The following is a 48625-nucleotide window of genomic DNA, read 5'->3' on the forward strand; positions in this document are numbered from 1 at the left end:
TTGCTCTAATCTTGATTTAATACGATCGTTCGTTTTTTTTATTTGATGTCTCAATTCAGCTAATTTCGGACTTGCCGTATCAAACAAATCGTGTTCGTCACACTGTTCATTTATTTGATTAAGCAAGTCACTTAAAACTGGCAATTGCGCTACATAACCATCGATATTTGGATAAAGGATTGCTTCATCTTCATCAACAATACTTGCGTAAAATGTTTTGAATCTATTTTGAACTTGAATATTACGTTTAATTTGGTTTAATTCTTCAACGTTTAACAAACTGCCAATTTCTGCACGTCTTACATAAGACTTAATATCTTTCAGGCCTGAATAACCAGGTACTCTATGTTTATTATAAATTTGAGTCATTTCGTCTGTTTCATTTATGCTTTGCTGAACTGTTTCAAGTTCATCACTTGGTTTAAGTTCGTTAATAATACGTTCAGCAATATCACTTGTCGCATGAGTAGACAATTGTTGAATAATTAAGGGATATTCAAGAACTTTTAATGTTTTCTCATTCATATTATCTTCCCTCTTCTTTTAATACTTTATTTTGTTGATTGGATCCATTTTTTAAATGCTTCACGTGATTTAGCATTTATCACTTGTGATTTTTTAACCCAACCTTTTTGAGCCGTCCCAACACCATATTTCATGAAATCAAAATGATCAATATGATGGGCATCTGTATTGATTGTAATCATTAGGTCAGGATTATTTTTTAATACGTCAGCGTTTAAATCTAATCGTTGTGGATTAGCATTCAGTTCTAATACTGTATTAGTTTCTCTTGCCAATTTAATAAGTTCATCAATATTCGGACGGTATCCATATCTTCTACCAATAATTCTTCCTGTTGGATGTGCAATATGTCTGACGTATTGATTTTCACATGCAGTTCTAAGTCTATTCATAATCTCTTCTTCAGATTGATTGAAACTTTGATGAATTGCTGCAATAACATAATCTAATTCTTTCAATACGTCATCTGGATAATCTAAACTACCATCTGGTTTAATATCCATTTCTGTACCACTATAAATATCAATTTCTTTATACGATTCATTCAGTTTTTTAATTTTTTCGTTTTGTTCCAATAAACGTTCAATAGATAATCCATTTGCTACTGCTAAACTTCTAGAATGGTCAGTAATACAAATAAATTCATATTGTCGTTCAATTGCCGCTTCAATCATTTCTTCAAGTTTAAATGCACCATCACTATAAGTTGTATGCATATGAATATCACCATTAATATCTTCTAACTGTATAATATCTTGAATATCTTTATCAAATTCTGTACCATCCTCACGCATTGTTGGTGGTATATATGACACGTTAAAATGATCATAAATTTCCTTTTCACTTTGATAAGTAATGATGTTACCATTTGCTTCTTCTATGCCGTATTCACTTACTTTTTCATTTTTTTGTTTAGCAAGTTGTCTAATTTTAATATTATGATCTTTTGAACCTGTAAAATGTTGCAATGTATGATAGAAAGCTTCTGGTTGAATCAGTCTAAAATCAACACCAATAACATCATCTTCAATTTGTAAATCTAGTGAAACTTTCGTTTGTCCAACAGCAATTTGTTCTTTAATATTTGGAAACTCAAGCAGAGCCTGTTGTACTTTTGTAGGTTCTTCAGTCGAAATAATATAATCTAAGTCTTTGCTCATTTCTTTCATTCTTCTGAAACTACCTGCAACTTGATATTGATTAATGTCTTCAATATTATCTAAAAATTGATTAATAACTTCATGTGCTTTAATCATAGTATTGATTGGATATTTTTCAGGTCGTTGACCTAACACTTTCGCTTCTTCAAGAAGTTTTTGTTCAGTCTTTTTCGCAAAGCCTGGTAATTCAGACACTTGATTATTTTCACACGCTTTGATTAAATCTTCTTTATTTTTTATATCTAATTCTTTATATAATTTCGCAATTTTTTTACTACCTAATCCAGGTATTTTTAGTAATGGAATGAGTCCTTCTGGAATTTCTTGTTTTAATTCATCTAAATAACTTTGTGTCCCATTATCTATATATTCATTTATGACATCACCTACACCTTTACCAATTCCTTTTAAAGATGTCACATCTTCAATTTCATTTAACGTTCTTTCATCTGTTTCTAATGATTGACTCGCTTTTCTGTATGCTGATACTTTAAATGGATTCTCACCTTTAATTTCCATGTATATTGCAATTGTTTCTAACATTTTTACGATATCTTTTTTTGTTAACATGTCTATTCCTCCGTAAAAAAAGTCATAGGTTCTCCCATGACTTTTTTCAATATGAATTCATTTAATTTGAAAGCCATTTTACTAATTGTTCAGATAAAAATGGTGTCTTTGTTAATACTGCATTTCCAATAGAAGACTGTTGCAATGCATCTATAAAAGGTGCTACAGGAATAACTGCAAATGCTGCTAATATGATAATCACAACTAAATAAGCTTCTATAAATCCAAGTACGATACCAAAGTACCTTGCATATTTACCGCCAAATTCCATTTGATGATAAAAATCAAATACTGTTGCTACAATTTGTAAAATTATTTTAGTGAAAACAAATAAAATGAGAATCGCCATAATATTATAAAATGCATTCTCATTATTAATATTATTAAATATTGCATTCTTACCTTCTGTAGACGCACTCGGATAAGGTAATATTAAATGCAATTGCTTGCTAAATGGTGCGTAACAAATGCTGGCAATCACCAATGAACTAATCGTGCCGATAGAATGTAATGATTGTAATACTAAACTACGTCTATATCCAATGATGACACCTATAATTAAACATAAAAATATAAGTAATGTTATCATTCTAAATGTCCTTTATTTTTTAATTGTTTGATTTCTTCTCTTAACTTTTCATTTTCTTCTTCTAATTTAACATATTCATGCATAACATTAACAGCTGTAAGAACAGATTTACGCGTTGTATCCAAGCCTGCATTTAATTGCCCGAGCGCTTGCAACTTTTCATCCACTCTACCAGCTACATATCGAATATGTGATGGATCGTCTTCACCAATAATTGTATAATGTTGATCATTTATAACCACTGTCACTCTATTTTTATTTTCACTCATTATACTACCCCTGTTCAAATTATAAATGGATTTCTATATATGTAATCATACTATATTATACATGACATAAGTTCATTTGTGTATGAATATCCACCAACTTGATTTGAGAAAATTCGTTTATATCATAAATTTATGCTACTCTATTTATAGAAAAAATTAAAAAGGCAGGACTTAAAAGTGGCAAACATCGTAAAAACAATTGACTCCAATACAATCAATCAACTTATAAAACAATATAATATGGAAACAAAGAACTTACCAACTGGCACTTTAGCCCGCAAGAAAATAAAAAGTACACAAGTCCAAATATACCGTTCAAAAAAAATAATGTTTCAAGGTAAAGATGCAGAACAAGTAGCAAGTGAAGTACTTAAACAAAACATTACATCATCACCATCTAAAGCAACAACTGTTACAAAAAAATATGAATTTGATATACATAATACAATTGGTAGTGACGAAGCAGGAAGTGGCGATTATTTTGGCCCACTCACAGTATGTGCAGCATACGTATCTAAACAAAACGCTAAAATATTAAAAGAAATTGGTGTGATGGACTCCAAATCTTTAACAGATCCTAAAATTGTAGAACTAGCTGAACAAATTATACAAATATGCCCTCATTCTCTAATTGTACTTGATAATCCCAACTACAATACAAAGCAATCAGAAGGTTGGAGTCAAGTTAAGATGAAAGCCGTCCTTCACAATCAAGCTATTAAAAATGTCATCTCAAGAATCGACGAACAAGAATTAGAACAAATTGTAATTGACCAGTTCGTACAAGCAAGCACATATGAACGATATATTATCGGCCAAATGCCACGTAAAGACATTACACACTTTGAAACAAAAGGTGAATCAAAATCAATCGCAATTGCTGCAGCAAGTATTATCGCAAGATATGCATTTGTTAAACACATGGATCAATTAGCAAAATCTTTAAATGTCATTATTCCTAAAGGCGCAAGTAATAAAGTAGATCTAGAAGCAGCAAAAATAGTCCAAAAGTATGATATGCAACAGTTAGATAAAATTACGAAAACACATTTTAAAAATAGAGATAAAGTATTAGACCTTATTAATCGAAAAAGGAGAAATTAATATGTTACTTATCACATTTAGTTGGCAAGTCATACTTGCCCTAATCATTATTTGCTATTTAATTTGGTTTATCGGTAAACAACTTACAAATTCAACAAACAAACGAAAAAAATAATATAAAAACACAGTAATCTGATATGAATCTTCAGATTACTGTGTTTTTTATTTATATATATTATGCTCTTAATGTCGCACCATTTTGTTCTAATGCTGTTAAGATTTGCTCGTGTACTGCTGAAACTTTATCTTCTGTCAATGTTTCATTAACGTCTAAATAATCTAAGCGAATTGCGACCGATTTCTTGCCTGGTTCCATATGTTCGCCTTCATAAACGTCAAATACTTCTGCGTGATTTAATATATCTGCACCATTTTCATTGATTGTATGAATAAGTGTAGCTACCGTAACTTCTGTGTTAACAACTAGTGCAATATCTCTTGAAACCCCTGGGAATTTTGGAATTGCTTCGTATTCAATTTTGCCAACAGGTTGTCCTAAGATTTTTGTAAAGTTTAATTCAAACACATAAGTACGGTCTAAGTCATTTTCTTTTTCAACTTTAGGATGTAGCTCTGCTGTTAAACCAACAACTTCATCATTTAATTTAACATACGCTGTTCTTCCTGGATGTAATAAGTCTACTGTAGTAGCTTCATATGTGAATGTTAAGTTTAATTGTTCTGCAAGACGTTCTACAATACCTTTTACTAAGAAGAAATCAACAGGTTCATCTTTTTGTTGCCATTTATTACCTGTATATTGTCCTGTTAAAATACCACTTAAAAATTCAACTTCTGTTGGTAATTGATCTTTGCCGTTACTATAGAACACTTTACCAAGTTCATATAAAGCAACGTTTTTATTCTTACGTGCAACATTATAACGTGTAGCGTCAACAAGTCTAGGTAATAAACTTTGACGTAATACAGCTTGGTCTTCACTCATAGGCATCATAAGCTCTACAACTTCTTGTTGTTCTAATGTATAGTTTTGAGCGATATCTTTACGAACTAATGAATAAGTAATCGCTTGATCTAATCCAGCACCTTCAAGAATTTCTTTAACTTTTCGTGTCTTCAATTGATTATCTGTTAAATAGCCAGCAGTTGCATTATCAAAGTTTGGTAATGTCGAAGGCAATTGGTCGTATCCATAAATACGCGCAACCTCTTCGATTAAGTCTGCTTTAATAGAAATATCATTTCTTCTTGATGGCACTTCTACTTTAAAGGCATCTCCAAATACAATCGTTTCAAATCCTAAACGATTAAATATTGTTTTAATTTCATCTGTAGAAAGATCAAAACCGATTAATTGGTTAACATCTTGTGTCGTAATGTCTATCGTACGAGACAATTCTGGTAAAGTACCGTCTGATACAACTTCACTTAACACAGTTCCACCAGCAATATCTTGTAATAATTTTGCTGCTCTATCTAAAGCATCGAGTACTCTTTCACTCGCAATACCTTTTTCGAATCTGCTTGAAGCTTCACTTCTTAAGCCTAATCGTCTTGACGTTTGTCTTACATTTGTAGCATTAAACAATGCACTTTCGATTACGACATTTTGAGTGTTTTCTGTAACTTCTGAGAAATCGCCACCCATGACACCAGCGATTGCAATTGGTTCTTGACCATTTGTAATAACGAGGTCTGAAGTCAGTAGTTCTCTCTCAACATTATCTAATGTCGTGATTTTTTCATTTTCATGTGCATAACGTGCAACAATTTGATCTGACCCAATTTGATCTTGATCAAACATGTGTAACGGTTGACCATACTCTAAAAGCACGTAATTCGAAACATCTACCACGTTGTTAATTGGACGAATGCCAGCTTTCATTAATCTAGACTGCATCCATGATGGTGATGGTGCAATTGTTACATTCTTAACAACTCTCGCTGCATAAAATGGAACACCTTCTTGATCTTGAACAGTAACTGATAATGATTGACTAGCTTGTTCTTCAGATTCATCTAAAGAAGTATTTGGGTATTGTATGTCATTGCCATATAATGCACTTACTTCATGCGCAGCACCAAGCATACTTAAACAGTCTGCTCTATTTGGTGTCAAATCAAAGTCTAATACATCGTCATTTAATAATAATGCTTCTAGTGCATCACTACCAGGCGTTGGTTCGTTTGAGAAGACGTAAATGCCATCTGCATATTTTTTAGGCATCACATTTGCATCGATACCTATTTCTTGCAATGAACAGATCATACCTTCAGATACTTCACCGCGTAATTTAGCTCTTTTTATTTTAACGCCACCAGGTAAACGACCACCTACTCTTACAACGATGACATATTGATCTTTATCTACATTTGGTGCACCGCAAACGATTTGTACGGGGTCTTCTTCACCTACATCCACTTTACAAATATTCAGTTTATCTGCTTCTGGATGTTTTTCTTTAGAAAGCACATATCCAACGACTAATTTTTTAATATCGTCTCCATAATGTGTAACACTATCAACTTCAATACCACTTCTTGTAATTTTCTCAGCTAAATCTTCAGTATTAACATCTATATTTATATATTCACTTAACCACTCTTTACTTACTAACATTATGCTTCACCACCATCTTCTACAGGCTTAAATTGTTCTAAAAATCTCACGTCATTTGTATAGAAATGTCTAATATCTTCAATTCCATATTTCAACATTGCCATTCTGTCTGGTCCTAAACCAAAAGCAAATCCAGAATATTTATTTGAATCAAATCCTGCCATTTCTAATACATTTGGATGTACCATTCCTGAACCAAGAACTTCTATCCAACCTGTTTGTTTACAAACGTTACATCCTTTACCTTTACATTTGAAACATGACACATCTACTTCAACTGACGGTTCAGTGAATGGGAAGAAACTTGGTCTTAATCTAATTTCACGATCTTTACCAAATAATTTACGTGCTAATAATTCTAATGTTCCTTTTAAGTCACTCATTTTGATATTTTCAGCTACGACTAAACCTTCAATTTGTGTGAATTGATGACTGTGTGTCGCATCATCAGAGTCTCTACGGTAAACTTTACCTGGACAGATAATTTTAACTGGTCCAACACCATTACGTTTTTCTAAAGTTCTCGCTTGTACAGGTGATGTATGTGTACGCATTAAGATTTCTTCTGAAATATAAAAAGTATCTTGCATATCACGCGCTGGATGAGACTTTGGTAAATTAAGTGCTTCAAAGTTATAATAGTCAGATTCTACTTCATAACCTTCAACGATTTCATAACCTAAGCCAATAAATAAATCTTCTAAATCTTCATTGATTTTAGTTAGTGGATGTTTCGCACCTAAACTTACTTTTCTACCAGGTAACGTTACATCGATTGTTTCATTCTCTAATTGTTGGTTTAATGCTTCCTCTTCTAAAAGTACTTGTTTAGATTCGATTTCTTTCTCAACAGCTTTACGTACTTCGTTCACAAGTTGACCGAATTCTGGTCTTTCTTCTTTAGGTAATTCTTTCATTTCTTTCATAAGGCCTGTAATAACGCCTTTTTTACCTAAATAATTTACTTTCACGTCTTGTAATGATCTTTCTGCTTTTGCTTCATTAATTCTTACAAGCGCATCTTGTCTTAATTCAGATAACTTTTCTCGTAATGACATATATATCCTCCTATTTTGGTCGAAAAAAAGACCTCGCCTCCTCAAATATAGAGGGACGAAGTCTTCCGTGGTACCACCCAAATTTATACATAGTTATGCATACACTTATATGTTGATAACGGATCTACATTCCGACTTAAATTTCTTTAAGTAGCTAAAAAGATGAAAAAAATTAAGTTACAACATAGGATTTTTCAGTCTCGAATCCATTCCCTTGTCATGTGTAAACATTAATTTACGTCCTTTTGTAAGCTCATATTGATTATGAAATCATTATATTAAATATTATATAATTGGTCAACCTTTCAAATGATAAAGCAAGATACCACAAGAAACAGCGACATTTAAACTTTCAGCTTTGCCATATAGCGGTATATGAAGATTCTTGGTCGTTTGTTCAAGTATTGCTGAATCAACGCCTGCCCCCTCATTACCCATAATTAATGCAAAGTTTGAATGACTTTTTACTTCTCGATATTCAACTGCATTTTGAAGACTTGTTCCATAAGTTTCGCCATCAAATTGTTCCATAAATTCAAATATATCTTCCTCAACAACTGGTAAATGAAAGACACTACCTTGTGAAGCACGTAATACTTTATCTTGATACGGATCTGCACTACCTTTTGAATAAACAACAGCGTCCATACCTGCAGCATCAGCGTTACGAATCAATGCGCCCATATTACCTGGATCTTGAACTCTATCTAATACAAGGACTTGCTTAAAATTACTCGTTTCATATTTAGGCATCTCAACAACCGCAAATATACCTTGAGGTGACGTTGTGTCTGATAATGATTCCGCTACTTTAAAATTAATGACATATGCTTCCTTTGCATATTCAACAATTTTCTCATCAACTCTTGCATAATCTACTGCTAATAACGTAACAATAGTCAGTTGACTATGATAAGCTTCTTCGATTAAATGAAAGCCTTCAATAAGAAATTGTCCTTGTTTAACACGTTCTTTTTTCTTTTTTAATTTATTCATTTGTTTAATTTTATTATTTTGAACTGAAGTAATTTCTTCCATAGTAACGCCTCATCTTCTCATTATGATATAAAATTATTATAAACGAAAAAAGACTGCCAACAAAGTCAAAGACATTGATGACAGTCTTAAGCACCTTAGTTTAGGTGTTTAAATATTAATTATTATTTAGAAACGACTTCTTTACCTTTGTATGATCCACATGCTTTACATACACGGTGAGATAATTTCATTTCTCCACAGTTTGAACATTCTACCATACCTGGTACTGAGATTTTGAAATGCGTACGACGTTTTCTTTTAGCTGTTTTTGAAGTTCTTCTAGCTGGAACTGCCATGTCTTATTCCTCCTTAAATTTTATAAACACTTTTCCGATTATTTTTCGTCATCGAAGAATTGTTGTAATTTTTGAAGTCTTGGATCAACTTTCTTTTCAGTTTCTTGTTCTGAATCTTCGGTTGACTCAATTTGATCTTCGCCAATAACTTCCCAACCATCGCCTGCCATTGAAATATCTTCGCTACCTTCAGAGAATACTTGTAACGGTTTCTCTAAAATAACAAGTTCTTCAATGATTGGTAATAAATTAATCATGCCGCCTTCGAGTTTATGTCTCAATTCGTCATCATCATTATTACTTTCACTAAATTCATCTAGCTCAAATATTTCTACTGATGTAGTATCAAATGGTAGCTCTACTGGCTTTAAAGTACGGGCACATGGTAACGTCAATACACCATTAATGTCAAGATTGACAATTATCTCATGCATTCGCACTTGAACGTCTCCTGTTACTTTTATTGGAGATATATCGATAAGTTCATCTACCCTATCAATAAGGTATTTCATATCGATTTCTTTATCAAAAGTAAATGGTTCGTTTTGGTATTTTTTAAGTTGTGTTATTGACCACTTCATCTGGGTTCACCTCTTACAAACACAAAAATTATTGTAACCTTAACGACAATGTTTGTCAAGATTTTTTCTTAACATTCATTATCTGATACAATACTTATGATGAAGTGAAATGGGAGGAAATGCAAATGAAAAGTGTTGCTTTAATAACAGAATATAATCCATTTCATAATGGGCATGTATATCACGCAGAATCTTCTAGAAAATTAACAGAAAGTGATATTGCTATTTCTATTATGAGTGGTTCTTTTACAATGCGTGGAGAACCAGCAATTTTAAGTAAGTTTAAACGTGCCGAAATGGCCATTCAATATGTAGATTTAGTCATTGAATTGCCTCTTGTATATGCCATATCATCTGGTGATTTATTTGCTAAAGGCAGTGTTCAAATAGCAGAACAACTTGGATGTGACACATTATCTTTCGGAAGCGAATCCGGAAATATTGACGATATTAAACATGCCATTAAAGAAATAGAACAAGTATCTAAAAGTGAAAAATACAAACAAATGCTGAAAGAAGGAAAATCACACCCGAGAATCATTTCAGAATTAATACCTCATAATCAAATGCTTAAAGGTTCAAATAATTTACTTGCAATTGAATATGTGAAACATATTATGCAACATAACTTAGCAATAGAACCAACAACGATTAAAAGAAAAGATAATATGTATTTAGATGCTCATTTAAACGAAACAACACACATTTCAAGTGCAACTTCTATACGTAACGCCTATTTCAGACAGGACGATACATATCAATTAAGTTTACCGACAACAAGTTCAAATATATTAAAGCACGCTCATGCAGTTAACTGGGATCACTTTTTCCCATTATTAAAATGGACAATATTAAGAGCTACCCACGAGGAATTGCGAGACATATATATGATGACTGAAGGATTAGAATTCAAAGTAAAAAAAGAAATTAAAGATAGTACGAACTTTGAAATGTTTGTACAAAAACTCAAATCTAAAAGATATACATGGACACGAATACAACGCTTGTTAACCGCAATTTTATTAAACGTTACGAACGAACAAGTTTCTGAATATAATCCAACTGCCATACGTGTACTTGCAATGTCTAAAAAAGGACAAGCTTATTTAAAATCTATTAAAGATGAATGTCCATTACCTATCGTCACAAATGTTAATAAACAAACTGCTATTCACTTCACAAATGAAATCAAAGCAACAGATTTATATCAATATATTTCAGGTGATTCTGATACTGATTTTAATAAACCAGTCATAATAAAAAACGCATGACATATGCATGCGTTTTTTATTATGACTCTTTATTTTTAATTTTTTCTTTCAATGCTTTATTCACATTTTCAGGAACAAATTCCGAAATATCGCCGTCAAATTGAGCAACTTCTTTCACAACACTTGAACTTATAAATGAATAATGATTATTTGTCATCATATATAATGTTTCAATGTCGTCATCTAATTTTTTATTCATAGATGTCAATTGCATTTCATACTCAAAGTCACTAACAGCTCTTAATCCTCTTACAATCGTGTTAGCATTTATTTCTTTACAAAAGTCTACAAGTAAACCATGAAATGAATGAACCACTATGTTAGGTACATCTTGTACCGCTTCTTTAATCAATTCAACACGCTCTTCTGTACTAAATAAGCCTTTTTTAGAACCATTTTTCAATACAGAAACATGAATCTCATCAAAAATTTTAGCACTACGCTTAATAATATCAATATGTCCTAATGTTATTGGATCAAAGCTACCTGGAACAACTGCTATTCTCTTAGTCATTGTCTTCTCCTTTTGTTAGCAACATAACATGCGTCAGTCCATATTCATACTTTTTAAGAACTTTAAACGCACCTGTATCTATGTCTTCACTTTTATCAAATTCGCAAATTATTGTACCATTTACATTTAATAAGTCAAACGTCTGAATTTTTTCTAATGATTGATCTATAAGCGATTTCCTATAAGGTGGATCTAGAAATATATAATCAAACTTAATGTCGCGCTTATTTAAAGCTTTTAACGCTCTAATTGCATCATTTTTATAAACTTCGTATTGAGTTTCAGGTATATATAATGTGTTTAAATTTTCTTTTATCATTTTAGTTGCTTTGAAATTACCGTCCACAAAAATCACTTTATCTAAACCTCTAGACAATCCTTCGATACCAAGTCCACCACTGCCAGCAAACAAATCTAACCCAATACCTTCTAAATCTTGAAGGCCATTAAAGATATTCTCTTTCACTTTATCTGTTGTCGGTCTCGTTGATTGACCATCTATTGTTTTTATATGAAGTCTCTTGTATTTTCCACCTATTACTCTCAATGTTAATCATCACTTTCTTTATTATTAATTATTATTTATACTTATCCATATAGTATTTAAACGAAAACGAGGTTTATAAAAATGAAACAATCATTTATCGTCATCGGTCATGGTCTAACTGATTTATTTGAATTTCAAACATTAATCGAATATAACCATGAACGCATTTCAGACATTATTATGTTACATACACCATTATCTAAGGAGAAACTATCTTCAGCTTGTATCATTATGAAGCCTACTAAAGGTCAACATTTCCAAGCGATTTACACGATAATGGAAGGTATTAAATATCCTTATCCTGATTCAAATAAGAAGTTTGATTTAATCAATGAATGGGCAAATGCATATCACATACAAGTTAAAGGTCTAGATGTTAAATCTCGTGCTGATTTCGCTGAAGATGAACTTTACTTCACCTATTTAAAAGGTGTATTAAGACTTGAAAGATACTTGCCACCGCTTCAATAGTTAAAAGTTTAAATACTCTTTTTTGTCCGTATTCGAATTAGAGTAATCTCTTTTAACATATTTAAATGGTGAGACTTTTACATCTTTAACATATTTTAGTTTCATTAAATGTTGAACAGTGTCATCTATTTTATCTTCATTTGTATATAACATGACGTATTGTTCTTTTCTATGTGCAAAGTATATATTACCAAACTTGCGTAATTGTCGTTCGTGTTTCATATTTTTTAAATATACGACAATACTTATTCGTTCTACTAATTCCATCAAAATAACCTCCTAACGCTTTTTATTTTTATATTAGCACTTTCTATAAAATGATGAAAGAAGATAACTTCAAGCATATGTGACTTGCTTTCTTATCTTAAATCAATTTGATAGAATATATATAAGTCTTTATTTGCATTTCGAAAGGATAGGATAACATGTCAAAAATTAATTTATTAAAAACAACAGGTCTTATCGGAGGCATTGTTGCGGGTTCTTGGATTGTGACAAAAGCAACATCAAACGTTAAACCACGTACGATTAAACCATTCTTTACACAACCAGCTCCTTATGTATTCGCTCATCGTGGAGGCATGGCGTTAAGACCAGAACATACACGCTTAGCTTTTGATCATGCATTAAAATACGAAGTAACTGGATTTGAAGTAGATGTTCGACTTACTAAAGATGAAGTACTTGTCGTAACACATGATGACACTGTTGATCGTACAAGTAACGGTTCAGGGTATGTAGGTGATCATACATTAGAAGAACTTCGCCAATTAGATTTCGGATACCACTTCAAAGATATTAATAACGAGCATCCTTATAGAGGAGATGCAAAAGCTAAAATCGTCACTTTAAAAGAGTTATTAACTGAATATCCAGATGTCTTAGTAAATATAGATATTAAAGACCATCCTGAATCATATAGTGGTAGTTTAGCACCTTCACACTTATATCGTTTAATTACAGACCTTAAAGCTGAAGACCGTGTTAATATTACAAGTTTCTATGATGAACAAATTGATCGCTTTAATTTATATGCTCAAGATTCCATTGCATTAGGTACAGGTCAAAGCGAAGTGGCTAAAGCATTCTTAGCTTATCAATCAGGATATGGTCATACGTATCAACCTAAATCTGATACATTCCAAATTCCAACACAAGCTAAAGGCCTTCCTTTAGACTCTGAAGGTTTCATTCAATTTTTAACATCGCTCAATATATCTGTTGCTTATTGGGTTGTAAACCAAATCGATACAATGGATGATTTAATCCAAAAAGGTGCACATACGATTGTAACTGATCGCCCAGATACTGCACACTTCTTAATTAAAAAACAATACTAATTTAAAAAGCTTTCCATCTGTCAAATGACAAATGGAAAGCTTTTTTTATGTTACGTTGAACATCCACAAGAACCACCAGTAGAACAACCGCCACCATGTGATTCGCTACTAAAGAATGGATTACCCGTATCCACTTTAACATTGCTTGAAACTGAATAAGAAACAATGCTAATCACTTCATCTAATAAATCTTGTAACGCAGTTTCTTTAGTCTTAAATTCAGAAACAACTGGATGCATTTCATATGCTCTCTTTTGTTGTCTTGTTTCTTTCATTACTCTATTGTAATCAGGATGATATCTACCAAATCTTAAACAATCATCATAATGTGATTTAATTTGATCAAATTTTTGCCTTAATATTTTAACTTCAAAATTTGTTTCAAGTTGATGTTTTGCTTCGAGATATTCTTGATAAATATATGAATCCTTAATACATGCGCTTAATTCATCTGATTGATCAAGTATATCAACTGTTTCTGCAGTAAACATAATATGATTCCCCCTTTATTCTTTATTTTCTTTGAAAACAAGTGAATAGTATTCGCGAGAATTACCAGCACCAAATTCATCATATTGACTACCTAATAACTTTTCTCTATAGGTGTTGTTGTTTAACCAGCTATTGATAAGTGTTGGTACATCATAGAAATTGTAAGCTAAATTTTGGTTAATGGATTCATATTCAATCTTTTGATTATTGATATGTTTTGTAATGCCATCTTCTAATGATTTAACTGCTTCTTCCTCATTGATATCATCTTCAATTAAATCTGCTTCCATTTGTGTTATATACGTAAGTTGATCATTAATCTGTAATGGTTTGACATCTTTCATCTCTCTAATTTCATTAACGATTTCAAGAAGTGATAAATCTTTATTTATATGAGCTTGAAAGTCTTGTTTGTCTGTTCTCTTTAGTTTGTTATCTTTATCACCATTTATTTTAGACATTGAAAAAGGTGCATTTTCAACAACAACATCTGAATCCATAAACTGTACACCCATAACTTCATTTGTTTCACTATCAATTAAGACCTGTGTATAAACATTACCATATTTAATCAGTAATTGTGTCTTAATATCACGTTCAGATAACTCTAATTGATATTTTCCATATGTACTTTCAATAACTGGTTCCATATCTATATTTGTACCATTGAAAATCTTTGTTGCATCTTGTTTCATTTTAATCGGTGAAACATTCACTTTATTTCCTGTAGCAAATACTGAAGAGACTTTATCATTTTTAGTAGATATTAAATAATAATGCTCTTTATTTTTGAAGACATAATTCTTTCGACCGTGCTCTGCCTTATATACCCTATCTGGTTGTCCTAAATCATTTATGACTTCTTTAATATTTTTATAGACATATGTACCTACGCCTTCTTTCAACTTTGCATTACCAGTTGATTTTTCAGCTTGCTGCTCATAATAATTCTCATTTGCTTTATCATGAGAGTAGTTAGGATTCTTTAATACATCAAATTCTAATTTAGGTGAATAGAATAAATAAAAGAGTACAATGATTAAAATAGTTATTGCTACAACTTTTATGATAATATTTTTCAACTATTTACCTCCTCATTTATTCCTATATTCAATTATATCATTTTACAGGAAAACATTTACCTAAATCAATCGAAATGTTGTCATATTTGTTAAATATAAATGTACATTGCAACATTGGCGCTTTTATCATAAAATAAACTTAAAGGTACTTAGAGGGAGGAAAAATACATGGTATTTGATAATACAGGTCTTGAAAAGGTTATCATAGAACAAGAGCTATTAAAAGATGTTATGAATAAACATGGTTTTATTGCTGGAGGACATTGGGATTATGAACGTATCACTTATGATTTTAAATATGAAATAAGTGAAGGCGTCTATTACCTAAGAATTCCTGGTTATGCACTTAAAGGGGACATCGGTGCCAATAACGCAACAATTCAATTAATGAATCCATATCTCGGTAAACACTACTATCCAACAGGTGTAGAATATGGAGATGATGAAGTTTACCCAGATAATTTAGTTGCACATTGTAACTTACTAATTGAACGTATCACATCAGATATTAATGCATTAAATACATTAGGTACGCATTAATTAAAATAATACTAACAGAGTAGAGACGTGATATTTCACGTCTCTTTATTTTTATATAAATGAGCAAAGAGGTTATCATTATGAAAAAATGGATAAACAAACGAAACATAAGCATATTCATCATTATAGTTTTATCTATTCTATTTATTTATTTTATTTTACCGATATCAATTCCTTTAATAACTGCACTTGTTATCGCATTAGCGCTCAATCCACTTGTTAATAAATTAGCATATAAAATTAAAAGCCGAAAATGGAGCGTTACGATTATTTATACGTTACTCCTCACACTAACAGGATTTATTATATTTTTATTTTTAACAAAATTAATAGACCAGATTGTACTATTTATTAAAGATTTACCTAATAAAATTAATATTCTCATCACTGTAATTGAACAATATAACGACAAAATGAAAGCTATATTACCCGATGAAATGGCAGTAACAATCAACAAAGAACTACAGAATTTTGTTGCTTCATTGAGAGATTCAATCGCAAATTATTTAAGTGTTGAAAATATAACAGAAGTTGTATCTTCTTTACCAGGTTTCATTATAAGCCTTGTTGTATTTCTTGTAGCATTATTCTTATTTATGCTAGAAATACCTAATATTCATAAATTTATAAAGCAACATCTTTATCCGTCGACTTATCATGAAGTTTATAAAATATACAATAAAATAGGTCATTCTATTATCGGGATGATATCTGCTACTGTTGTATTAAGCTTTATAACTTGGTTATTTACTTATGTTGGTCTACTGATTATCGGCGTTGACTCAGCGTTTGTCATCAGTTTATTTATATGGTTTATAGACATCTTACCGATTATTGGTGCGACAGGTTTTACAATTCCGTGGGCAATCTACGCATATATAGTTGGAGATTCGACACTCGGTATCCAACTGATTATTCTATCTGTTATTTTACTCGTTCAAAGAAAAATATTAGAACCTAAAATATTCGGTACGGGTGTCGGTTTATCTCCATTACCCACTTTAATATCCATGTTTATCGGTTTAAAATTACTCGGCTTTATTGGATTCTTTATCGGACCATTATTCTTAATCGTCATCAAAACGATACTAGAATCTGGTCTTATCAAAACAGACTTTAAAATATAATATGAACAAAAAACCTCTCAATCCGTTATAAGCAGATTGAGAGGTTTTAATTTAATGTCCTAAAATTGCTTTTATCATAGATGTTGTATCTCCACCGTGATAGAACACATATAATAATAAATAAACGGCAACACCTGTAATTGCTGTACAGAACCAAATAATAGATGTTACTGGCCCAAATTTACGGTGTCTATCAAGTTTATTCGTCCAACCTAAATAAATCGTATAGATCCCCATCACTGCCCCGACAGTCGCTAGCGTTATATGGAAAATCAAGAAAATTGTATAATAAATTTTGATATTATCCGGTCCACCAAATGAAGTATTTCCAATAAATACTGTTCTACTAGCATAAATGGTAAAGAATACGACTGCAGCAACTGCAGCAGATATCATAAATTTTTTATGTGTTTCAATTTTTCGTTGTGCAATAAAGTACCATCCAATAGCAACTAAAATTGCGCTTAATACGATGAAAGTTGTACTTATTGTCGGTAAAATTGGTAAATTCATTTTCATACATCCTATCTAAATTGATTATATAATGCTTTTTGCTCTTGTAATTTTCTCAAGCTATCTTCAGTGATTTGCTTTTCATTTTTCCTCTCATATCTAAACCATCTCATGAAAATGATATATAAATAAATACCAAACACGATTTCTTGCATAACTTTCATGATGACGCCACCTGTTTGCTGATCTTCTAAAGGTGTGAAATTCGTAAAGTATTCTGGACCAGATAACCCTGTTCCTTGTACGACTGTATTTAACGTATCAGCAGGTACACATAAAGTCATCGCACCAAGCCATGCTTTACCTGATGTGTATGTTTCATACATTGCAGTTCCACTAAATATGATAAGTCCACATGAAGGTGTTAACAGTACACCGATAAAGAAGATATATAAGATTTTCTTAATATTACTCATGTGCAATTCTTCTGGAATATGTTTATTAAATATTGGATGCCACATAAACCATGCACTAATGAATAAAATAATCGTATATAACTCATGCAAAACAAGATCTTGTTTTAAAGTATCTAACACAAGTGGTATATGATATACAGAGAATAAACCGTTAAAAAGAAAAATTGCTAATATCGGCTTTGTAAATAATTGAACAATCTTATTAATTACGGGTAGCTCTTCCAAATATTTGATGATGTACTCTGGGATAGCAAAATACAGTAACGGAACTACAATTAAAAATAACAAAGCCATTTGCAACATATGGAAACTAAAAATGATATGTGAAAGCAGATCAATAGGTCCACCTTCTAAAAAGTATATCGTTAACATTAAGATAACGAAAAGTGTTGCTTCACCTTTTCTTAAAGGTCTTCCACCTGGTATATCTTTATACCATTTTCCACAAATTAAAAAGTATAAGATTATTACACATAATACGCCTACAAAGAAGAATGGCGTCCAGTTTGCCCAAAAACCGAATATAGATATTGAGGTTAAGTTACCCATCTCTTTACACTTCCCCACTTAGTCATTACTTTCATTATAAAATTTAATCCACCGTTAAACAACCCAACAATGTAAATAGTTATGACAATGATATGACCAATTATGAAAGATAAAAAGACTCGAGAACTTATATAACAAAGTTCTCGAGTCTTTTATAAATTATTTCGTTTTTACGAATAACGGATCGCCTAACCATACGATGTAAATAAACGTTACGACAAACGATAATCCGAAGAATACACCCGTAATCATGAATAATTTTGATATGCCATGTTTTTCAGCTTTCATATGCATGAAATAATAGAATTGTAATACAACTTGTAGTACTGCTAATCCTAAAATAACTGGAATAACGAACTCTTTAGGAAGTTCAGCAGCAACTAACGCGAAAGCAACAAAAGTAACAAAAATCATAATAGCAAAGTTTGTAACTTGCATACGCATTTCTTTTGTACTTTTACGCTTTCTATACTCTCTAAGTGCTTGTGCGTCATGATTTATTTGTTGACTCATATTATCCTAACGCTCCCATCAAGTATACTACTGTAAAGATAAACACCCATACAACGTCAATGAAGTGCCAATATAAAGCAGCAGTATTAAATTTATGTGCATTATAAATACTTAATCCTCTACCTCTATTACGGAAGATGAGTAATGTTAACCATACTAGTCCTATAAGTACGTGGAATCCGTGTGTTCCTACCAAGAAGTAGAAGGCACTACCAAACGCACTTGAACGGAATGTATGACCTTGATGTACATACTCTACGAATTCATAAATTTCTAATCCTAAGAATCCTAATCCTAACAGTATTGTAATACCAATCCAAAGAAATAATCCTTTAGCATTGAAATTACGCATATGGTATAAAGCATATACACTTGTTAGAGATGATGTTAATAATAACATTGTCATTACGAACGCTAATGGTAAATGGAATAAATCTTTAGCTAATAAGTGATCTTCACTTGGCACAGCATCTTTTAATGCTAAGTAAGTAGCGAATAGTGATGCAAATAATGCAACCTCTCCACCTAAGAACACCCAAAATCCTACGAGTTTATTCTTACCTTCCATAGATGCTGTTTCAGGATGGTTTGGCCAATTGTCAGCTGTAAATTTTGCTTCTTCATGTGACATTAACGCTCACCCCTTTCATACTCTAATAACTCTTCTTTAGAAATATGGTGACCATGATCATCTTTAAGTGATCTCACAATCATACTTCCTGCAGTAATACCTAAACCAAGAATCAATACGTAAACTGCCCATGGTTTTTCATGTAAATCTTTAACTGCATCTAGAGCCCATTCTTTACCATCTGCAAAATACATAGCACCAAATGCTGCTACGAATAAACCGAACGCTTGCATGAATGGAATAAACGAATTGTTTGGCATATGAATCTCATCTAAAGATTCAGCTGGAAGAATTTTTCCGTCGCCTTGTGTTTTTTCAATCCATAATGCATCTAGTCCACGAACTAATGGTGTTTGTGCAAAGTTATAATGAGGTGTTGGTACAGGTAATGCCCATTCTAAAGTACGACCGTCTCCCCAAGCATCTTTTCCAACTTTTTCACCTTTAGCTAATGTCATGATTACATTGATAACTTCAGTAATAACAGCTACTGCCATGAAGAGTGCACCAATTGTTGATACTAAGTTTGGTATGTCATATCCTTGACCAGGTAAGTATGTAAATACTCGACGTGGCATACCCCATAGTCCTAAGAAATGTTGAATTAAGAATGTTAAATGGAAACCAATAAAGAATAACCAGAATGTTACTTTACCTAATTTTTCACTTAACATTTTACCAGCTATTAGTGGGAACCAATAATGTAAACCAGCTAATAAAGCAAATACTACACCACCAACAATTACGTAGTGGAAGTGAGCAACGATAAAGTATGAGTCATGTAATTGATAGTCAGCTGGTGCTGATGCTTGCATGACACCTGTTACACCACCCATTACGAATGATGGGATAAAGAATAATGCATATAACATTGGTGTTGTGAATTCTACGCTACCGCCCCAAACAGTTAGTAACCAGTTGAATATTTTCACACCCGTCGGAACAGCAATTGCCATTGTTGCAACAGCGAAAATCGCGTTAGCTACTGGACCTAAACCTACAGTGAACATGTGGTGAGCCCAAACCATGAATCCTAAGAAACCGATTAATACTGTAGCGAATACCATCGCTGAATAACCGAATAAACGTTTTCTAGCGAATACAGGTATAATTTCAGAGAATATACCAAACGCTGGTAATACTAAAATGTAAACTTCTGGGTGTCCAAAGATCCAGAATAAATGTTCCCAAATAATTGTGTTACCACCTTGAGAAGCAACAAAGAATGATGTACCAAACATTCTATCGAATATTAATAAGAAAATACCGATAGTTAATGGCGGGAATGCAAATACGATTAATGTAGAAGCAACAAATGTTGTCCAAGTCATTAGTGGCATACGCATATACGTCATACCAGGTGCTCTCATGTTAACGATTGTAGCTACAAAGTTAATACCAGCAATTAATGTACCAGCACCAGAAATTTGTAACCCTAGAGCATAGAAGTTAATACCATGCCCTGCCGATTCTAAAGATAAACTTGCATAAGATGTCCAACCTGCGTTAGGCGCTCCACCTAAAATCCAAGATAAGTTTAAGAATATTCCACCAAAGAAGAATAACCAGAAACCTAATGCATTTAAGAATGGAAATGCAACATCTCGTGCACCAATTTGTAATGGAACAACTGCGTTCATATAACCGAATAATAAAGGCATTGCGGCTAAGAATATCATCGTTGTACCATGCATTGTGATAATTTCATTAAACAGTCCAGCTGTAACAAAGTCGTTTTCTGGAACTGCTAACTGGATACGAATTAACATTGCTTCGATACCACCGATAGCAAAGAATAATCCCCCAGCAATTAAATACAAAATAGCAATTTTTTTGTGGTCGACTGTTGTTAAATAGTCCCAAATAGTCGATCCAAACCCCTTTTTACTTTGAGTAGACACTAGAGTAACCTCCCTTTCAATTCTTACTTATCAACTTTTCTTTCCATTAAGTAGGCAGATAAAGCGTCAATGTCTTCATCAGAAACTTTATATTGACCAGTCATCTTATTACCAGGTTTAACGCTTTCTGGGTCTTTAATCCATTTTTTAAGATTTTCTTCATCATGTTTTAAGTAACCTGCAATTAAATCACGATCACCAAAGTTTGTTAAGTTAGGACCTTTAGCTCCATCTCCAGTTGGTGTAACAGCGTGACATCCTGCACATGATTTGTTAAATACCTTTTCGCCCTCTTTAGCTTGACTAGAAGTAGCGGCTACAGGTTTTTTAACATCTTTCATATCTTTAACCCATTTATCAAAATCATCTTGTGGTAGGGCTTTCACTTTAAAGTCCATTAAAGCATGTGATGGTCCACATAACTCAGCACACTTACCATAGAATAGATTTTTGACTTCTTTAGCTCTTTTATCATCGAATTTTAAGTAGAATTTATTAATACCTTCTACGTTTGTATCCAATTTCCCTCCAACTGCTGGTACCCAGAATGAGTGTTTAACATCAGCTGAATGTAATCTGAAGTAAACTTTTTTATCTGTTGGTACAACCAGTTCTTGGCTGGTAACAATTTTTTCATTTGGATAACTAAACTCCCACCAATAAAGGTTAGCAGTTACATCAATAACAAGTTCTTTACTTTTACCTTTTTCATCTACTTTATCGATTGCTTTAGTATCTCCAAGTGAGAACGTAAGCATAACAGTAGGAATTGCTAGAATAATAAGTAAAATAATTGGGATGATTGTCCAAACCAATTCTAATTTATGATTTCCTTCAACGTCTTTAGGTACATAATCTTCACCTAACTTTTTACGACGGAATTTAATCATTGCAAATAAGAATATAACAACAACTACAACAATAACTAGCAACATAATGCCTATTGAAAGCATTAGTAAAAAGAATTGTTTATCAGCAACTTCACCAGCTGGGTGAAGAACTGATAAATGTTTTTGTCCACAACCTGCTAATACAAACAGCAAAGTAGCAAGCAAACCGAACATTTTCGTGTTTTTTAAACGTGTCTTCATTCGTTTAACCCCTCTTTCATGCATTCATTCATAATTAATTATATTAATTGTATAACAGTTACGATAACTGTCATGACAAAGAAAATAACAAGATAATTTAAAGAAAAAACAAACATACTCGTAGCCCATTTTGATTTGTTTATTTCTTTTTTAAATCCATATAAAGCTAATAACATCCATGCTAAATTGAGTAGTGTTGCAATAACAACGAACACTGTACCAAGTTGTGTCATTAAGAACGGTATCGGTAATAAAAGAACTACCCAAAACAGCATACTTAAACGCGTTCTATTAAAGCTTTTGACTGACGGTAACATTGGTATATTAGCTAAGGTATATTCATCTTTACGACGATAAGCTAAAGCATAAAAATGAGCAGGTTGCCATGCAAATAACACTAAGAATAGTGTCCATGCTAATGGGCTTAATGATGGATCAATACTCGCCCAACCAATTAACGGCGGTATTGCACCTGGAAAACTTCCTACAACTGTATTCCAAACAGTATGTCTTTTTGACCATATTGAGTAAAGCACAACATATCCAAATATACCAAGTAATCCAATTATGCCAGTTGGAATATTTATCATGAATAATAAAATTTCACCCACAACCATTAATCCGAAACTTAATTGAATTAAGTGGCGATTACTAATACGTCCATTTACTGTAGGTCTCTTTTGTTTAGAAGGCATGATAGAATCGATATCTTGGTCGTAATAATTGTTTATAGCACATGCTCCGCCCATAATAAGGGTTGATCCTACCATCATTAATAGAACAACCGGTAAACTGTGGAAGAAGTTAAATCCACCAAATACTATTGCAAGCCACGCACCCGCAAATGTTGGGATCAGATTTCCTTGAACAAGACCCATTTTAATGATGGCTTTAATTTCATACAAAGTGAGACGTCCAGTTTCTATTTCTTTCTCAGAAGTCACACTATATTGATTTTGTTGCAATTTTGTCCCTCCTTCCATTATCTTTCACATATAACTCAATGATATATGAAAATTGTCACATAATCTATACATTTTTGAAACAAAATTTTGACATTTTATTACTTATCCTTTGTTCGCATAAAAAGTCATTATTGTGTAACATTTACAATGCACATTCATTGTTATACTATAGATATTAGTGTTTAAATTAGAATCGTATTAAAGTAAGAATAATTGTTAATACGTTGTTCTCTTAAATTCTATCATATTTTGACATATAAATAAGGTTTATTTTAGAATAAAACTCATTTTATAGTACTATAAATATCAATTTTAATTTTACTTGAGGTGTTCGAATTGTTTAGTGATAAATTTTTAAAATGGCTATCAACTATAGCGACAATTGTGATGCTCTTTGTCCAATTAGGTGGCGCTTTAGTTACTAAGACTGGGTCTGCTGATGGTTGTGGAAACTCTTGGCCATTATGTCATGGCTCTGTTATACCTGCAGATTGGCCAGTAGAAACGATTATAGAATTAGCCCATAGAGGCGTATCTGGATTAGCACTTATTCTTGTTTGCCTACTTACTTATATAAGTTGGGTCAAACTTGGTCATATTAGAGAAGTTAAACCACTTTGTATTACAAGCATTGCATTTATCTTTGCTCAAGCTTTAATTGGTGCAGCAGCTGTAATTTGGCAACAAAATAGTTTTATTTTATCTCTACATTTCGGAATATCACTCATTAGCTTCGCATCAGTTTTATTATTAACATTAATTATTTATGAAGTTGATCAAAAATTCGAAGCTACAAGCTTAATAATAGATAAACACTTAAAGTTCCACACTTATGCTGTTACACTATTTATATATTTTGTGATTTATTCAGGCGCACTTGTAAGACATGCAGATGCAAGTTTAGCATGTTTAAGTTGGCCATTATGTAGAAACGGTGAAGTCGGATTACCTCAAAACTTTTATGAATGGGTTCAAATGTCTCATAGAACTTTAGCATTCATTATATTTATTTGGATATTATATATTTTCATTCATGCTTTCAAAAATTATACACAATACCGTGTAATTAAATACGGTTGGACATTAGCTTTTATACTTGTTTGTTTACAAGTAACGACAGGTGCTTTATCAGTTATTACACGTGTTAACTTATTTATCGCACTCTTCCATGCATTATTTATAACAATGTTATTTGGATTGTTATGTTACTTCATCATGCTAATATCACGTTCTAAACGTCGAAGTTAACATTCAAAAAGCCGCTGGAATCATTTGATGATTTCAGCGGCTTTTATTTTATTATGCTTTATCAATTGTAATAATCAAATCTTGTGTTTGAATACTGTCACCAGCTGAAACGTAAATATTGCTTACCGTTCCATCAAATGGTGCTTGTATTGTTGTTTCCATCTTCATTGCTTCAGTAATGATAAGTGCGTCACCTTGTTTCACTTCATCGCCTTGTTTCACTTTTACTTCTGAAATTGTACCAGGCATTTGTGCACCAATATGAGATTCATTACTTAAGTCTGCTTTTTGTAATACTGCCTCAGATACTTTAACATGTTCATCTTTAACGTATACTTTTCTTGGTTGACCATTCAACTCATAGTATACCCAACGATGTCCATCTTCATATACATGACCAATAGAAAGTAATTTAACGATTAAGATCTTACCTTTATCAATTGTAATTTCTACCGTTTCATTTTTCTTCATACCGAACAAGAATGTAGGTGTATCTAACAATGATAAGTTTCCGAAACTTTCATATGTCTTAATATATTGTTCGTAAACTTTAGGATAAATGGCATAACTGATTAAGTCTTGTTCCGTTACTTCCTCTTGTTGTTTAGCTTGTAGTTCTTCACGCAATGCATCAAAATCAACAGGCTCTAATAATTCTCCTGGTCGTTTTTCAATTGGTTGTCGCCCTTTTAAGATGACTTTTTGTAATTCTTTATTAAAGCCATTTACTGGTTGGCCAATTTCACCTTTAAAGAATGAGACAACTGATTCAGGGAAATCGAGTGAACGTCCACGTTTAATGACACTTTCTTCATCTAAATCGTTTTGAACCATGTATAATGCCATGTCCCCAACTACTTTAGAAGAAGGTGTTACTTTTACGATATCACCAAATAATAAGTTAACACGTTTATACATGTCTTTAACTTCATTAAACCTTCCACCTAATCCTAAACTTTTAGCTTGTTGGCCTATGTTAGAATACTGTCCACCTGGCATCTCATGTTGGTAAATTTCAGTATGTGGAGAACGAATATCACTTTCAAAATCAGAATAATAGTTTCTAACTGTATCCCAATATTGAGATAATCTTTCAAGACCATCAATATTTGTTCTAACATCTCTTTCATTTCCACTTAATGCATAGTATAAAGAGTTAGCTGAAGGTTGTGATGTTGTACCACTCATACTTGCTACTGCAGTATCAATAACATCGACACCTGCTCTAATCGCACTTTGATAAACAAGTAATCCGTTACCACTCGTATCATGAGTATGTAAATGGATTGGAATATCAATTTGTGTCTTCAATTCACTAATTAATTCATAAGCTGCTTTAGGTTTTAACAAACCAGCCATATCTTTAATGCCAAGAATATGTACACCTTCACGTTGTAATTCTTTAGCTAGATTAATGTAATACTCTAAAGTATATACGTTAGATCTTTCAGGATTTAAGATATCGCCTGTATAGCAAATTGCACCTTCAGAGATTTTACCTGATTTTTGTACCGCTTCATTTGCGACTTTCATTTGATCTAACCAGTTCAATGAATCGAATATTCTAAACACATCGATTCCAGCTTCAGCACTTTCTTTAACAAATTTTTCAATCACATTATCAGGATAGTTTTTATATCCAACTGCATTTGATGCTCTTAATAACATTTGGAATAACACATTTGGAATTTTTTTACGTAAGCGTGTTAAACGTTCCCATGGATTTTCTTTTAAGAAGTTATATGCCACATCAAATGTTGCACCACCCCACATTTCTAAAGAAAATGCGTCATTTAAATATTTAGCTGTTTCAGGTGCGATTTGTAACATGTCGTATGTTCTCATACGAGTAGCTAATAATGATTGATGTGCATCTCTAAACGTTGTATCCGTCAATAGTACTTCTTCTTGTTCTTTTAACCATTTACTTACGCCTTCAGGTCCTTGTTGTTCTAGAATTTGTTTCGTACCTGATAATGATGCAATTTCTTCATTAGATACTTCTTCTAATTTGAACTTTTCAAAGTGTGGTTTTTCTCGTTTTTCAACACCAGGGAATCCATTTACCGAAATATTCCCAATATATTGTAACGTCTTTGTTCCTCTATCTCTAGTCGGTGTAATATCAAAAAGCTCTGGGTTGTTCTCTAAAAATTTAGTTGTATATGTACCCTTTGCGAACTTCTCGTGATTTACCACATTATACAAGAATGGAATATTAGTTTTAATACCTCTTATTCTCATTTCTTTAAGCGAACGCAACATTTTTTCAGTCGCTTGTCTTAATGACATAGCATGTGTTGAAACTTTCACTAATAATGAATCGTAATAAGGTGAAATTTCTGCACCTTCGAATCCATCACCAGCATCCAGTCTTACACCAAAGCCACCACTTGAACGGTAAGCAATAATTTTACCTGTATCTGGCATGAAGTCATTTAAAGGATCTTCAGTTGTGATACGACTTTGAATTGCAAAACCTAAAGTAGTAATATCTTCTTGTTGAGGCATTTCAATTTTGTTACCAAATAATGATTCACCTTCTGCAACTAGAATTTGTGTCTTAACAATATCGATACCTGTTACCATTTCAGTAATTGTATGTTCAACTTGTACACGTGGATTAACTTCAATAAAGTAGAATTCGTCACCAGATACTAAGAACTCAACCGTACCTGCATTGACATATCCAATTTTCTTCATTAAGTCTAATGCAACATTACAAATACGATGTCTTAATTCATCACCTAATGAAACAGATGGTGCAACTTCTACAACTTTTTGATGTCTACGTTGTACTGAGCAATCTCTTTCATATAAATGAACTAAGTTTCCATGCTCATCACCTATGATTTGAACTTCAATATGTTTTGGTTGATCTATGTATTTTTCGACATAAACTTCACTATTACCAAAAGATTTTCCCGCTTCTGATTTAGCTCTTTGGTATGCATCTTCTAATTCACTCGCATTATTTACAATACGCATACCTTTACCACCACCACCAGAAATAGCTTTGATGATAACTGGGAAACCGTGTTCTTTTGTAAATGCTTCTACTTCCTCAAATGATTCAACCGCGCCATCAGTTCCTGGAATAACTGGAACATCTGCAGCTATAGCTGTCGCTCTTGCTTTTACCTTATCCCCAAACATGTCTAAATGTTTAAGTTCTGGTCCGATAAATTTAATGCCTTCTTCAGCACATCTCTTAGCGAATGTTTCATTTTCACTTAAAAAGCCATAGCCCGGATGAATCGCATCGACGCCTGCTTTTTTTGCAACTTTTATAATTGCTTCTATATTTAAATAACTTTCAGTTGGTCCAAGGTTTTCATCTACTAAATAAGACTCATCTGCTTTATATCTATGCAATGCGCCTAAGTCTTCATTAGAATAAATTGCTACCGTTTCAATATCTAACTCTGTAGCTGCTCTAAAAATTCTGATTGCAATTTCGCCTCGGTTGGCTACTAATAATTTGTTTATTTTGCTCATATTTGGAGGCTCCCCTCAATGTATTTGAATTTTCTAAAAACAATATATTAGTCCATTATATAAAAATTGCGGATTATATTCTACTATAATCCGCAATTTTTATATAATTTATTAATTTGATTGATTAATTATGCATTTATCTCGCTCTTTGACGACTCTCAATTCTTATCTGTTTAGCTGTTAATAATAGTATACCTGTTGCGATACTTAAGCTTAACATAGAGGAACCACCAAATGTCATAAATGGCAATGGAACACCTGTTAAAGGTATTGTTCCTGATATACCAGCTAAGTTTACAAAAGTTTGAATACCAATATAGCTTGAAATACCCACACACACTAATTTAAAGAAATATGAATCCGTAAGTGCTGCATATAAGAAACCTTTATATACAATGAAGCCAAGTAATCCTATTATAAATAACACGCCAACTAAGCCTAATTCTTCAGCAATAACTGCAAAGATAAAGTCTGTATGCGGCTCAGGTAAATAACCTAATTTCATAATACCATTACCTAACCCTTTACCAAAGAGTCCACCATTACCGATTGCTAATAAAGAATTAGCTAAGTGATATCCAATACCACTTTCGTAGTTGAAAGGATTTTCAAGTACATGAAATCGGTCTGCTTGGTGTTGTGACAGAATGCCACCTTTAAACACTATACTAAAGATAATCAGTAATACAACACCAGCAAATATTGGTCCAGACCATTTTATAATGGCTTTAATACCAATACCTGAATATGCGAAAATACATAATACGATCATACATAATATTAACGCTTGACCTGTATCATTTTGTAATAAGACTAATCCAATACAAGTACCGATTAAGAATAAAGGCATCATCAGTGCAAGTTTAAATTGTTTAAGTCGATTTCGCCTTTTATCAATAATGAAAGATAAGTATAAAATCATTGCAACTTTCAATATTTCCGATGCTTGTAAGTTCATAAATCCTAAGTTAATCCAACTTTTTGCACCATTAATCGTCGTACCAACAAGTAACGTTAACACGAGCAAACCAAATATTGTGAATATGACAATTTGTTGTACTCTTTTATTCTTTAAAATGTTGATGTGCATAAAATACGACATAAAAAATACAATAAAAAATCCAACTATACAATATAGTAGCTGCCTCACAAAAAAGTAAGTTCCCGATACTGGAATACCACCTGTTAAAGTACCTTTTGTAGCAGCAACCATACTTGCACTATATACCATCACTAAGCCAATGAATGATAAAATGATATAAGTAATTAACAATGTAAAATCTATGTATTTTGAGTAATTCTTAATGTACTGGAAAAACCTCTTAATATATTCCATCGACTCATTCCAATTCTAAAAAAATAAGTCTAAAGAAAGATTTCTCCTCTCTAGACTTTGTATAATTTAAGCATTTGTGAAAGCATCATGCAATTTAGATAGTTCCTTTTCTAAACTTGCCATAAGTGTCTGACCCTTTTCTCTATCAACAAGTCCAATTTGTACTGCAAAATCTACTTCCTTTTGAAGACCAAACATTTGCGTATCTAAAACTTCCTCATATAAAGGACATTGTGGCATTGTTAAGTTGTCCATTTGTACCTTTATTAACTGAAGGATTTTTTCAGAATCGTTATATAATTGGTCATATGCCCTTTGACAAATTTCTGAATCGTAATGCATGACATACTCCCCCTTAATCTTTTTAAGTTTCTATACTTATAAAATTTTAGCCTACAAATCTGAAAATTGCAAGCGAAAACAGAAGGTTATTAATTACAAATATGTTAAAATTGAATTGTGAGATTGATAGGAGTGAAAAAATTGATACAAATTAAAGGAAATACGAAGTTTAATATTACGTTAGATGCAACAACATGGATTTTTGATGATCGCAAAGTAAAAATTGAAGATTTAGAGCAAGGTATCTTTAATGGCGAAAAGCCAATTGAATTTGAAAATAATGTTGCATGGAACCGTGCAATCCTTGAAGGGGCTACAAATCCTCCAACATTAAATAGTGAAACAACTTATAAAAGACGTTCATTTTTAAAAGATACTTATGTCATAAATGCGATGCCTTTTATCAAAAATGCAGAACCAAATGAGAACTCTACAAAAGTAGTCTTAAAAAATGATCAAGATTCAATTGAGATTCCAATTGAACAATGGCCATATTTATTTTTCCAATTCTCTAAAGAAGGAAAAATGATATATAAAGATGGTAAAATCGACGCTTTTACTTATGATCAAGAAAATGGTTACCAAAATAAATTTAGTTATGTTTCTGATATAGAGGTTGTTTAACCATGATTATGAAAGTAAAATGTATTATTTGTGATTCTGTCGTTAATTTAGATTCTAAATCTAAAGAAGCAAAAAGATTAAGAAATCACCCAATCCGTACGTTTATGTGCGATGATTGTAAAGCAAGACTTGATAAACCTAAATCAGAATAAAATAAAAAAGGCGGCTCTCATGAGCCGCCTTTTTTATTGTTGTTTACCGCTACTTCGTTCTTTATGAAGTCTGTAACGATATAGACCTAAAACAATTGCTGCTATTATTAAACTTTCTCCTACTGGCAAGAATACCGCTAGAAATGTTAATAATAAACAACCTAAAAACAGTAATATATAGATAATAATGTTTTGCCAAAACTTTAGTTTTCTTGCAAACCCTAAATTATAAACAATCGCACTTAATACAAAAATCGTTAATAATAAAAGCCACATACCAAGCTCTGGGTTCTCATCTACTCTAAATAACTTACCAAAAAATGAAAGCCTTTCTGTTGGATTGACACTTACATTTTTAGCAACTAAGAGCATCTATATCACTCCTCTTCTTGTTCAGCCATTTTTTGTCTCTTCTGAGCTCTTTCTCTTTCTGCTTTATCTAAAATTTTCTTTCTTAAACGAATTGATTCAGGTGTTACTTCAACTAATTCGTCATCATTTAAGTATTCTAACGCTTCTTCAAGAGTTAAAATTCTAGGTTTTTTCATTGTTGTTGTTTGTTCTTTAGTAGCTGAACGGATGTTGTTAGCTGCTTTAACTTTTGTAATGTTAACTGTTAGATCGTTTTCACGAGTGTTTTCACCAACAATCATACCTTCATAAACTTCAGTACCTGGTTCCATGAAGTTTACACCTCTATCTTCTAAGTTCAAGATAGCATAAGTACTTGCTACACCTTTATCGATTGATACAAGAACACCATTTCTTCTTCCACCAATACGTCCTTTAATTCTTGGACGGTAAGAATCGAATGTATGGTTAATGATACCATAACCGCGAGTCATTGACATGAATTCAGTAGTGTAACCAATTAATCCACGAGCTGGAACGATAAAGATTAATTTAGTTTGTCCATTTTCGTTAGATTGCATATCAACCATTTCACCTTTACGTGATCCTAAAGATTCAATAATTGCACCTGTATATTCATCAGGAACATCAATTTGAACACGTTCATAAGGCTCTGATTTAACGCCATCTATTTCTTTGATAATAACTTGAGGTTTAGAAACTTGTAATTCATAACCTTCACGTCTCATATTTTCAATTAGGATAGATAAATGTAACTCCCCACGTCCTGCTACAACCCATGCATCAGGTGAATCGGTAGGTGTTACACGTAAAGATACATCCGTTTCTAATTGTGTTTCTAATCTTTCTTCAATCTTACGAGCTGTTACGTAAGTACCTTCTTTACCAGCGAATGGAGAATTATTAACTGAGAATGTCATTTCTAATGTTGGCTCATCAATTCTTAAAATTGGCAAAGCTTCAACATGATCTTGAGGTGTAATTGTTTCACCTACGTTAATATCTTCCATACCACTAATAGCGATTAGGTCACCAGCGTATGCTTCATCAATTTCTATACGATTTAAACCAAAGAAACCAAAGATTTTTGTAACTCTAAAGTTTTTAACGGTACCATCAATCTTAACTAATGATACTTGTTGTCCAACTTTAATTGTCCCTCTGAATACACGCCCTACACCAATACGTCCAACATAATCATTATAATCTAATAATGCAACTTGGAACTGTAATGGCTCATCTCTATTATCAATAGGTGCTGGTACATATTCTAAAATTGTTTCATATAGACATTGCATGTTTTCGTCTTGTTTATCAGACTCTAAACTAGCAGTACCACTTAATGCAGATGCATATACAACTGGGAATTCAAGTTGCTCATCATTTGCATCTAATTCAATAAATAAATCTAATACTTCATCTACAACTTGTTCTGGTCTTGCAGAAGGTTTATCTATTTTATTAACAACTACTACTGGTTTTAAATTTTGTTCTAATGCTTTTTTAAGTACGAAACGTGTTTGTGGCATCGTTCCTTCATAAGCATCTACTACTAATACAACACCATCAACCATTTTCATAATACGCTCAACTTCTCCTCCGAAGTCAGCATGTCCAGGTGTATCTAGTATATTGATACGGTGATCTTTATAGTCAATTGCCGTATTTTTAGCTAATATCGTAATACCGCGTTCTTTTTCAAGATCGTTTGAATCCATTGCACGTTCTGCTATATGTTCATTTTCACGAAAAATACCAGATTGCTTTAATAATTCATCTACTAAAGTTGTTTTTCCGTGGTCAACGTGGGCAATAATCGCAATGTTACGTACATTTTCTCTTAAATTAGTCATGCAAAAAATTTTCCTCTCCGATTTAAATTAATCGACATTTATTCGACTTAAATTTATAACTTGATAATTATAACATAAATCGTTTGAAAAATAACTATTATTGAACAGATTTACTCAAATTTCCATATTTTTTATTTGATAGCGTTTAAATCAACAGGTTGATTTTTCTTTAAATGTGAAGCATAATAAAATAATGAAAACGGTTAAAGGATGGATATAAATGAAGAAATCTAAAGCAATATTCGTACTACTTGCTTTAATTGTAACATGTCTCCTTTTAGTGTTTAGCTTTGCATTAGCAGAAGGTTCTATGTTGTTTATGTTATTAGCAGTATTGTTAATCGTTGCAACTATGGGATTTGGTTTTACACTTAAAAAGAAATACCGCGAAAACGGTTGGCTATAAACATCATACGACATCAATTAAAAAGCATATCACTTAACGAAACGTTATCGTGATACGCTTTTTTGTTGTGTTAAATTTAGTTGTTAAGAGGTATAACATAGATGGTATTGATAGTTAGGCGACAGAATGTTCTAGAATCTTGATATCATTATTCTGAATTGTGGTAGTTAGAATGCTGTAACTTCCATTTTTCCGAATTGTGGTAGTTAGAATGCTGTAACTTCCATTATTCTGAATTCTGGTAATTAGAATCCGCTAACTATCATTATTCTAAATTCTGGTAGTTAGAAACTGCTCACTTAGATACATTTCTCGGAATTCTGTCCCTATAAAAAAGAGGCTTAAACAACATATGTTTAAGCCGCACTTTCTACTTTCCTTTAAATCTTTCTGTATGAATTTGTTCTAGCATTGTCTTATATGGTAAGAAGTATTCATTCAATAGTTCTTGGTGAATTTTTTTATTGCCTATTAGTATTGAATTCGCTTCTAATATATTTAAGTGTTCTCCTAATTGGTTTGTTACAACTGCGCCTACTTCTTCAGCAATTATTAAGCCTCCTGCAAAGTCCCATGGATGTAATCGCATTGTTAAATATGCACTTGTATTACCTTTTGCAACGTTAGCAAAGTCTAATGCTGCTGATCCGTATGCTCTTGTACTTCTTGCTTGATCAACAATTGGCATGTAGATTTTAGCTAATTTTTCTTTTGTTAACCATAATGGATTTGTTGAAATTAAACTGGTCTTCAAATCAGTGTCTTCTAAAGGTTTAAGTTGTTCATTATTTAACCATGCCCCTTTACCAGCTATGGCGTGATACATTTTATCGTTCATCACATCATATACAAATCCTGCATATTTTTCACCATCAATAAAAATACCGATTGAAATGGCGAAATTTTCTTGTTGATGTACAAAGTTTAGCGTGCCATCTATTGGGTCAACAATCCATAGGACGCCCTCTGTATTATCAATATCCGTGCCGTGACCTTCTTCTCCTAAAATGCGATGTTCTGGATATGTAGATTTAATTTGATTAAATAATCTTTCTTCTGTTTCTTTATCTATATTTGTTACTAAATCATTAGGGTTTGACTTTGTTTCAATTTGAATATCGTCATCTATTGAATCACGAATAATTTGACCCGCTTCTTGCATTATTTGATAAGCAAATTTGTATATCTCCATGACAAAACCTCCTATGTTATTTTTATATTAGCATTGTTCTTTATATATTCAAAAAAATTTATGATAAAATATTGTTAAGTACCACAGTTATAAGGAGGACAACTATGACTAAGTATACGTTTAAACAAAAAGATTTTAAAGTTTTTAGTGTTGAAGGTTTAGAAAATAGGATGCAAGCACTAGACGAACAAGTAAGACCACAATTACATGCTTTAGGTGAAAGATATACAAAATATTTAACTGAACAAACTGGAGATACATTCCATTACCATGTTGCAAAACATGCAAGAAGAACTGTTAATCCCCCTAAAGATACATGGGTTGCCTTTGCGACTAATCAACGTGGATATAAAATGTTACCACATTTTCAAATTGGCTTATTTGAATCACAATTATTTATAATGTTTGGTGTCATGCATGAAAATAAAAACAAAGGTCAAATGGCTGACTTTTTAAATAAAAACTTTAACTTATTAGAAGACTTGCCAAGTGATTATTCATTATGTTTCGATCATTATAATATTGATAAGTCTCCTATTGATTCATTATCTAAAAAAGATTTGAAACATCATATTAAAAGACTTAAAGATATTAAAAAAGCTGAGTTCTTCGTAGCACGTACTTTAGATCCTAAGTCTGATGTATTAAAAACAGATAAATCATTTACGGCATTTTTAGATGAAACATTTGATGAATTAATGAAATTTTATAGTTAATATTTAAAATAATAGCCCTTCAGTATTGAACTGAAGGGCTGTTACTTATATATTGATTAATAAATATATGGATCGTCATCTTTTTTCTTTTTATCTTCTGAATTAAACTGATTTTGTTGATGATTGTTATCGTCTAAATGATTATGATCATTTTGGAAATTCACATCTTCAAATTGATGATTTTTTTCTTTTCTCACTAATAACATAATACCCGCAATAATTAATACAAGGAATGAAATGATGTTAAAGATAAGTATTGAAACAATACCACCAAGTATAGCTGATATACCAGATAAAATTCTCTGTTTTTTAACAAATACTAATGCCACTATCGCTAATACAATACTAATGATTAGAACGATAAGTGCATAATTTGTAAAGCTACTCATAACAGATGACAATTGATCCGAAGATATTCCATTTTGTAACTCTGGATTATTTTGTATTTGTTGCTCAAATTCCATCTTAAATTGAGCAGTGTTTGAAACAGATTTTGTTATAAATGCCAATACAATTCCAATTAATGAAAATACTGCACCTATAACAAGTAATATATATTCTGTTGTTCTTTTCATTTTAACCCTCCTAAAATTTGTCAATTATTATTATCTCAATCTAAATTTTATTTATCAAGTTTATTATCGTTTTTATCTATATTTTGTTCGTCTTTATTTTTTTCTTCAAAATATTTTTTCTGTTGTTGCATTCTTTTTTCGTAATTATTTCTTCTTTCAATCGTTGCATTAGGTTTTACTTTTTTAGGTTTCTTTTCTTTTTTCAGTTTATCAGGTTGAACTTGATACTCATCTGATTGTGTTGTTTCATAATTGTATGGATCTTCATGTCTTTGACCAATATCCTCTTGCAGATTAATATCTGACTGATTTGCATCATCTACGTCTTCAACCTTTGTTTCTTCTTGTTGATTTCGTTGTTTTTTATTTTGATGCTTTTTACTACGAGAAAGCACTTCCTCACTATGAGTAGTTTCAGTTTGTTCTACTGAATCAACTTGTGCTGAACGTTCTTTCTCATGTGATGACTCTTCTACATGTTCTTCTCGATATTGCTTTTTAGGTTCAACTCGTTGACGTTCTCTTGGCTGTGGTTGAATATTTTCTCGTTGATTTTCATAATAAGGTTGTTGTGGTGCCATACCTTGAACTGGTAATATTTTATCTTTTCTTACGAATAATAAAATACATACAATAAAGAAAAATAATGGTACAAGCACAATAAATAATGGAATTGTAATAATTGCTAATAGTAAAAATACAAAAGCCGAAAATATTCTCCATCTCATTAAAACTAAACCAATAAATGAAAATATTAAAACAATAATCAAGTAAATTATAAATAACCAAATACCATTTTGAATATTGAGCGCTACTTCACTAGCAGACATTAATTGTCCATTAGTCGTAATATTAATATTTAGTCTATTAATTAAAGTTTCTAGCCTATTTATATTTTCTGGATTATTTAATACGACAAGTGCAGCAAATAAAGATAAGACTGTTATGCCCAATAATATAATCCAAGCAAACCAGCCGAGAAATTTTTCTACACCTCTACCAACTGGTTGTCTCACATGTTCTACATATGAATTCATCATGTTTACCTCCTAATAATGAATTGGTTTTAATTATAACAAAAAAAGGACTTTGTTTCTCACAAAGACCCTTTATATTGACTAATTAAGCGACATTTTAAATTTTAAAAAGGCTTCATTATACGCTCCAATATTTTCTTTTCCTAAATCTTCATAAACTTCAAGTTTATTTCTTACTGAAGAATCAGGGTAGAAACGCTCGTCTTCTCTAACACTCTTATCTAAAAGATTATAAGAAGCTTTATTTGGTGTTGCATATCCAACCCATTCTGCATTTTGTTTTCCATTCTTCTCTTCTAATAAGAAGTTAATAAATTTATGTGCGCCATCAACATTTTGAGCTGTCTTAGGTATAACGATATTATCAAACCATAAGTTTGAACCTTCTTTAGGTACGACAAAATCCAATTTATCATTTTCAGTCATAATATCAGCTGCCATACCACTCCAAACAACGGCTACATCTGATTCGTTCTGAACCATCATTGTATTAATTTCATCACCTACAACACCTCGAACATTAGGTGATAACTTAATTAATTTATCTTGCGCTTTTTTCAGTTTTTGCTTATTCGTTTCATTTAAACTTTCATTCATGCTATTTAATGCAAATCCAATACCTTCTCTTGAACCATCAACGATTAATACATCATCTTTGAGACGTTTATCCCATAGACTATTCCATGTATTAAAATTGATACCTTTTGTTGTTTCAGGATTATACAAAATACCCACTGTTCCCCAAAAATAAGGTACGGAGTATTTATTACCTGGATCAAATGGTAAATTCATAAAATCTTTATCAATATTTTTTAAATTCGGTACTTTTTTATGATCAATCGGTATTAATAACTTTTCTTTTTTCATTTTTTCAACAGTATACTCACTCGGCACAGCAACATCATATGCTGTGCCACCGTTTTTAATTTTAGCCATCATCGCTTCATTGGAATCAAACGTTTCGTACACGACTTTAATACCTGTTTGTTTTTCAAATTTTTTCGTCAAATCTGGGTCAATATATTCTCCCCAGTTATATACATAAATGACATTCTTTTTTCCTTTAGAAGGAGGCGGATCAATTAATTTAGTAGATAGCATTAACAATGCCCCTACAACAATTGAAATGCCGACTAACTGCATTAATTGTTTCATCTTATAATGCCCCCTCTTTTTTCAAGTCTTTTTTGTTGTCCTCTTTTTAAGAAATAATATCCTAAAATCAGTATCATGACTAAAGCAAATAGCAATGTAGAAATCGCATTGATTTCCATCGTAATACCTTTTCTAGCCATAGAATATACTTCAACAGATAATACGCTAAAGCCACTACCTGTTACAAAGAAGCTCACTGTAAAGTCATCTAACGAGTACGTAAGTGCCATAAAGAATCCACCAATTGCACCCGGTAGAATATGAGGTATCACAACTTTAATAAGTGTTTGCCATGAAGTTGCACCTAAATCTTTAGCTGCATCGATCATTGATGTATTCATATCATAAAGTTTAGGAAGCACTAAAAGCACTACTATTGGTACACAAAATGCTATATGAGAAATTAATACTGACCAGAAACCGAGTCCCATACCTGTATAATGACCAATAACTGTAAATAACAGTAAAAATGACGAACCAATAACAACATCAGAACTTACCATTAAGATATTATTCAACGTTAGTAATCCCACTTTTAATTTTTTATTTCTTAAGTAGTAAATACCTATTGCACCACATATGCCGATTAAAGTAGAGATACTTGCTGCCAACAATGCGATCGCAATGGTGTTCACGATAATCACTAACAAGCGCTTATTTTGAAACACCGATGTATAATGATCAAATGTAAATCCTTTAAAATGCGTCATGTTACCCGCACCATTAAATGAATAAAATATCAAGAAAAAGATAGGTAAGTATAGAAATATAAGTATAAGTGTAAAATAAAGTTTTCCTGTTAATTTCATACTATACCTCCTTATTCTCTGATTTAGATTTCGTAATAATGAGTATCAGAGCCATAGCTAATATTAAGAACACTGCTATCGTAGAACCCATACCATAATTTTGTGTAACTAAAAACTGTTCTTGTATAGCTGTACCTAAGTTAACAACTTTATTACCTGCGATTAAACGCGTAATCATAAATAAAGATAATGCCGGTATAAATGTAATTTGGATACCCGTTTTCACGCCTTCTAATGTTAAAGGCACGATGACATTTTTAAATGTTGTAAAACTATTTGCACCTAAGTCTCTTGAAGCTTGTAATAAATTCTCTGGTATTTCATCCATTGAATTAAAGATTGGTAACAGCATAAAAGGAATATAAATATAAACCGAAACGATGATAAATGCTGAACTTGTAAATAATAATTCTGTTGATGGTACGTGAAATATGCTTAAAATTTTATTTAATAAACCATCATGACTGAGGATACCAATAAAGGCATACGTCTTAAGTAACAAGTTAATCCATGTAGGTAAGATAACGAGTAATAATAATATATCTTTATGTTTAGCATTTCTAAGTGTTAACGCTAATGGATAACTGATTAGCAAACAAAAGAAAGTAATAATTAATGCATACCAAGCTGAACTTAAAGTCATTTCTAAATAACTACTTGTAAAAAAGTTCTGGTAATTCTCGAATGAAAAGTGCCCATGAATATCAAGTAATGATGCATAAAAAATCATAGCAATTGGAACGATAATAAATAATACTATCCATATCATGTAAGGTACGAGTAATAATGATTTTATTTTATGCATGTTCCTCATCCTCATAGCTTTCAATTCGACGATCAAATTCTTCTTCTGTTTCACCTGGCAACATAATATGAATCGCTTCTGAATCAAAATCAAGTCCTACTGTTTCACCGATTGTTGCTTTTTTCGTCGTTTGGATTATCCATTCATTACCTTGTGCATCATAACAACAGATTTCATAATGAACACCTCTAAATAATTGAGAATCTACAACTGCAGAGATACGACCTTCATTCTCCGATTTAATCGTGATATCTTCTGGACGAATCACTACGTCAACTTTAGCATCTTTCTCAAATCCAGCATCTACACATTCATAAGGAATTCCGTACATTTCAACAACATAATCACGTTTCATGACACCTGTAACAATATTAGATTCACCAATGAAATCTGCTACGAATTTATTGACCGGTTCGTCATATATGTCTACAGGTGTACCACTTTGTTGAATTTTTCCGTCTTTCATAACAAATATGTAATCACTCATTGCTAATGCTTCTTCTTGGTCATGTGTGACAAATATAAACGTAATACCTAATCGTTGTTGCAATTCACGTAATTCATATTGCATTTCTGTTCTTAACTTTAAGTCTAAAGCTGATAGCGGCTCATCAAGCAAGATAATTTCAGGTTCATTCGCAATTGCTCTAGCAATTGCGACACGTTGCTTTTGACCACCACTCATTTCAGTGATTTTACGTTGTTCATATCCTTCAAGCTTCACTAATTTTAATGCTTCTTTTACTTTAGTTTGAATATCTTTTTTATTTAACTTTTTTATTTTTAGTCCAAATGCTACATTGTCGTATACATTTAAATGAGGAAATAACGCGTAATCTTGGAACACTGTATTAACTTTCCTATTATTTGCTGGCACTTTGTTTATAATTTTATTATTAAACAAAATATTACCTTTTGTTGGTGTTTCAAATCCTGCTATCAATTTTAAAATTGTCGTTTTACCACATCCTGATGGACCTAATAATGTATAAAATTTACCTTCTTCAATTTCAAAACTGACATCATCTAATACTTGAGTGTTGTTAAAGTTCTTTGAAATGCCTTCGAACTTTATGATTGGTTGTTTCATACCTTACCTCCTATAAATACGATTCTGTAGCTACAATTAATACTTCAGCATCTTTGTTAGATTGATTTAAAAACTGATGCGTTTCATGTGCTTTAAAATAAAAACATTCTCCACTTTTAGCAGTATATGTTTGATTCCCTATATTTAAAGTTATGAATCCTTTTTTTACATATGCAAATGTTTCAGAATTTGATGGGCTAAATGCTTTATATTTAGATCCACTTTTTAAAGTGATAATAACAGGTTCCATTTCAAATTCATTTGAATCTGGAACGAGCCATTTGATTTTGTAACCTAAATCATATTCATCATATATCGTGTGTTCTTGTTCAGGATAATGTATACGGGCTTGATACAATTTCTCATTAAAAAACTCACTAGGCTCAACCCCTAATACATCTAAAATATTCAAAAAAGTTTCCATAGATGGTGAAGATAAATTTCTTTCTAATTGAGAAATATACCCTTTAGATAAATCTGTACGCTCTCCAAGTTCTTCTTGTGTTAGGTTCTTTTGATACCTTAAATTTTTAAGTTTTTCTCCTATATTCATAAATCCCCCAAGAAAGTGTGATGTTTACTTTTACTAAACATTAAGTTTAGTACCTTTAATAAAATAACAGAAATCATTTTATAGTTCAACACTTTTTTGGGGGATTTTATAATATTATTTAACCGAAATCGTTGTCGCTTCTTTATTCTCTTTTAAAGCTTTAACAACTTTATAGCCATCATAGCCACTCTCATCTTTGAAAGCTTTATAAAAATTATTCTCATCAGATTTACCAGGAATAATTTTCTTAAAGTTTTTATAAGCTTTATCTAATTGTTCTACATTTGCTTCACTTTCATATGCATCTTCTATAAGATTATAAAATGCCATCACTTCAAGAATTTCTTCTTGCGACCAATCCACATCTATTGGATAACTATACTCCATATTTTCTACTCCTTTACAAAAAAAGGCTGGGACATAAATATGTCTCAGCCTTATATTTTTATGATTACATTGTATGGATAGGTGTTCCTAATGCTACTTCTGCAGCTTCCATAGAAATTTCACCTAATGTTGGGTGAGCATGAATTGTTAATGATACGTCTTCAGCAGTCATACCTGTTTCAATTGCTAAACCTAATTCAGCAATGATATCTGATGCGCCTGTACCAGCAACTTGTGCACCAATTAGAAGACCATTTTCTTTTAAAGCGATAAGTTTAACGAAACCAGCAGTTTCATTTAATGCTAATGCACGACCATTTGCAGCAAATGGGAACTTAGCAGCTTTAATTTCTAAACCTTCTTCTTTAGCGCTAGCTTCAGTGTAACCTACTGTTGCTAATTCTGGTTCAGTGAAACATACTGCTGGAATACCTAAGTAATCTACAGCTGATTTTTCACCAGAAATTGCTTCAGCAGCTACTTTAGCTTCGTAACTTGCTTTATGAGCAAGTGGAGGTCCAGCAACAATATCACCGATTGCATAGATATTGCTGATTGAACTACGGCTTTGTTCGTCAACTTCAACTAAACCACGATCTGACATTTTTAGACCTAATTCTTCAAGACCTAATTCATCAGTATTTGGTCGACGTCCTACTGTAACTAATACATAGTCTGCATCGATTTCTTTTGTTTCTCCGCCAGCTTCATAAGTAACTTTAACGCCGTTGTCAGTTTCTTCAGCTGATTTAGCCATTGCTTCTGTAACGATTTCTACACCTTTAGCTTTAAGACCTTTTTTAACGATTTGAGTCATTTGCTTTTCAAATCCACCTAAAATGTCTTTAGCACCTTCAAGAATTGTTACTTCAGAACCAAAGTTAGCATATGCAGTACCTAGCTCAGATCCAATGTATCCGCCACCTACTACTACTAATTTTTTAGGAACTTCTTGAAGTGCTAATGCACCTGTAGAATCGATTACACGTTTACCAAATTTGAAATTAGGAATTTCGATTGGACGTGAACCAGTTGCGATAATAGCATTTTTGAAAGTATAAGTTTGAGATGCTTTTTCAGTCATAACTTTTAAGTTATTTTCATCTACAAAATATGCTTCTCCGTTAACAACATCGATTTTGTTACCTTTCATTAATCCAGCTACGCCGCCTGTTAATTTTTTGACAACGCCATTTTTGAATTCTTGAACTTTTTCGAAGTTTAATGCTACTTTCTCAGCTACAACACCCATATCTTCTGAATGTTGAGCATTGTGGAAACGGTGTGATGCTGATAATAAAGCTTTAGATGGGATACAACCAACGTTTAAACATACGCCACCTAATTCGCCTTTTTCAACGATTGTTACTTTTTGTCCTAATTGTGCTGCACGAATTGCTGCAACATATCCACCAGGACCTGCTCCAATTACAATAGTATCTGTTTCAATAGGAAAATCTCCAACTACCATTTTTACCCCTCCATTAATAATAATTCTGGATTATTTAATAATCTCTTAATATGGTTCATTGCGTTTTGTCCAGTAGCACCATCAATTTGTCTATGGTCGAAACTTAATGATAGTGATAAAACAGGTGCAGCAATAATTTCTCCATCTTTAACGATAGGTTTTTGAGCAATACGACCGATACCTAAAATAGCAACTTCAGGATGGTTGATTACTGGTGTAAACCATTGTCCACCTGCTGAACCGATATTACTTATCGTACATGTTGCGCCTTTCATTTCGTTAGCTTGTAGTTTACCATCACGTGCTTTAACAGCTAATTCGTTAATTTCATCAGAAATTTCGAACATTGATTTGTGATCAGCATTTTTAACTACTGGTACTAATAAACCACGATCAGTATCCGCAGCTATACCTATATTATAGTAATGTTTATGAACAATTTCACCATTTTCTTCATCAAATTCAGTATTTAATGCTGGGTATTTCTTAAGTGCAGATACTAATGCTTTAACAACATATGGTAAGAATGTTAATTTAGTACCTTGCTCAGCAGCAACTTCTTTGAATTTTTTACGGTGATCCCATAATTCTTGAACATCAATTTCATCCATTAATGTTACGTGAGGTGCAGTATGCTTAGAGTTAACCATTGCTTTAGCAATTGCCTTACGCATAGCTGGTATTTTCTCACGAGTTTCAGGGAATTCTCCTTCTGGTACTTGTGGAGATTGTACTGCTTGTGTATCTTCAGATGTAGTTTGAGCTTCTTCTTTTGCTGGTTGCTCTGAAGTAGCACCACCATTTAAGTATGCTTCAACGTCTTCTTTTAAGATACGGCCATTTTTACCTGAACCTGAAACAGCTTTAATATTTACATCGTTATCACGAGCAAATTTACGAACTGAAGGCATAGCAATTACACGTTTAGACTCATCAACATTTTCTGATTGAGTTTCAGTAGTTGCTTCTTCTTTAGCTTCTTCAGCTGGTGCTTCTTCTTTAGTTTCTTCTTCATCGTCGTCATGACCTTTGAATTGTAAGCCTTCTGCGTCTGGTGCATCAATTTTAACAATTGTATCACCAACAACAGATACTGTACCTTCTTCAACCATAACTTCTTCAATTTTACCTGCAACAGGTGATGGAATTTCAACGACAGATTTATCATTTTGTACTTCACATAATACATCGTCTTCTTGAATTTCGTCTCCTGCTTTAACAAACCATTTTACAATTTCACCTTCGTGGATACCTTCACCGATATCTGGTAATTTAAATTCGAATGACACGATTTTTTCCTCCTAAATATTAAATCCGTATTTTAATGCGCATTAAAACTCTAATGTTTCTTTAGCTTGCGCTACGATATCTTTTTTGTTTGGTAACCAAACACCTTCTGCTTGTGTGAATGGATAAATAGTGTCAGCAGCTGCTACACGTGCGATAGGAGCTTCTAATGAAAGAACAGCTCTTTCAGAGATTTCAGCTACAACACTTGCGCCAACGCCTGCTTGTTTTTGAGCTTCTTGAACTACGATTACACGGTTTGTTTTTTCTACTGATTTAACAATTGTTTCAACATCTAATGGTTGAACAGTGATTAAGTCAATAACTTCAACTGAATAACCATCTTTTTCTAAATCTTCAGCAGCTTTTAATGATTCTTGAACCATTGCACCATAAGTAATGATTGTTAAATCTGTACCTTCACGTTTAACTTTAGCTTTACCGATTTCTACTTCGTACTCTTCTTCAGGTACCTCTTCACGGAATGAACGGTATAACTTCATGTGTTCTAAATAAACAACTGGGTCATTACTGCGGATTGCAGAAATTAATAGTCCTTTAGCATCGTATGGGTTTGAAGGAATAACAACTTTCAAACCAGGAGATTGTGCTACTAAACCTTCTAAGTTGTCTGCGTGTAATTCTGGTGTATGAACACCACCACCAAATGGCGCACGGATTGTGATTGGAGCCACTTTTGAGTTACCTGAACGGAAACGGTGACGAGCTATTTGACCAGCAATTGAGTCCATAACTTCAAATACGAAACCAAAGAATTGGATTTCCATGACAGGACGGTAACCTTCAAGCGTTAAACCTAAAGCTAGACCACCAATACCTGATTCAGCTAGAGGTGTATCAAATACACGATCTTCACCGAATTCTTTTTGTAAACCTTCTGTTGCACGGAATACACCGCCGTTTACACCAACGTCTTCACCGAATAATAGAACATCTTCGTCTCTTTTTAATTCGTTTTGAAGCGCATTGTTAATCGCTTGAATCATTGTCATTTGTGCCATGACTTATTTCGACTCCTTCTCTTTGTAAATTTCATATTGTTCAGCTAAATTGTGAGGCATTTCTTCATACATGTTTTCCATTAAGTCTGTAACTTTTTGTTTAGGCGTATTATCTGCCTCTTTGATAGCTGTTTTAATTTCTTCTTTAGCTTTTTCCATTACTTCGTTTTCTTTTTCTTCAGACCATAAGTTTTTCGCTTCAAGATATTTTCTGAAACGTACTAATGGATCTTTCTTTTCCCAATCAGAATCTTCATCAGAAGTTCTATAACGAGTTGGATCGTCACCAGCCATTGTATGTGGACCGTAACGGTAAGTTAATGTTTCGATTAACGATGGACCTTCACCATTTACTGCACGTTCACGTGCTTGTTTAGTTACTGCATATACTGCTAATGCATCCATTCCATCTACTAATACACCCGGAATACCAACTGCTACTGATTTTTGAGCTAAAGTTTTAGCAGCCGTTTGTTTGTCACGAGGTGTTGAAATCGCATAGTTGTTATTTTGGATAACGAAAATTGCAGGTGCTTTGTAAGCAGAAGCAAAGTTGATACCTTCATAGAAGTCACCTTGTGAAGAACCGCCATCACCAGTGTAAGTAATTGCAACATTTTTCTTACCACGTTTTTTAAGACCTAATGCTACACCAGCTGTTTGGATAAACTGTGCACCAATAATAATTTGTGGACTTAAAGCATTAACACCTTCTGGGAATTGATTTCCAATAAAGTGTCCACGTGAGAATAAGAAAGCTTTTGTTAATGGTAAACCATGCCAAATTAATTGTGGCACATCACGGTAACCAGGTAATACATAGTCTTCTTTCTCTAACGCATAATGTGAAGCTAATTGTGAAGCTTCTTGTCCAGCTGTTGGTGCATAGAAACCTAGACGTCCTTGTCTATTTAATGAAATAGAACGTTGATCAAGAACACGAGTCCATACCATTCTTTCCATTAATTCAACAAGTTCTTCGTCAGATAAGTCGGGTAACAAGTCACTATTTACGACATTTCCTTCTTCATCTAAAACTTGAACCATTTCAAACTTAGACTCTATTTCATTTAAAGTCGCTACTGCATCGAATTGGGCTTTTTTTCTCGGAGCCATTCAATTCACCATACCTTTCCCTATATTAAATAATCATTTCTTAATCATTCTAACACAAAACTGTTTTACTGTTAAATAAAAAATACTAACATCTTAAAAACCCCACTAATTAAAGGTTTTTATGCAACTGTACTAAAACATAATATTAGCTGTACTAATACAAATTATTTATCTAAAATAGCTGAAACATCTTTCTTTTCTTGTTGGACTTTTCTTAAAGTATTTTGATAATCTGTTACAACTTTTTCAGTCTTTTTATTAATTTCTGTCAATTTAGAAGAACGATCATTTGCACCTTTTTGCGTAGCATTGTCTTTTGATAAATAACTAAATAAATCTTTTTCCGTTTTTAATACCTCTTTATATGCATCCATCACTTCGTTATGTAACTTATACTTTTCGTCTAATGCATTCTTTAATTCTTTAGCTTCTTTTAATTGTTCTTCATCTTCTATATTTTTATAGTCCTTTTTAGACGTTTCATAAATATCTTTAGACTTCTTCATTGCTGACGTTTCATCTTTTACGATTTCTTCTCTATCTTTAATGCCGTCAGTTAATTCTTGCGCTTTTGTTTTAAAGTCATCATTTTTAGCTTTATTTAATGCTTCGATTTTTTTAACTTTGTCTTTTTCTGCCTTAGTCATTTTCTCATTTAAATCAACAATAACTTTTTCTTCTTTATTTGCTTTTTCAACTTTGTTATAAAAAGATTCAAGTGATTCTTTAGATTGACCACATGCTGTTAAAATTAATGAAGTCGCTAATGTTAATGTCACAAATTTCTTGCCAATCATTCGTAATTCCTCCTTTTAATCCTATCAATATGTTACTCTGTTTTTTTTATTTATACAATTAATAATAGATGTAAAAATGACCAGTTTTTGATAATATTTTATATGAGGAAGGTGCATGTAAATGATAACGATGGAAAATATTATTCGTGACGGCCACGAAACACTTAGAAAGAGAGCCGAAGAAGTAGAATTACCAGTATCGACTGAAGATAAAGAAACATTAAATGAAATGATGGAATTCCTAAAGAATTCTCAAAATGAAGAACTTGCTAAAAAATACAAATTACGTTCTGGCGTAGGCCTTGCCGCTCCACAAATCAATGTTTCTAAAAAAATGTTAGCAGTATATATTCAAGATGACGGAAAAGGAAACCAAATCGAACTTCAACTTATCAATCCTAAAATCGTAAGCCATAGTGTACAAAAAGCATATTTAAATGGTGGCGAAGGATGCTTAAGTGTAGATGAATCAAAACCAGGACTCGTACATCGTAATTATAAAGTAACGATTCAAGCATATGATATAGAAGGAAATCCATTTAAGAAAAGATTTAAAGGATATCCAGCAATCGTATTGCAACATGAAATCGATCATTTAAATGGCATCATGTTCTATGACTATATTAACGAAGAAGATCCATTCAAACCACTCGATGATGCAGTAGAAATTAATTAAATAAGTATGATGATAAAAGAGCGAATACCATTCAGCCGGTATTCGCTCTTTTTAATGTCATTATTCTGAATTCTGGTAATTAGAATGCTGTAACTTCCATTATTCTGAATTCTGGTAATTAGAATCCGCTAACTATCATTATTCTGAATTCTGGTAATTAGGCGGGCGCTCTCTTACGGACATTTCTCAGAATTCTGTCCCTAACTCACACATCACCGTTCTTTCTCTCTTTTCAAAAAAGAGGCTGGGACATAATGTAATGTCTCAGTCTCTTGTAGTATCTTGGCAGTAGATGACTGAATTGAAAATGCGCTTGTACCAAGCTTTTTCAACTCTAGTCATCCTTGCCGGGGCGGGACTACGAAATCTTTT

Annotated in this window: 52 protein-coding genes (1 of these 52 running past the window's edge); 12 read left to right on the forward strand and 40 right to left on the reverse strand. The window is 32.4% G+C overall.

Annotation, left to right across the window (positions count from 1 at the left end):
- The 4 genes from LQ694_RS13260 to zapA all read right to left on the reverse strand — a co-directional run.
- Nucleotides 1-525: the start of an endonuclease MutS2 gene (locus LQ694_RS13260; protein WP_239772093.1), read on the reverse strand. The gene continues 1824 nt to the left of window position 1, outside the view; only the first 525 of its 2349 coding nucleotides appear in the window; its start codon is at nucleotides 523-525; the stop codon falls past the left edge of the window.
- A 26-nt stretch (nucleotides 526-551) separates the two neighbouring features.
- Nucleotides 552-2255, reverse strand: coding sequence for a DNA polymerase/3'-5' exonuclease PolX (polX, locus tag LQ694_RS13265; RefSeq protein WP_135015794.1), 1704 nt, complete (start codon nucleotides 2253-2255; stop codon nucleotides 552-554).
- Between the two features lie 61 nt (nucleotides 2256-2316).
- Nucleotides 2317-2844 carry a CvpA family protein gene (locus LQ694_RS13270; RefSeq protein WP_048542302.1) on the reverse strand — a complete coding sequence of 176 codons (528 nt, stop codon included), beginning with the start codon at nucleotides 2842-2844 and terminating at the stop codon, nucleotides 2317-2319.
- Nucleotides 2841-3113: a cell division protein ZapA gene (gene zapA, locus LQ694_RS13275; RefSeq protein WP_025904633.1), complete on the reverse strand. Its 273-nt coding sequence runs from the start codon at nucleotides 3111-3113 to the stop codon at nucleotides 2841-2843. Before zapA ends, LQ694_RS13270 begins: the two co-directional genes overlap by 4 nt.
- Nucleotides 3114-3290: 177 nt before the next feature.
- On the opposite strand from zapA, the gene rnhC reads away from it, so the two are divergent.
- Nucleotides 3291-4217, forward strand: coding sequence for a ribonuclease HIII (gene rnhC / locus LQ694_RS13280; RefSeq protein WP_048542300.1), 927 nt, complete (start codon nucleotides 3291-3293; stop codon nucleotides 4215-4217).
- 175 nt (nucleotides 4218-4392) lie between these two features.
- Here rnhC and pheT read toward each other — a convergent pair whose 3' ends face one another.
- From pheT to LQ694_RS13305, 5 genes are all read right to left on the reverse strand, one after another.
- Nucleotides 4393-6798, reverse strand: coding sequence for a phenylalanine--tRNA ligase subunit beta (gene pheT, locus LQ694_RS13285; RefSeq protein ID WP_196968175.1), 2406 nt, complete (start codon nucleotides 6796-6798; stop codon nucleotides 4393-4395).
- Nucleotides 6798-7856 carry a phenylalanine--tRNA ligase subunit alpha gene (gene pheS, locus LQ694_RS13290; protein WP_048542297.1) on the reverse strand — a complete coding sequence of 353 codons (1059 nt, stop codon included), beginning with the start codon at nucleotides 7854-7856 and terminating at the stop codon, nucleotides 6798-6800. The genes pheT and pheS overlap by 1 nt, the downstream gene beginning before the upstream one ends.
- Nucleotides 7857-8153: 297 nt before the next feature.
- Nucleotides 8154-8894 carry a TrmH family RNA methyltransferase gene (locus tag LQ694_RS13295; protein WP_196968174.1) on the reverse strand — a complete coding sequence of 247 codons (741 nt, stop codon included), beginning with the start codon at nucleotides 8892-8894 and terminating at the stop codon, nucleotides 8154-8156.
- 122 nt (nucleotides 8895-9016) lie between these two features.
- Complete coding sequence (gene rpmF, locus LQ694_RS13300; protein ID WP_025904638.1) at nucleotides 9017-9190, reverse strand: 50S ribosomal protein L32; 174 nt, start codon at nucleotides 9188-9190, stop codon at nucleotides 9017-9019.
- A gap of 38 nt (nucleotides 9191-9228) precedes the next feature.
- Nucleotides 9229-9771 (reverse strand): YceD family protein, encoded by a 543-nt coding sequence (locus LQ694_RS13305; RefSeq protein ID WP_025904639.1) that lies wholly within the window; start codon nucleotides 9769-9771, stop codon nucleotides 9229-9231.
- A gap of 125 nt (nucleotides 9772-9896) precedes the next feature.
- Between LQ694_RS13305 and LQ694_RS13310 the strand changes: the two genes are divergently transcribed.
- A complete protein-coding gene (locus LQ694_RS13310) occupies nucleotides 9897-11042 on the forward strand; it encodes a nucleotidyltransferase (protein ID WP_218696715.1) in 1146 nt (381 codons plus the stop codon).
- 19 nt (nucleotides 11043-11061) lie between these two features.
- Here LQ694_RS13310 and coaD read toward each other — a convergent pair whose 3' ends face one another.
- Nucleotides 11062-11556: a pantetheine-phosphate adenylyltransferase gene (gene coaD, locus LQ694_RS13315; RefSeq protein WP_037587476.1), complete on the reverse strand. Its 495-nt coding sequence runs from the start codon at nucleotides 11554-11556 to the stop codon at nucleotides 11062-11064.
- Nucleotides 11549-12103: a 16S rRNA (guanine(966)-N(2))-methyltransferase RsmD gene (gene rsmD / locus LQ694_RS13320; RefSeq protein WP_096791292.1), complete on the reverse strand. Its 555-nt coding sequence runs from the start codon at nucleotides 12101-12103 to the stop codon at nucleotides 11549-11551. Before rsmD ends, coaD begins: the two co-directional genes overlap by 8 nt.
- An 81-nt stretch (nucleotides 12104-12184) precedes the next feature.
- On the opposite strand from rsmD, the gene LQ694_RS13325 reads away from it, so the two are divergent.
- Nucleotides 12185-12574 carry a DUF7147 family protein gene (locus LQ694_RS13325; RefSeq protein ID WP_096791291.1) on the forward strand — a complete coding sequence of 130 codons (390 nt, stop codon included), beginning with the start codon at nucleotides 12185-12187 and terminating at the stop codon, nucleotides 12572-12574.
- On the opposite strand, the gene LQ694_RS13330 is transcribed toward LQ694_RS13325, so the two are convergent.
- A complete protein-coding gene (locus LQ694_RS13330) occupies nucleotides 12575-12841 on the reverse strand; it encodes a DUF2129 domain-containing protein (protein ID WP_037587474.1) in 267 nt (88 codons plus the stop codon).
- A gap of 158 nt (nucleotides 12842-12999) precedes the next feature.
- Here LQ694_RS13330 and LQ694_RS13335 point away from each other — a divergent pair, with 158 nt between their 5' ends.
- A complete protein-coding gene (locus tag LQ694_RS13335; RefSeq protein WP_049319328.1) occupies nucleotides 13000-13914 on the forward strand; it encodes a glycerophosphodiester phosphodiesterase family protein in 915 nt (304 codons plus the stop codon).
- A gap of 50 nt (nucleotides 13915-13964) precedes the next feature.
- On the opposite strand, the gene LQ694_RS13340 is transcribed toward LQ694_RS13335, so the two are convergent.
- Complete coding sequence (locus tag LQ694_RS13340) at nucleotides 13965-14405, reverse strand: YlbF/YmcA family competence regulator (protein ID WP_048542287.1); 441 nt, start codon at nucleotides 14403-14405, stop codon at nucleotides 13965-13967.
- Between the two features lie 15 nt (nucleotides 14406-14420).
- A complete protein-coding gene (locus LQ694_RS13345) occupies nucleotides 14421-15488 on the reverse strand; it encodes a CAP-associated domain-containing protein (protein WP_065381092.1) in 1068 nt (355 codons plus the stop codon).
- 168 nt (nucleotides 15489-15656) lie between these two features.
- Here LQ694_RS13345 and LQ694_RS13350 point away from each other — a divergent pair, with 168 nt between their 5' ends.
- Nucleotides 15657-16028, forward strand: coding sequence for a YugN family protein (locus tag LQ694_RS13350; protein WP_196968170.1), 372 nt, complete (start codon nucleotides 15657-15659; stop codon nucleotides 16026-16028).
- 80 nt (nucleotides 16029-16108) lie between these two features.
- On the forward strand, nucleotides 16109-17155 hold the full coding sequence (ytvI, locus tag LQ694_RS13355) for a sporulation integral membrane protein YtvI (protein ID WP_070368966.1): 1047 nt from the start codon (nucleotides 16109-16111) through the stop codon (nucleotides 17153-17155).
- A gap of 51 nt (nucleotides 17156-17206) precedes the next feature.
- Here ytvI and LQ694_RS13360 read toward each other — a convergent pair whose 3' ends face one another.
- From LQ694_RS13360 to cyoE, 7 genes are all read right to left on the reverse strand, one after another.
- A complete protein-coding gene (locus tag LQ694_RS13360; protein WP_037587463.1) occupies nucleotides 17207-17668 on the reverse strand; it encodes a DUF420 domain-containing protein in 462 nt (153 codons plus the stop codon).
- A gap of 11 nt (nucleotides 17669-17679) precedes the next feature.
- Nucleotides 17680-18633, reverse strand: a complete 954-nt coding sequence (gene ctaG / locus LQ694_RS13365; RefSeq protein WP_065381091.1) for a cytochrome c oxidase assembly factor CtaG — start codon at nucleotides 18631-18633, stop codon at nucleotides 17680-17682.
- Between the two features lie 159 nt (nucleotides 18634-18792).
- Nucleotides 18793-19146: a cytochrome C oxidase subunit IV family protein gene (locus LQ694_RS13370; RefSeq protein WP_048542277.1), complete on the reverse strand. Its 354-nt coding sequence runs from the start codon at nucleotides 19144-19146 to the stop codon at nucleotides 18793-18795.
- A 1-nt stretch (nucleotide 19147) separates the two neighbouring features.
- A complete protein-coding gene (locus tag LQ694_RS13375) occupies nucleotides 19148-19777 on the reverse strand; it encodes a cytochrome c oxidase subunit 3 (RefSeq protein WP_048542275.1) in 630 nt (209 codons plus the stop codon).
- Nucleotides 19777-21678 (reverse strand): cytochrome c oxidase subunit I, encoded by a 1902-nt coding sequence (gene ctaD / locus LQ694_RS13380; protein ID WP_048542273.1) that lies wholly within the window; start codon nucleotides 21676-21678, stop codon nucleotides 19777-19779. Before ctaD ends, LQ694_RS13375 begins: the two co-directional genes overlap by 1 nt.
- A 23-nt stretch (nucleotides 21679-21701) precedes the next feature.
- On the reverse strand, nucleotides 21702-22769 hold the full coding sequence (gene coxB, locus LQ694_RS13385; protein ID WP_037587457.1) for a cytochrome c oxidase subunit II: 1068 nt from the start codon (nucleotides 22767-22769) through the stop codon (nucleotides 21702-21704).
- 38 nt (nucleotides 22770-22807) lie between these two features.
- Complete coding sequence (gene cyoE, locus LQ694_RS13390) at nucleotides 22808-23713, reverse strand: heme o synthase (RefSeq protein WP_049319430.1); 906 nt, start codon at nucleotides 23711-23713, stop codon at nucleotides 22808-22810.
- A gap of 357 nt (nucleotides 23714-24070) precedes the next feature.
- Between cyoE and LQ694_RS13395 the strand changes: the two genes are divergently transcribed.
- Nucleotides 24071-24982 carry a COX15/CtaA family protein gene (locus LQ694_RS13395; RefSeq protein WP_049319332.1) on the forward strand — a complete coding sequence of 304 codons (912 nt, stop codon included), beginning with the start codon at nucleotides 24071-24073 and terminating at the stop codon, nucleotides 24980-24982.
- Between the two features lie 51 nt (nucleotides 24983-25033).
- Here the strand turns inward: LQ694_RS13395 and LQ694_RS13400 are convergent, their stop codons facing one another.
- The 3 genes from LQ694_RS13400 to LQ694_RS13410 all read right to left on the reverse strand — a co-directional run bounded on the left by LQ694_RS13400 (nucleotide 25034) and on the right by LQ694_RS13410 (nucleotide 30158).
- Nucleotides 25034-28480, reverse strand: coding sequence for a pyruvate carboxylase (locus tag LQ694_RS13400; RefSeq protein ID WP_239772095.1), 3447 nt, complete (start codon nucleotides 28478-28480; stop codon nucleotides 25034-25036).
- Nucleotides 28481-28616: 136 nt separating this feature from the next.
- The gene (locus LQ694_RS13405) at nucleotides 28617-29816 is read right to left on the reverse strand and encodes an FtsW/RodA/SpoVE family cell cycle protein (protein ID WP_049319334.1); all 1200 of its coding nucleotides are present in this window, start codon (nucleotides 29814-29816) and stop codon (nucleotides 28617-28619) included.
- A 66-nt stretch (nucleotides 29817-29882) separates the two neighbouring features.
- Nucleotides 29883-30158 carry an Fpa/YlaN family protein gene (locus LQ694_RS13410; protein ID WP_025904660.1) on the reverse strand — a complete coding sequence of 92 codons (276 nt, stop codon included), beginning with the start codon at nucleotides 30156-30158 and terminating at the stop codon, nucleotides 29883-29885.
- A 141-nt stretch (nucleotides 30159-30299) separates the two neighbouring features.
- Between LQ694_RS13410 and LQ694_RS13415 the strand changes: the two genes are divergently transcribed.
- Together LQ694_RS13415 and LQ694_RS13420 are read left to right on the forward strand one after the other, a co-directional pair.
- Complete coding sequence (locus LQ694_RS13415; RefSeq protein WP_196968168.1) at nucleotides 30300-30782, forward strand: hypothetical protein; 483 nt, start codon at nucleotides 30300-30302, stop codon at nucleotides 30780-30782.
- 5 nt (nucleotides 30783-30787) lie between these two features.
- Nucleotides 30788-30934, forward strand: a complete 147-nt coding sequence (locus LQ694_RS13420; RefSeq protein ID WP_075578086.1) for a DUF2197 domain-containing protein — start codon at nucleotides 30788-30790, stop codon at nucleotides 30932-30934.
- Between the two features lie 33 nt (nucleotides 30935-30967).
- On the opposite strand, the gene LQ694_RS13425 is transcribed toward LQ694_RS13420, so the two are convergent.
- Both LQ694_RS13425 and typA read right to left on the reverse strand, forming a co-directional pair.
- Nucleotides 30968-31306 (reverse strand): YlaH-like family protein, encoded by a 339-nt coding sequence (locus LQ694_RS13425; protein ID WP_037587446.1) that lies wholly within the window; start codon nucleotides 31304-31306, stop codon nucleotides 30968-30970.
- Nucleotides 31307-31311: 5 nt separating this feature from the next.
- The gene (gene typA, locus LQ694_RS13430) at nucleotides 31312-33159 is read right to left on the reverse strand and encodes a translational GTPase TypA (RefSeq protein WP_048542260.1); all 1848 of its coding nucleotides are present in this window, start codon (nucleotides 33157-33159) and stop codon (nucleotides 31312-31314) included.
- Nucleotides 33160-33379: 220 nt separating this feature from the next.
- On the opposite strand from typA, the gene LQ694_RS13435 reads away from it, so the two are divergent.
- Complete coding sequence (locus LQ694_RS13435) at nucleotides 33380-33565, forward strand: DUF5325 family protein (RefSeq protein WP_048542258.1); 186 nt, start codon at nucleotides 33380-33382, stop codon at nucleotides 33563-33565.
- Between the two features lie 370 nt (nucleotides 33566-33935).
- Here the strand turns inward: LQ694_RS13435 and LQ694_RS13440 are convergent, their stop codons facing one another.
- Nucleotides 33936-34757: an inositol monophosphatase family protein gene (locus LQ694_RS13440; RefSeq protein WP_049319336.1), complete on the reverse strand. Its 822-nt coding sequence runs from the start codon at nucleotides 34755-34757 to the stop codon at nucleotides 33936-33938.
- Between the two features lie 104 nt (nucleotides 34758-34861).
- Between LQ694_RS13440 and LQ694_RS13445 the strand changes: the two genes are divergently transcribed.
- On the forward strand, nucleotides 34862-35473 hold the full coding sequence (locus LQ694_RS13445) for a YktB family protein (protein ID WP_096791286.1): 612 nt from the start codon (nucleotides 34862-34864) through the stop codon (nucleotides 35471-35473).
- Between the two features lie 56 nt (nucleotides 35474-35529).
- On the opposite strand, the gene LQ694_RS13450 is transcribed toward LQ694_RS13445, so the two are convergent.
- The 13 genes from LQ694_RS13450 to LQ694_RS13510 form a co-directional block, all read right to left on the reverse strand.
- Nucleotides 35530-36048, reverse strand: coding sequence for a DUF4064 domain-containing protein (locus LQ694_RS13450; RefSeq protein WP_218696716.1), 519 nt, complete (start codon nucleotides 36046-36048; stop codon nucleotides 35530-35532).
- A gap of 47 nt (nucleotides 36049-36095) precedes the next feature.
- The gene (locus tag LQ694_RS13455) at nucleotides 36096-37085 is read right to left on the reverse strand and encodes a DUF4064 domain-containing protein (RefSeq protein ID WP_196968167.1); all 990 of its coding nucleotides are present in this window, start codon (nucleotides 37083-37085) and stop codon (nucleotides 36096-36098) included.
- Between the two features lie 81 nt (nucleotides 37086-37166).
- On the reverse strand, nucleotides 37167-38240 hold the full coding sequence (locus LQ694_RS13460; RefSeq protein WP_048542251.1) for an ABC transporter substrate-binding protein: 1074 nt from the start codon (nucleotides 38238-38240) through the stop codon (nucleotides 37167-37169).
- The gene (locus tag LQ694_RS13465) at nucleotides 38237-39049 is read right to left on the reverse strand and encodes an ABC transporter permease (protein WP_049319340.1); all 813 of its coding nucleotides are present in this window, start codon (nucleotides 39047-39049) and stop codon (nucleotides 38237-38239) included. The genes LQ694_RS13460 and LQ694_RS13465 overlap by 4 nt, the downstream gene beginning before the upstream one ends.
- A 1-nt stretch (nucleotide 39050) precedes the next feature.
- The gene (locus LQ694_RS13470; protein WP_144412558.1) at nucleotides 39051-39854 is read right to left on the reverse strand and encodes an ABC transporter permease; all 804 of its coding nucleotides are present in this window, start codon (nucleotides 39852-39854) and stop codon (nucleotides 39051-39053) included.
- Nucleotides 39847-40944: an ABC transporter ATP-binding protein gene (locus tag LQ694_RS13475; protein WP_025905170.1), complete on the reverse strand. Its 1098-nt coding sequence runs from the start codon at nucleotides 40942-40944 to the stop codon at nucleotides 39847-39849. Before LQ694_RS13475 ends, LQ694_RS13470 begins: the two co-directional genes overlap by 8 nt.
- 10 nt (nucleotides 40945-40954) lie before the next feature.
- Nucleotides 40955-41497, reverse strand: a complete 543-nt coding sequence (locus LQ694_RS13480; protein ID WP_048542242.1) for a helix-turn-helix domain-containing protein — start codon at nucleotides 41495-41497, stop codon at nucleotides 40955-40957.
- 114 nt (nucleotides 41498-41611) lie between these two features.
- Complete coding sequence (locus tag LQ694_RS13485) at nucleotides 41612-41884, reverse strand: UPF0223 family protein (protein ID WP_058611432.1); 273 nt, start codon at nucleotides 41882-41884, stop codon at nucleotides 41612-41614.
- Nucleotides 41885-41948: 64 nt separating this feature from the next.
- The gene (lpdA, locus tag LQ694_RS13490) at nucleotides 41949-43355 is read right to left on the reverse strand and encodes a dihydrolipoyl dehydrogenase (RefSeq protein WP_049319344.1); all 1407 of its coding nucleotides are present in this window, start codon (nucleotides 43353-43355) and stop codon (nucleotides 41949-41951) included.
- Nucleotides 43356-43357: 2 nt separating this feature from the next.
- On the reverse strand, nucleotides 43358-44644 hold the full coding sequence (locus LQ694_RS13495; protein WP_049319345.1) for a dihydrolipoamide acetyltransferase family protein: 1287 nt from the start codon (nucleotides 44642-44644) through the stop codon (nucleotides 43358-43360).
- 42 nt (nucleotides 44645-44686) lie between these two features.
- On the reverse strand, nucleotides 44687-45664 hold the full coding sequence (locus tag LQ694_RS13500; RefSeq protein ID WP_048542233.1) for an alpha-ketoacid dehydrogenase subunit beta: 978 nt from the start codon (nucleotides 45662-45664) through the stop codon (nucleotides 44687-44689).
- A 3-nt stretch (nucleotides 45665-45667) separates the two neighbouring features.
- Nucleotides 45668-46780: a pyruvate dehydrogenase (acetyl-transferring) E1 component subunit alpha gene (gene pdhA / locus LQ694_RS13505; protein WP_048542229.1), complete on the reverse strand. Its 1113-nt coding sequence runs from the start codon at nucleotides 46778-46780 to the stop codon at nucleotides 45668-45670.
- 164 nt (nucleotides 46781-46944) lie between these two features.
- Nucleotides 46945-47577: a YkyA family protein gene (locus LQ694_RS13510; protein WP_058611434.1), complete on the reverse strand. Its 633-nt coding sequence runs from the start codon at nucleotides 47575-47577 to the stop codon at nucleotides 46945-46947.
- A 121-nt stretch (nucleotides 47578-47698) separates the two neighbouring features.
- On the opposite strand from LQ694_RS13510, the gene def reads away from it, so the two are divergent.
- Nucleotides 47699-48253 carry a peptide deformylase gene (def, locus tag LQ694_RS13515; RefSeq protein ID WP_049319348.1) on the forward strand — a complete coding sequence of 185 codons (555 nt, stop codon included), beginning with the start codon at nucleotides 47699-47701 and terminating at the stop codon, nucleotides 48251-48253.
- Nucleotides 48254-48625: the final 372 nt, after the last annotated feature.

The sequence above is a fragment of the Mammaliicoccus sp. P-M58 genome (genome assembly GCF_022386165.1).
GTDB lineage: Bacteria > Bacillota > Bacilli > Staphylococcales > Staphylococcaceae > Mammaliicoccus > Mammaliicoccus sciuri.

Excerpts from the sequence above, each read along its gene's own strand:
- polX (WP_135015794.1), bottom strand. The coding sequence starts at position 2,255 with ATGTTAACAAAAAAAGATATCGTAAAAATGTTAGAAACAATTGCAATA.
- LQ694_RS13270 (WP_048542302.1), bottom strand. The coding sequence starts at position 2,844 with ATGATAACATTACTTATATTTTTATGTTTAATTATAGGTGTCATCATT.
- zapA (WP_025904633.1), bottom strand. The coding sequence starts at position 3,113 with ATGAGTGAAAATAAAAATAGAGTGACAGTGGTTATAAATGATCAACAT.
- pheT (WP_196968175.1), bottom strand. The coding sequence starts at position 6,798 with ATGTTAGTAAGTAAAGAGTGGTTAAGTGAATATATAAATATAGATGTT.
- pheS (WP_048542297.1), bottom strand. The coding sequence starts at position 7,856 with ATGTCATTACGAGAAAAGTTATCTGAATTAAGACAAGATGCGCTTGTA.
- LQ694_RS13295 (WP_196968174.1), bottom strand. The coding sequence starts at position 8,894 with ATGGAAGAAATTACTTCAGTTCAAAATAATAAAATTAAACAAATGAAT.
- rpmF (WP_025904638.1), bottom strand. The coding sequence starts at position 9,190 with ATGGCAGTTCCAGCTAGAAGAACTTCAAAAACAGCTAAAAGAAAACGT.
- LQ694_RS13305 (WP_025904639.1), bottom strand. The coding sequence starts at position 9,771 with ATGAAGTGGTCAATAACACAACTTAAAAAATACCAAAACGAACCATTT.
- LQ694_RS13310 (WP_218696715.1), top strand. The coding sequence starts at position 9,897 with ATGAAAAGTGTTGCTTTAATAACAGAATATAATCCATTTCATAATGGG.
- coaD (WP_037587476.1), bottom strand. The coding sequence starts at position 11,556 with ATGACTAAGAGAATAGCAGTTGTTCCAGGTAGCTTTGATCCAATAACA.
- LQ694_RS13325 (WP_096791291.1), top strand. The coding sequence starts at position 12,185 with ATGAAACAATCATTTATCGTCATCGGTCATGGTCTAACTGATTTATTT.
- LQ694_RS13330 (WP_037587474.1), bottom strand. The coding sequence starts at position 12,841 with ATGGAATTAGTAGAACGAATAAGTATTGTCGTATATTTAAAAAATATG.
- LQ694_RS13335 (WP_049319328.1), top strand. The coding sequence starts at position 13,000 with ATGTCAAAAATTAATTTATTAAAAACAACAGGTCTTATCGGAGGCATT.
- LQ694_RS13340 (WP_048542287.1), bottom strand. The coding sequence starts at position 14,405 with ATGTTTACTGCAGAAACAGTTGATATACTTGATCAATCAGATGAATTA.
- LQ694_RS13350 (WP_196968170.1), top strand. The coding sequence starts at position 15,657 with ATGGTATTTGATAATACAGGTCTTGAAAAGGTTATCATAGAACAAGAG.
- ytvI (WP_070368966.1), top strand. The coding sequence starts at position 16,109 with ATGAAAAAATGGATAAACAAACGAAACATAAGCATATTCATCATTATA.
- LQ694_RS13360 (WP_037587463.1), bottom strand. The coding sequence starts at position 17,668 with ATGAATTTACCAATTTTACCGACAATAAGTACAACTTTCATCGTATTA.
- ctaG (WP_065381091.1), bottom strand. The coding sequence starts at position 18,633 with ATGGGTAACTTAACCTCAATATCTATATTCGGTTTTTGGGCAAACTGG.
- LQ694_RS13370 (WP_048542277.1), bottom strand. The coding sequence starts at position 19,146 with ATGAGTCAACAAATAAATCATGACGCACAAGCACTTAGAGAGTATAGA.
- LQ694_RS13375 (WP_048542275.1), bottom strand. The coding sequence starts at position 19,777 with ATGTCACATGAAGAAGCAAAATTTACAGCTGACAATTGGCCAAACCAT.
- coxB (WP_037587457.1), bottom strand. The coding sequence starts at position 22,769 with ATGAAGACACGTTTAAAAAACACGAAAATGTTCGGTTTGCTTGCTACT.
- LQ694_RS13400 (WP_239772095.1), bottom strand. The coding sequence starts at position 28,480 with ATGAGCAAAATAAACAAATTATTAGTAGCCAACCGAGGCGAAATTGCA.
- LQ694_RS13405 (WP_049319334.1), bottom strand. The coding sequence starts at position 29,816 with ATGGAATATATTAAGAGGTTTTTCCAGTACATTAAGAATTACTCAAAA.
- LQ694_RS13410 (WP_025904660.1), bottom strand. The coding sequence starts at position 30,158 with ATGCATTACGATTCAGAAATTTGTCAAAGGGCATATGACCAATTATAT.
- LQ694_RS13425 (WP_037587446.1), bottom strand. The coding sequence starts at position 31,306 with ATGCTCTTAGTTGCTAAAAATGTAAGTGTCAATCCAACAGAAAGGCTT.
- typA (WP_048542260.1), bottom strand. The coding sequence starts at position 33,159 with ATGACTAATTTAAGAGAAAATGTACGTAACATTGCGATTATTGCCCAC.
- LQ694_RS13435 (WP_048542258.1), top strand. The coding sequence starts at position 33,380 with ATGAAGAAATCTAAAGCAATATTCGTACTACTTGCTTTAATTGTAACA.
- LQ694_RS13440 (WP_049319336.1), bottom strand. The coding sequence starts at position 34,757 with ATGGAGATATACAAATTTGCTTATCAAATAATGCAAGAAGCGGGTCAA.
- LQ694_RS13445 (WP_096791286.1), top strand. The coding sequence starts at position 34,862 with ATGACTAAGTATACGTTTAAACAAAAAGATTTTAAAGTTTTTAGTGTT.
- LQ694_RS13450 (WP_218696716.1), bottom strand. The coding sequence starts at position 36,048 with ATGAAAAGAACAACAGAATATATATTACTTGTTATAGGTGCAGTATTT.
- LQ694_RS13455 (WP_196968167.1), bottom strand. The coding sequence starts at position 37,085 with ATGAATTCATATGTAGAACATGTGAGACAACCAGTTGGTAGAGGTGTA.
- LQ694_RS13460 (WP_048542251.1), bottom strand. The coding sequence starts at position 38,240 with ATGAAACAATTAATGCAGTTAGTCGGCATTTCAATTGTTGTAGGGGCA.
- LQ694_RS13465 (WP_049319340.1), bottom strand. The coding sequence starts at position 39,049 with ATGAAATTAACAGGAAAACTTTATTTTACACTTATACTTATATTTCTA.
- LQ694_RS13470 (WP_144412558.1), bottom strand. The coding sequence starts at position 39,854 with ATGCATAAAATAAAATCATTATTACTCGTACCTTACATGATATGGATA.
- LQ694_RS13475 (WP_025905170.1), bottom strand. The coding sequence starts at position 40,944 with ATGAAACAACCAATCATAAAGTTCGAAGGCATTTCAAAGAACTTTAAC.
- LQ694_RS13480 (WP_048542242.1), bottom strand. The coding sequence starts at position 41,497 with ATGAATATAGGAGAAAAACTTAAAAATTTAAGGTATCAAAAGAACCTA.
- LQ694_RS13485 (WP_058611432.1), bottom strand. The coding sequence starts at position 41,884 with ATGGAGTATAGTTATCCAATAGATGTGGATTGGTCGCAAGAAGAAATT.
- lpdA (WP_049319344.1), bottom strand. The coding sequence starts at position 43,355 with ATGGTAGTTGGAGATTTTCCTATTGAAACAGATACTATTGTAATTGGA.
- LQ694_RS13500 (WP_048542233.1), bottom strand. The coding sequence starts at position 45,664 with ATGGCACAAATGACAATGATTCAAGCGATTAACAATGCGCTTCAAAAC.
- pdhA (WP_048542229.1), bottom strand. The coding sequence starts at position 46,780 with ATGGCTCCGAGAAAAAAAGCCCAATTCGATGCAGTAGCGACTTTAAAT.
- LQ694_RS13510 (WP_058611434.1), bottom strand. The coding sequence starts at position 47,577 with ATGATTGGCAAGAAATTTGTGACATTAACATTAGCGACTTCATTAATT.
- def (WP_049319348.1), top strand. The coding sequence starts at position 47,699 with ATGATAACGATGGAAAATATTATTCGTGACGGCCACGAAACACTTAGA.